The organism is Streptomyces aidingensis (assembly GCF_900112355.1).
Taxonomy (GTDB): domain Bacteria; phylum Actinomycetota; class Actinomycetes; order Streptomycetales; family Streptomycetaceae; genus Streptomyces; species Streptomyces aidingensis.
In genome coordinates this window covers 230,687-276,870 of the sequence record NZ_FOLM01000004.1, presented here as the reverse complement: position 1 = coordinate 276,870, position 46,184 = coordinate 230,687, and the positions used below count along the sequence as shown (strand labels likewise).

46 protein-coding genes are annotated in these 46,184 nt (G+C 67.7%); 25 read left to right on the top strand and 21 right to left on the bottom strand.

Annotated elements, in window-relative coordinates; translation table 11 throughout:
• The 9 genes from BM242_RS10675 to dndB all read right to left on the bottom strand — a co-directional run.
• On the bottom strand, nt 1-1,295 hold a 1,295-nt coding region (locus BM242_RS10675; RefSeq protein ID WP_245833964.1), incomplete at its 3' end, for a DEAD/DEAH box helicase family protein.
• Between the two features lie 17 nt (nt 1,296-1,312).
• A complete protein-coding gene (locus BM242_RS10670) occupies nt 1,313-2,305 on the bottom strand; it encodes a hypothetical protein (protein ID WP_139238311.1) in 993 nt (330 codons plus the stop codon).
• 129 nt (nt 2,306-2,434) lie between these two features.
• The gene (locus BM242_RS10665) at nt 2,435-4,606 is read right to left on the bottom strand and encodes a ParB N-terminal domain-containing protein (RefSeq protein ID WP_245833963.1); all 2,172 of its coding nucleotides are present in this window, start codon (nt 4,604-4,606) and stop codon (nt 2,435-2,437) included.
• 244 nt (nt 4,607-4,850) lie between these two features.
• Nucleotides 4,851-6,587, bottom strand: a complete 1,737-nt coding sequence (locus BM242_RS10660; protein ID WP_093838500.1) for an ATP-binding protein — start codon at nt 6,585-6,587, stop codon at nt 4,851-4,853.
• 91 nt (nt 6,588-6,678) lie between these two features.
• Nucleotides 6,679-7,149: a hypothetical protein gene (locus BM242_RS10655; protein ID WP_093838499.1), complete on the bottom strand. Its 471-nt coding sequence runs from the start codon at nt 7,147-7,149 to the stop codon at nt 6,679-6,681.
• A gap of 352 nt (nt 7,150-7,501) precedes the next feature.
• Nucleotides 7,502-7,879, bottom strand: a complete 378-nt coding sequence (gene dndE / locus BM242_RS10650; protein WP_093838498.1) for a DNA sulfur modification protein DndE — start codon at nt 7,877-7,879, stop codon at nt 7,502-7,504.
• Nucleotides 7,869-9,863: a DNA sulfur modification protein DndD gene (gene dndD / locus BM242_RS10645; RefSeq protein WP_093838497.1), complete on the bottom strand. Its 1,995-nt coding sequence runs from the start codon at nt 9,861-9,863 to the stop codon at nt 7,869-7,871. The genes dndE and dndD overlap by 11 nt, the downstream gene beginning before the upstream one ends.
• On the bottom strand, nt 9,850-11,397 hold the full coding sequence (gene dndC / locus BM242_RS10640) for a DNA phosphorothioation system sulfurtransferase DndC (protein ID WP_093838496.1): 1,548 nt from the start codon (nt 11,395-11,397) through the stop codon (nt 9,850-9,852). The genes dndD and dndC overlap by 14 nt, the downstream gene beginning before the upstream one ends.
• Nucleotides 11,394-12,527, bottom strand: a complete 1,134-nt coding sequence (gene dndB, locus BM242_RS10635) for a DNA sulfur modification protein DndB (RefSeq protein ID WP_093838495.1) — start codon at nt 12,525-12,527, stop codon at nt 11,394-11,396. Before dndB ends, dndC begins: the two co-directional genes overlap by 4 nt.
• Before the next feature lie 65 nt (nt 12,528-12,592).
• Here dndB and dndA point away from each other — a divergent pair, with 65 nt between their 5' ends.
• Complete coding sequence (dndA, locus tag BM242_RS10630; RefSeq protein ID WP_093838494.1) at nt 12,593-13,729, top strand: cysteine desulfurase DndA; 1,137 nt, start codon at nt 12,593-12,595, stop codon at nt 13,727-13,729.
• On the opposite strand, the gene BM242_RS10625 is transcribed toward dndA, so the two are convergent.
• Complete coding sequence (locus tag BM242_RS10625) at nt 13,710-15,182, bottom strand: DNA phosphorothioation-associated putative methyltransferase (RefSeq protein WP_342746950.1); 1,473 nt, start codon at nt 15,180-15,182, stop codon at nt 13,710-13,712. The two genes, dndA and BM242_RS10625, sit on opposite strands and share 20 nt — an antisense overlap.
• Nucleotides 15,183-15,388: 206 nt before the next feature.
• On the opposite strand from BM242_RS10625, the gene BM242_RS10620 reads away from it, so the two are divergent.
• The gene (locus BM242_RS10620) at nt 15,389-16,318 is read left to right on the top strand and encodes an endonuclease NucS domain-containing protein (RefSeq protein ID WP_093838492.1); all 930 of its coding nucleotides are present in this window, start codon (nt 15,389-15,391) and stop codon (nt 16,316-16,318) included.
• A gap of 87 nt (nt 16,319-16,405) precedes the next feature.
• On the opposite strand, the gene BM242_RS10615 is transcribed toward BM242_RS10620, so the two are convergent.
• On the bottom strand, nt 16,406-17,155 hold the full coding sequence (locus BM242_RS10615) for a DNA-methyltransferase (RefSeq protein ID WP_093838491.1): 750 nt from the start codon (nt 17,153-17,155) through the stop codon (nt 16,406-16,408).
• A 390-nt stretch (nt 17,156-17,545) separates the two neighbouring features.
• Between BM242_RS10615 and BM242_RS30785 the strand changes: the two genes are divergently transcribed.
• The 11 genes from BM242_RS30785 (at nt 17,546) to BM242_RS10565 (ending at nt 28,751) form a co-directional block, all read left to right on the top strand.
• Nucleotides 17,546-17,680 carry a hypothetical protein gene (locus BM242_RS30785; protein WP_281254677.1) on the top strand — a complete coding sequence of 45 codons (135 nt, stop codon included), beginning with the start codon at nt 17,546-17,548 and terminating at the stop codon, nt 17,678-17,680.
• Nucleotides 17,677-18,771, top strand: a complete 1,095-nt coding sequence (locus BM242_RS10610; protein WP_245833962.1) for a C40 family peptidase — start codon at nt 17,677-17,679, stop codon at nt 18,769-18,771. The genes BM242_RS30785 and BM242_RS10610 overlap by 4 nt, the downstream gene beginning before the upstream one ends.
• A gap of 67 nt (nt 18,772-18,838) precedes the next feature.
• Nucleotides 18,839-19,150: a DUF6112 family protein gene (locus BM242_RS10605; RefSeq protein WP_093838490.1), complete on the top strand. Its 312-nt coding sequence runs from the start codon at nt 18,839-18,841 to the stop codon at nt 19,148-19,150.
• Nucleotides 19,150-19,851 (top strand): hypothetical protein, encoded by a 702-nt coding sequence (locus BM242_RS10600; protein WP_245833961.1) that lies wholly within the window; start codon nt 19,150-19,152, stop codon nt 19,849-19,851. Before BM242_RS10605 ends, BM242_RS10600 begins: the two co-directional genes overlap by 1 nt.
• Nucleotides 19,852-19,887: 36 nt before the next feature.
• Nucleotides 19,888-21,321 (top strand): SCO6881 family protein, encoded by a 1,434-nt coding sequence (locus BM242_RS10595; protein WP_425443830.1) that lies wholly within the window; start codon nt 19,888-19,890, stop codon nt 21,319-21,321.
• A gap of 87 nt (nt 21,322-21,408) precedes the next feature.
• Nucleotides 21,409-22,878: an SCO6880 family protein gene (locus BM242_RS10590; RefSeq protein WP_093838488.1), complete on the top strand. Its 1,470-nt coding sequence runs from the start codon at nt 21,409-21,411 to the stop codon at nt 22,876-22,878.
• A gap of 35 nt (nt 22,879-22,913) precedes the next feature.
• Nucleotides 22,914-23,360: a DUF6238 family protein gene (locus tag BM242_RS10585; RefSeq protein WP_093838487.1), complete on the top strand. Its 447-nt coding sequence runs from the start codon at nt 22,914-22,916 to the stop codon at nt 23,358-23,360.
• Between the two features lie 39 nt (nt 23,361-23,399).
• On the top strand, nt 23,400-24,899 hold the full coding sequence (locus tag BM242_RS10580) for an ATP-binding protein (protein WP_093838486.1): 1,500 nt from the start codon (nt 23,400-23,402) through the stop codon (nt 24,897-24,899).
• 18 nt (nt 24,900-24,917) lie between these two features.
• Nucleotides 24,918-25,673: a hypothetical protein gene (locus BM242_RS10575; RefSeq protein WP_093838485.1), complete on the top strand. Its 756-nt coding sequence runs from the start codon at nt 24,918-24,920 to the stop codon at nt 25,671-25,673.
• Between the two features lie 112 nt (nt 25,674-25,785).
• Entirely contained in the window at nt 25,786-27,573 is a 1,788-nt protein-coding gene (locus BM242_RS10570) for a type IV secretory system conjugative DNA transfer family protein (protein ID WP_093838484.1), read from the top strand.
• Nucleotides 27,570-28,751: a DnaB-like helicase N-terminal domain-containing protein gene (locus BM242_RS10565; protein ID WP_093838483.1), complete on the top strand. Its 1,182-nt coding sequence runs from the start codon at nt 27,570-27,572 to the stop codon at nt 28,749-28,751. The genes BM242_RS10570 and BM242_RS10565 overlap by 4 nt, the downstream gene beginning before the upstream one ends.
• 118 nt (nt 28,752-28,869) lie before the next feature.
• Here BM242_RS10565 and BM242_RS28885 read toward each other — a convergent pair whose 3' ends face one another.
• Nucleotides 28,870-29,421 (bottom strand): hypothetical protein, encoded by a 552-nt coding sequence (locus BM242_RS28885; protein WP_139238310.1) that lies wholly within the window; start codon nt 29,419-29,421, stop codon nt 28,870-28,872.
• A 454-nt stretch (nt 29,422-29,875) separates the two neighbouring features.
• Between BM242_RS28885 and BM242_RS10555 the strand changes: the two genes are divergently transcribed.
• The 8 genes from BM242_RS10555 (at nt 29,876) to BM242_RS10520 (ending at nt 35,256) form a co-directional block, all read left to right on the top strand.
• Nucleotides 29,876-30,427, top strand: coding sequence for a DUF4913 domain-containing protein (locus tag BM242_RS10555; RefSeq protein ID WP_093838481.1), 552 nt, complete (start codon nt 29,876-29,878; stop codon nt 30,425-30,427).
• A gap of 1 nt (nt 30,428) precedes the next feature.
• On the top strand, nt 30,429-31,193 hold the full coding sequence (locus BM242_RS10550; protein ID WP_093838480.1) for a hypothetical protein: 765 nt from the start codon (nt 30,429-30,431) through the stop codon (nt 31,191-31,193).
• Nucleotides 31,190-31,672, top strand: coding sequence for a hypothetical protein (locus tag BM242_RS10545; protein WP_093838479.1), 483 nt, complete (start codon nt 31,190-31,192; stop codon nt 31,670-31,672). The genes BM242_RS10550 and BM242_RS10545 overlap by 4 nt, the downstream gene beginning before the upstream one ends.
• A gap of 178 nt (nt 31,673-31,850) precedes the next feature.
• Nucleotides 31,851-32,705, top strand: a complete 855-nt coding sequence (locus BM242_RS10540) for an SPDY domain-containing protein (RefSeq protein WP_175541352.1) — start codon at nt 31,851-31,853, stop codon at nt 32,703-32,705.
• Nucleotides 32,706-32,721: 16 nt separating this feature from the next.
• Nucleotides 32,722-33,582: an SPDY domain-containing protein gene (locus BM242_RS10535; protein ID WP_093838477.1), complete on the top strand. Its 861-nt coding sequence runs from the start codon at nt 32,722-32,724 to the stop codon at nt 33,580-33,582.
• A 37-nt stretch (nt 33,583-33,619) separates the two neighbouring features.
• Nucleotides 33,620-34,186 carry a hypothetical protein gene (locus tag BM242_RS28880; protein WP_139238309.1) on the top strand — a complete coding sequence of 189 codons (567 nt, stop codon included), beginning with the start codon at nt 33,620-33,622 and terminating at the stop codon, nt 34,184-34,186.
• Between the two features lie 414 nt (nt 34,187-34,600).
• Entirely contained in the window at nt 34,601-34,822 is a 222-nt protein-coding gene (locus tag BM242_RS10525) for a hypothetical protein (protein WP_093838476.1), read from the top strand.
• A gap of 146 nt (nt 34,823-34,968) precedes the next feature.
• Nucleotides 34,969-35,256 (top strand): esterase, encoded by a 288-nt coding sequence (locus BM242_RS10520; protein WP_245833960.1) that lies wholly within the window; start codon nt 34,969-34,971, stop codon nt 35,254-35,256.
• Between the two features lie 608 nt (nt 35,257-35,864).
• Here the strand turns inward: BM242_RS10520 and BM242_RS10515 are convergent.
• From BM242_RS10515 to BM242_RS10475, 9 genes are all read right to left on the bottom strand, one after another.
• Nucleotides 35,865-36,173, bottom strand: coding sequence for a GIY-YIG nuclease family protein (locus BM242_RS10515; protein ID WP_093838474.1), 309 nt, complete (start codon nt 36,171-36,173; stop codon nt 35,865-35,867).
• 209 nt (nt 36,174-36,382) lie between these two features.
• Nucleotides 36,383-38,098, bottom strand: a complete 1,716-nt coding sequence (locus BM242_RS10510; RefSeq protein ID WP_245833959.1) for a relaxase/mobilization nuclease domain-containing protein — start codon at nt 38,096-38,098, stop codon at nt 36,383-36,385.
• Nucleotides 38,095-38,763, bottom strand: a complete 669-nt coding sequence (locus BM242_RS10505; protein WP_093838473.1) for a plasmid mobilization protein — start codon at nt 38,761-38,763, stop codon at nt 38,095-38,097. The genes BM242_RS10510 and BM242_RS10505 overlap by 4 nt, the downstream gene beginning before the upstream one ends.
• The gene (locus BM242_RS10500; RefSeq protein ID WP_245833958.1) at nt 38,760-39,059 is read right to left on the bottom strand and encodes a hypothetical protein; all 300 of its coding nucleotides are present in this window, start codon (nt 39,057-39,059) and stop codon (nt 38,760-38,762) included. Before BM242_RS10500 ends, BM242_RS10505 begins: the two co-directional genes overlap by 4 nt.
• A gap of 20 nt (nt 39,060-39,079) precedes the next feature.
• Nucleotides 39,080-40,039 carry a DUF2637 domain-containing protein gene (locus BM242_RS10495; protein WP_245833957.1) on the bottom strand — a complete coding sequence of 320 codons (960 nt, stop codon included), beginning with the start codon at nt 40,037-40,039 and terminating at the stop codon, nt 39,080-39,082.
• Nucleotides 40,036-40,593: a WhiB family transcriptional regulator gene (locus BM242_RS10490; protein WP_093838471.1), complete on the bottom strand. Its 558-nt coding sequence runs from the start codon at nt 40,591-40,593 to the stop codon at nt 40,036-40,038. The genes BM242_RS10495 and BM242_RS10490 overlap by 4 nt, the downstream gene beginning before the upstream one ends.
• A gap of 133 nt (nt 40,594-40,726) precedes the next feature.
• Nucleotides 40,727-41,419, bottom strand: coding sequence for an ATP-binding protein (locus tag BM242_RS10485; RefSeq protein WP_093838470.1), 693 nt, complete (start codon nt 41,417-41,419; stop codon nt 40,727-40,729).
• Complete coding sequence (locus BM242_RS10480; RefSeq protein WP_093838469.1) at nt 41,419-42,447, bottom strand: hypothetical protein; 1,029 nt, start codon at nt 42,445-42,447, stop codon at nt 41,419-41,421. Before BM242_RS10480 ends, BM242_RS10485 begins: the two co-directional genes overlap by 1 nt.
• A gap of 2 nt (nt 42,448-42,449) precedes the next feature.
• Nucleotides 42,450-42,773: a hypothetical protein gene (locus BM242_RS10475; protein ID WP_093838468.1), complete on the bottom strand. Its 324-nt coding sequence runs from the start codon at nt 42,771-42,773 to the stop codon at nt 42,450-42,452.
• 365 nt (nt 42,774-43,138) lie between these two features.
• Here BM242_RS10475 and BM242_RS10470 point away from each other — a divergent pair, with 365 nt between their 5' ends.
• The 4 genes from BM242_RS10470 (at nt 43,139) to BM242_RS10455 (ending at nt 46,184) form a co-directional block, all read left to right on the top strand.
• Nucleotides 43,139-43,576 carry a helix-turn-helix domain-containing protein gene (locus BM242_RS10470; protein ID WP_093838467.1) on the top strand — a complete coding sequence of 146 codons (438 nt, stop codon included), beginning with the start codon at nt 43,139-43,141 and terminating at the stop codon, nt 43,574-43,576.
• A 291-nt stretch (nt 43,577-43,867) separates the two neighbouring features.
• On the top strand, nt 43,868-44,410 hold the full coding sequence (locus BM242_RS29330; protein ID WP_175541351.1) for a hypothetical protein: 543 nt from the start codon (nt 43,868-43,870) through the stop codon (nt 44,408-44,410).
• An 8-nt stretch (nt 44,411-44,418) separates the two neighbouring features.
• Complete coding sequence (locus BM242_RS10460) at nt 44,419-45,612, top strand: MAB_1171c family putative transporter (protein ID WP_093838465.1); 1,194 nt, start codon at nt 44,419-44,421, stop codon at nt 45,610-45,612.
• A complete protein-coding gene (locus tag BM242_RS10455) occupies nt 45,609-46,184 on the top strand; it encodes a hypothetical protein (RefSeq protein WP_093838464.1) in 576 nt (191 codons plus the stop codon). Before BM242_RS10460 ends, BM242_RS10455 begins: the two co-directional genes overlap by 4 nt.

Here is a 46,184-nt window from a genome sequence, read left to right as displayed (position 1 = left end):
GCGGCGGAGCCGTGGTCATCGAACCAGCGCTCGGGTGTCGCGGACAGTCCCAGACGGTACCCCGCCGAGACAGGCAGGTGGCCGCGGAGCCGGCGGGCGCCCAGATTGTGCACCTCATCGCCGATCAGCATGATGTGGCCGCGATATCTCCCGAGCAGCGGTTGCAGTAGGTCACGGCCGAACGTCGCATTGGTCGTGACGATGACACCGCCGCGGGCGGTCCCGAGTGCGAGGGCATCCAAGAGGTTGGACGCCCTTCGATACCACGCGGCCGTTGATTCGTAGGCCCTGATGGCCGTGATGCCAAACCGATCCACGTCCTGAGCCCACTGGTCCACGAGATGCTGGTAAGGGACCACAATCACGGTCAGCAACGGCAGCTCGGCCTCCTGTTTGAGCCGCTTCGCCAGCTGAGCTGCCGCCGCCAGCGCAGTGAACGTCTTACCTGTCCCGGTAGCCATCCGGAGGATCCCGCGGAGGCCGTGGGAGAACCAGCGTTGGACGGCCTGTTTCTGGTAGTCGCGCACTTGCAGGTCCGCCGGGATGGTCAGCATGCCATCGGTATCGGGGCGTGGCAGCGTGATGACGGCGCCGGTGGTGGGCAGCTGCGACGGCGTGTCCGTGGATCTGGACCGCCGTGCGCACTTCTCGATCACGGATCGCGCGACGTCGGTGAACGCCAGGACGCGCAGCAGCAGTGTTTGGTCAGCCCACAGATCCTCGAAGTCCTGGCTGATACGGACAGCTCGTCCGCTGTCCGCGGGGTTCCAGCTACGGAAGACTTCAATGGACTCGAAATTGCCGACGAGCCCCGGCAAGGTTTCATTGGCGCTTCCCTTGAAGGCGACCACGTCATGTCCGTCGCGAAAGACCCCGATCTTCTCGTGGTACATGCCAATACGGTTGTCTGCACAGATGTAGGCGAGCTTTATGTCCAGGCGTCCGTCGGCAACAAGTAGACCGAGTTTGCCGAGGCCACGAGCCGCCCGGGGGTCCTGGCATGCTTCTTCGAGATCGCGCAGCGCTGCTCGCTCCAGCACAGCACGAAGGGCGTACCCGGCTTGGATCTGAGCCACGTCCTCTTCGTTGAGGTGTGGTGAGGCTACGATGCGAAGCTTCCCACCGCGGGAGGCGAAGTCGTCCAGCCCGTGACCCAGGACTGCCAGGACGGAGGCGCTGAAATATCCAACCGCGCGGTCATAGTGGGTAGACGCCGCAAGGGCCGGACCGTAGAAGCCGTCCACCAGGTCGGACCGGTCGCTTCGGTAGTCGCTGTCGAGGTTGGTCGCTCGCAACGCACGATGTGTGGCCATTACAGCAGCCCCATCAGGTCGATCAGCTCCTCCGCCGAAGGGGCGGACTCTTCTTGCGCAGCGGCCTTATTCCCGCCCGTACCGTACGTCCTCGTCATATTGGACTCATGCTGGCCGGCGCTCTGCCCAACGACGAGTCGCCGCACGATACCGCTGCTCGTGTAGTACGGGGACGTGGAGGCCACTTGCCGCAGAGTTGACGGCTTGATCGTAAAGTGCCGGCCAAGATTCCGTTCCAGGACCTCCATGGCGATAGCCCCTCCTGCCTCGTCGAGCTCCTCTCCGATAAGCTCCCTCACCGATGTGTAGGGACGCAGGCCCCAGTGAGTCAGGGCCCACTCGCTGATGTCGCTGCGCATGAAGGAAGCCTCTGTGGACAGGACTTGCTTAAGTGAGCTCTCGTTGACGTCATCGCCGAGGCGCTCGACGAGTGCTTGGAGTGACAACGGATGGCTCGCATCACGAAGACATAGCTGGACGCGATCCTTCAGTGAGCGGCGCTGCCGTTGACGCGATGGGGTTGGAGACGCTCCAGCAGCAGGGAGCGCGAAGAGCTGGAGCTCTTCCCCGCCCTCCCGTTCGTTCCCCGCGAGCGTCCAGCCACCGGTGTCCGCCATCATGACCCGATCATCAGCGAACAGGAGACTCCGGACGGTCTTGAGATCACCTGCCTCTGGGACGCGCTCCAGGACCTGGGCGTCGGTGAGCGGATCGGTGGCCTCGCTCAGCGCAGTGACTACTCGGTCCTGGAGCGCTTCGCCGGGCTCGGCCGAGAAGGCTCCCTCTGTAAGAAGCCAGCCGCCGCTCGTCGGTATGGCCCGCATGATGCGGATCGCTAGATGACGTAGCTCTGGCGGAAGCTGATCCGCTCGTACCAGGAGCGCGCCGAGGGTTGCATGTCGGCCCAGTTGAGCCACCGCATACGCACACAACTGCCGCAGCGCAGAATCCAGATCTACCGCCTCGGCGGCAGGCTCGGCCACAGCGCTCATGCTCGGGACTGGGTACTTGGGCGGCTGTGTAGTCATGGGTCGCCTTGTCCTGGTGGGCTATGCATTCACGAAGACGGCACGGGTCAGTGCCAAATCACGCGGCTGGAGATGCACCGACCCAGCACTCGCTCACCAGTCCTCGTCGTCCTGGCTGGGGAGCAGGGAGTCGTCCACTGGCTCCTCCAACCCGTCAGCTGTCGAAGGGTCGGGTTCCCCTGCGGGACTTCCGGCGGAGCTACCTGCTGCAGTACCGCGCTCAGCAAACCACCGCTCGTATGCCTCTTCCGGCATATAAAACCAATCACGCAAAGCCCGCATGATCTGAAGACTCGCATTTTTCTCAGCTTGCCGAAGGAGCGTGGAATCCTTGCTTCCGGGTCGACTGAGCTTGAGGGCCTTCAATTGTTGATTCGTGCACAACCTGAGGTACAGCTCGCGCGCTTCACTGACCATGTTGACGAGCGGGGTCATATCTGTGAACCACGGAGTAATGTGCTCCCTGGCCGCTGGCGTGAGCAGTGCCTCCAGCCAAAAATATCGGAAGTAGACCGCCTGCGACGTGTCCATGTTCGAAATCTGATTCAGAGGATTACTGATCTCGTCCTTGTTGAAGGCCAGCCGGCGGTCCCTGGCCTTGCCACTCTCTTGGCTGAAGAAGGCGTTCCAGCCAGCGACCAGGGACTCGGCGAAGGCTGGCAGATCTTTGAGTGCAGCGCCACGCGGCATGCCCTTACGCAGCTCCCACAGCGAGCCGAGGGTCATAATAAGACCGAGTTGGCAGGCGTGCGTGTTGAAAACTGCATAGGCTGCCTTCGTCTGCTTGTGGTGGATCGGGCGTCCGGAATCGAGATACTCGCGAACCCGGTAGGACTCGAATGTCTCCCTTCGCGCCTCGAGCGCTTCCCAGGACAGAATGACGTCTGTCTTCTCTGCCCTACTTGCCCCCTGCTTATGGTCCTGGAAGTGCGCATAGCTATCACGCAGTGTCCAGTAGACACCGACGCCACTAAACAGTGCATCATGCGCAAGTACCAGTCCGGTGGAATCGTCTTTATGCCATCCATCTTTCAGTCGGATCAGTGCCCTGGAGTGGGCGGCGTAGGGAGCAATTTTCGACAGCAGCGTAAGAAATGCCTTCCCCCACGTCTGGGCAAATCGATCACTGATGGACTCCTTCTGACCGAGAGGGAACCTACGGTTTCCGATCTCTTCGGGACGGTAAATGAAGCCGCCATCTTCGATACGGTCGGGAAAAAGACTGGCAAGGTCAAGCTGCGTCCGCATGAATTCATCGCGGCCCGTCTCACTGGGACGACCGCCGAACTTCAGCTTGACATTCTTGAGGAACCTGTCGGGGCCGAAGATGCAACGGTCGACAGCAGACTTGAGCAGGTGAATGTTGGTCAGTACGGACCAGCGGGCTGAGCGCGTGGTGTTCTCTTCGGGATTGTCGTATTCGACGGCGCACAGAGGCAGGTAAGAGTCACACCTATCGGTGCGCAGTTCGCTCAGCATTCTCCGTGCAAGGACGTTTGCCAACTCCGTGTCCGACAGGAGAATGATGCGCGATTCGGATGGAGGACGCGCCTCCTTATTGACGTCTACGAAGAGTTTACGCGCGGCTTCGTGCGGTTCCCCCTGCTCGCCGGTCTGTTCTGGAAACCAACAGACCGCAACGGGAACCTCGACACCGCTCAAGAAGGTGCTCGGATCCGTGCCAGCCTTCCGCAACTCCTGCGTCAGTTGGTTCACTTTGTTCTCGTAAAAGGAGCGGAACCGGGCACCACCGGCCGATTGCTGCCAACTGTTGGTCATCGTGCGCTCGACGGCAAGGAGAGCCATGGCGCGATGCTGTCCGTCAAGGACCACGAGCTGTGCCTCAGACTTATTCCACCACAACTTGCCGAAATTCGCGGAACTCACCCGACCATTTTCGTCCAGCACTCGCTGGACTTGGAATGCAGTGCCGGCACGCTCCTGCTGCCACTCTGCCCCCGCATCACCCGCATTGGTCCGCTGGTCCAGTGCTGGGAACTTGGACGGTTGGTAGTTACGGAAGGGCAGGAGAACGGCAACGATCGGCGGAAAGAAGGCCAGGCAACCAGCAGCCTGCCGTCTGAGCAAATACGGAATCATGTCCTCCGCGACGCGGTGGTCGTCCAAATCGCGCTGGAGGAGTTGGTTGAAGTCCATGTCCTCGGCGCGCATCAATTCACGCACCGGTGCGAGATTCTTCGTGAGCTGACGTTCGGGGTCAGGGGAGTCCTCGCCCAGACGCGCCTTGGTCATGATGTAGTCCACCCGGCCAGCGGGCGTGGCAAAGCTACCCCATGTCCCTTGTACGTAGTCGCGGAAAGTGAGCGTGGCACCTGATCCGAACATCTATTTTCCCTACTGCCTTTCGAGAATCACTTGACCAACCAGAGCCAGCCACATTCCGCAGTTTCGGCTCTGCCCTATCGTTGTTCACAGGTCCGAGGCGAACCACCCGTGAGTTACCTCGATGGCGCCTCGATCGGCACACACCATCAAGCACTTGCTTTGATCAGTTGCCGATTTGCTCCTTCAGGTACTCCTGCGCAAACATCCCCCAATAGCTACGCAAATTTTCGAAGGCATCCGGGTCAGGCTGCGAAGCTTCGGCGCGGACGAACGCCATCAGCAGGAGATCGATCGCTGCCTCTGCCTGCCGCGCGAGGTCCACTACAGCCTCCCTGGTCAGGTGGCCCGCTCCGTTGTCAGCGATCTGCTTGAATGGGGCGTATACATCCCGGAAAAAAGGATGTCGATGGTTGAGGACCGCTACCGACCTTCCGTTCAGATGCCGGACCTCCATTAGCTCCTTGCCGAACCACTGGCCATCCAATAGAACGACAGGCTTGGAGTCGAATTCAGCGAGGATCTGGTCGATCCGGGGCCTGTCCTCCGGATTGTTCGGGTCCAGTTGAAGATCGGAAATCGCCTGTCTGATGATCTCCCTTTCTTTCTCCGGAGCGAGATTCTGATGGGCCATCACGGCAGGGAAACGTGCCTCAACATGGGCCGCAATCTTCATACTGTCAGCATGCCCAATTTCTTCCTGGCGTTTACCAGTATCGACTTGATCCCAATAAGCCCTGATCTCTTTTCGAGCCTGCTTGATGGGACGCTCAAGCCACTTACGCAATTGCTCCCTCAACTTGCCGACTGGCTCAGCTCCTCGCTTGACGTGTCGAACTTGAAAAAACTCGTCCAACTCCGCGGGGAAACTGACCTCGATGCCGATGTAGCGGTTGACTTTATCAGTCCGCCCTCCCGGCAGCATTCGGGGGACTACATCGTAGTAAATCTCCCGACCATTGCGAAGGAAACTGATCCTGCCCGCATTCTCGTCATTGATATAGAACTCGCCAATATCATGCCCGTGCAGGTCACGCGCACCGCCTTCCCCTCGCTGGGGACGGAACTCCTTCGGCACCAACGTAACGGTTACGCGGACCTTGTGCCCATCGACCTCCACGTCTCCCTCCTGGACAAGTACTCCTCGCACATCGAGCGGCTTGTACTTGTTGATTATGCGAGGATTGTCCATGAGAAAGAGGGGGTCATGCAGGGAGATCGTCCGACCTTCCAACTCGAAGACTCGCCCGGCGTCAATGAATTTTCGGTAGGCGCGAGCAATGAACCGGCGCAGTTCACTGATCTTGGCCTGTAGTGACGTATCGTAGGTCCGGCCGTTCTCGAGGCGATCAATCTTCCCGAAGACGACGAGCGTCCCAGAAGAAAATGGATTCCCCTTCCTGTCGAGCATCAGCGTTCGGCCGTTTACGGGCCAGTCTTCCACCGTGGTGCTCGTAATGAAGTGCTGCCTACCAGCCTTGATCTCCTGCAAATCGATATAGGTGTGGTAGATGCGAGCGTCCCCGGCCCTCTTTGTATAGACGTCCAAGCGCTCCCCCATGTTCAGGGCTGCAAGCTTGAGCCCTACGCCGAACCGGCCAAGACCTCGACGCTGCCCATAGCGAGAGCTGTATCCCATGGAGAGGACGTGGTGCAGGATCGCTGGATCGATCCCGGTTCCATTATCGGCGAAGAGAATCTCTTCGATCGCCTTGCGATCGGCGGTGTACACCGGCATGACACGGAGGATCGTGGCGTTGGCTTCGATGGAGTTGTCCAAAGGTTCGCCTGCGGCAGCCGTCAACTCGTAGCCGGCTTCGCGCATGGACTCCAGTGCGCGGTCGACTTGAATCAGGCTGGCACGCGAATCCTCGGCAGAGAGGAACAGTGGGGTGGTGCTCATGGCGGCCGTCCTTCCGGGTGCACTCGACGATCTGCGAAGCCCTGGGTGGTGGGTGGCGGGCGTGCCACCCACCACCCCTACCGGCAACGGCTCACTCGATCAGATCTAGGTTCGCGCGGGCCTCGCGGGCGACACGGCGGGCCCGGCTGATTCGCTGGCGCATACGCGGCAGCGGTAGGTTGTGCCGTGCGGCGAGGGTCTCGGCATCCTCTCCTACCGCCAGAGAGTGCAGGATGGTGCGGTCGATGAGGTTGAACGTCGGCTCGGTGCGGATCCAGTCCAGCCACTCGGTCCTAGAGAAGCTGTGTTCGGTGCAGCTGGGCTCGGTCATGCCGGCGTGCATGATAGCGCGCGGGGCGATCGCTTTGCGGCGTTCCAGGACCTCGTAGGCATGACCCCTGGCTGAGCGGATGCGGTGCCGGGCGCTGCCGGAGGGGTTCTCGGGATCGCGCAGGAGTTCGTCGATGGCGCGCTCGCTACGTTCCAGGTCGTAGCTGTCCCGGGTATGCATGGCACGTCGCTGCAGCGTGATGACGGCAGCCTCGATGACGTCGCTGAACATGTGGTTCCACTCCGTTTGTGTGATTGCGGGCCCCATGCGGTGGCTCGCGTTCCGGAAGGAGGGCTTCTGTTGTGACGTTGAGCATAGAGGGAAGCACCGACGGATGTGGCGTGTCCGACAAATCTCCCTGGGCGTAGGCGCTTTGCTGGCTCCCTCATCTCTCTAGATCGGGTGGGGAGCCAAGTTGTTGCAGTGGTGCTGACGGGACGTTGGTTTTCCTGTGTCCGGGGAAGATTGAGGCCCGGGGCAGGCCCTCATCTCCCATGTAGGCAAGGGGGCGGGAGCTCGCCTGCTCGCTCAGGGCCGGCCCACGGCATCGTGGTACCGGCCCTGAGCCCAGGCATGTGAGGCGTCACTCGCTCGCGGCAGCGATGAGTTCGTTGATCGTCTGGATGTCCTTGTTACCGGCGAGGTAACCGATGCCGCGGTGAAGATGGATGGTGAGGGTGCGGCTGATCGACTTGTCGGTGAGGGGTTCGCCATCCGCGGCACACCGCTGCTTGAGCAGGGCGAGGTAGACGTCGCCGTACGCGCCTGCGAAGGTCGCCCAGTCCATCTCAACGTTGGAGTCGGTGTTGATCTTCTTCACCAAGGGGGTGGAGGGGTCGCGCAGCGACATCGCAAGGGCCCAGCGGCACAGGACATTCCAGTTCTTGATGCCAGTCGTACGCTTCAGCCACACCAACTGATCCCGGGCGGGCTGGGAGAGGCGGATGGTGTCAAGCGACATGTTCGGCTCCAGAGTTCCACCAGTAACCAGGTTCGACGGTGGTCGTGAACGTGGTGTCGTCGTGCACCAGGGTGTAGGTGTGCGCGACGGACGGCCGGAGCCGTTGGAACAGCCGCTCGTCGATCTCCTCATCGGTCGAGAGCAGGAGGACCTGGTCCCCGGCATGCGGGAAGTAGCGGTCCACGAGGTGTTCACGGTGCCGGCTGTCCAGGCGGCCGAGTGGAGTATCAATGACGCTGGGCAGCCAGTTGCCGGCTACCCGGGCCAGCCCCCATACGAGCGATACGGCCAGCAGTTGCCGCTCGCCAGCGCTCAGCCGACCGGGGTCCACCGTGTCGCCGCTCTCATCCGTAAGGGTCAGTTGGTACCCCCGGTCGGTGTCGATGCGCAGGTCACGCACGAGTCCGCTCTTGCGCATCAGCCGCGTAAAGCTCTCCAGCACCGCAACCTCCAGACGGCTGATGTGCCGCTTCAGGAGGGCTTCCTTGAAGCGCTCCAACAAGTTCCGCTGCCGTTCACAGTGAGCATTGATCCGCTCGTTCTCTTCGGCCTCGAACTTCTTGGCCGCCTGTCGCTCGTACGCTGCATCGAGCTCGGCTTTTGCCGCCGCACGCCGCCTTTTCGAGGCTTCGTACGCTTCGATGGCATTGGCAAGTACGGCTTCAGCGTGGTGGACGGCCTGCAGTGCCTCCGCCTGTTCCGCCTGCCGGGCCGCGATCCGCTCTTCGGTTGGGACTCCCTGCAGTTGTCGGTCCAGGGCATCCACTTCCGCGGCCTGCTGGGAGGCAAGGTCAAGGAGCTCACGGGCACGCTGCTGCTCATTGGCCAGGATCTGCTCCAGTCCCGCGAGCTGGGCGTATCCATCGAGGCTGAGACCAAGAATACGTTCCGTCTCTCCGGTCAGCTCGCGCTGCCGACGGTCCGTCTCCAGATAGTCCCGGAGAGCCTCGAAGTCACTCGCTGACAGGAGCGGACCAAAACGGTCCAGGATGTCCTGGTCGCGGCCGACCAAGGTTTGCAATACCTGTGTGGACTCGGTGGCCTGCTGCTCGATGGCAGCCTGCTTGCGCACCGCCCCAAGTTGCTCGGAGAGAAGCTGGAGCGGAAGCGCCCCCGCCGCGAGGCCGATCAGGCTTTCCTGTGTGCTGGCCAGATGCTTGGCGGCGTCTTTACGACGCTGCCGCAAGGCCTCTCGCTGTGTGAAGAGCTCTCCGCCCTCATGTGCAAAAGCCTCCTCGGCCTGCTTGAGCTCATCCAGGCGCTTGTCCAGCTGAACACGCAACTCACCAGCATGACCGTGCGCTGCTTGAACCTCCGAATCGGCTTGCTGATAGCGGGCTTCGAGCTGTCGAATTTGCCCTATGACGGCTTGGTCTTCTTCGCTGAGCCGCTTTCGACGCTGCAGAACCTGCAGATCAGTACGGAGCTGCTCCACAGTGTTGACTCCCAGCAGGGAGTCCACGGCGGACCGGATCACAGCCGAGGCGCGTTCCGGATCTGCCAACGACTCGATCTTCTCGCCGTCAAAGAAGAACAGAGAGCCGATTTCAAGCGGGAGGAGGTCTTCGACGTGGTCGGCCCAGCCAGCGCTCACCACCTGGTCCCACCTGCCATCGATGAATACGGTGACGCGCTCCCGAAGACTCTTGCCGCTGACGGACCAGCTTCTGGTTACGCTATATACACGCTTTTCCCCCTCCACGGTGATCGAGAAGTCCAGAGTAAGCGAGGACCCTTCCTCCGGGTCGGCCTTGCGATTGATGCACTCACGAAGGTAGGTCTCGTAGGGGCGGTTCCCTCGGGCACTGCAGCGCGCTCTCGGCCCGTAGAGAACCAGCTGGAGGGCGTCCAACAGTGTCGTCTTGCCGCAGCCGTTGAGACCACCGATAAGAACGATCGGCTTGCCAGGGTGGGTGTGGAGGTCGAGAGTCTGGGTACCTCGATAGGCGCCGAAATCCTTCAGGACAATCTTACGCAGAAGCATGTTCCGGGCCCTCTTCACCAGTCAGGTCGTCGGTGGACGTCTGAGCGCCCACGTAAGGCTTCCCTCGGAGTTTCTGCTTCTTCAAGGCGTAATCGTAAGCGTCTTCCTTGTCCTTGAAGAATCCACGCTTGATGGCCTTTTCCAGCTCGTCGTAAAGTCCGGAACGTCGCGCCCTCGTGCGGAATTTGCGCTCCACGGACAGGAGCTCTCGGGCGGTCGTGAATGCCAGCTCGTCTCCCTCGCTGGCTTCGCGTAGAAGCTCCATCTCATCCGCACCAAGCGTCAGATGTTCATCGAGGGGAGCGCCAGGGAAGTCTTCCCCGGTCTCCTCCTTATAGATGCGCGGCACAAGGTCTTCTACCTCATGCTTCTCAAATACCCACAGTCGGCGAATCTCATGAAGCTCCTCCATGGTGACCAGCTCGATATAGCGAACCTCCTCCGGTCCCTCCTCGCGTACTTCGGCTTGCGCACGGAGGAGTTCACGCAGCCAGCGCTCACGGGCTGCCTGGGTGTAAGGGCCGTGGACGACTTTCTGCTTCTCCTGCTTATCGTACTTATCGGTATAGGTCATCAGCTGAATGCTGCCGTTCATCTTCCGGAAGTCGCGATCTTCCTCATTGTTGGCAACATCAAGCTTGTTGCGCAGCTCAAGCAGCGGTTCCATCCAGCGCTTGTTCTCGCCATCGTTGCTGATCATCGCTGCCATCGACTTGTCCTGCTCGACGAGCGTGCAGGTCCAGCAGCCGAAGCGGCTGTCTCCGCATGAGGGCGTGCTTGTGTCAACGACCAGCGGACACTCTGCATCCGGTGTGGCACCCTGGTAGATCGTCATCAGATCCTTGTTCGAGTAGCCCCAGGGGTTTTCTCGCTGCATGAGGAATGTCCATACCTCGTCGTTCGACCAGTCCTCAATGGGGCTATAAACGAGGCTGTTCGGCAGATTACCGTTCGGCGAAAGGCGGTCCTTGACCCGGCGCATCTCATGCTTGGCCATGGCACGGGCACGAATCTGGCTCTCCTGTTTGCGGATCCCCAGCACCAAGATTGCCTCTCCATGCCGGCGAACCACTCGCCGGATGAAGGAGTTCGACGGCTTGATCTTCATCCTCTCGGTGCACCACCTGAACTTCGGCCGTGGGGCCGGGTAGCCGCGCCCGATCAGGTTGACCCAGAAGGTGTCCTTGAGCGCAGGCGTGAGGCGGTTCGGCTCGATCGGCAGCTGCTGTTCCGCCGCGGCCTGCCGCATCGTCTCCAGCGACTGGGTGACCCACGATGCCACGATGGGGTTCTCGACAAGCGTGTCGGTGCTGATGACGTAGACCGGCTTCGTACGCTGCTCGGCCGGCAGTTCCTTAAGTGCCAGCCACACCAGCTGGAGGACGGCCGTGGAGTCCTTGCCCCCGCTGTAGCCGACGACCCACGGGACCTCGTCGGCAACGTAGAGTTCGCGTACCTCTGCGGTGAGCTCGGCGATCACCGCTTTGAGACTGGTGCCCTCGAACGGCCTGGCTCGTCGTGTCGGGGTACTCATGAGTCTCCTCGCTGGTAGGCGTCTTCGGCGCTCTGCTCCTCGGGGCTCAGCACGAGTCCAAGTGCTTTGCGCAGGTAGTTCACGGTGAGGGCGAGCTGGGCATGGCTCTTGGAGACCCTGCCTCCGATGATCGCACGGCCCTCCCAGTCAGAGTTGGAACGCGCCCAGTCCACGTCTGTCAGGCGGTCCAGCCGGCTTCCCCACACGGCGGCATCAACCGACTCCCGTAGCAGAGTGTTCCCCACGCGCCCAAGTGCGTGCAGGGCGATGCCATGGCTGTGGATGTAGTCCTTACGAACATCGCGAGCTGCGAGCGCGCGACTTCGCACCAGCCCCCACTCGGGAAGAAGGGAGTCCACCTTCTCCCAGAAGGCTTGGGCCAGCTCCGCTGCCTGGCGCTTGTCCAATGAAAGCCCCTGCAGCAGCGCCTGGTTGGCTGAGTGCAGGGCGCTCAGTGTGAACAGCTTGCTGGAGCGCGCCGAAAGCGTGCTGCTCTCCATCTCTACGTGCTGCCGGAACACGGTCGACCTCATCGCCAGGAGCCTGGTGATCTCGGCTACGGCATCACGCTGATCGTAGAGAACCCCGATAGAGCGGGAGGGACGGACAGCGTGGCGGTTCAGGTCGGCGAACATCTGCTGGGACCGGGCGAGGCCCGTGTCGTGGAAGAAAACCACCGCGATGCTTTCGTCACCTAGGTCCGGGTTTTCCTTGAGAGCCACCTCGATCGCCGCTCGACGGTGCTGACCGTCGTTGATCAAGAAGCGTGCCTCCATAGGGATCCGGATCTGCCCCAGCCGCCTACCAAAGCCGTCCCCGGCGGCGCTCTCGAAGCGGATGTCGCCGTCGATAGAGGCGGTCAATGCACTGAATACGTAATCATCCGGATTGTCCAGGATGTACCGAGTCAGCGCAGGCAGTCTGCCCTTGTTCAGCACCCGTTGCGCACGCACCTCGGGGGCGATCTCCTCCTCGTCGAAGAGGAAGATCTTGGGGATGAGCCGGAGTGGGCACATCGACACGAAGAACTGGCGACCAGCCTGTACACCGCGGATCGCAGGAAAGACGTACTCAAAGCCGACCGATGACGTCGCAGCTTGCCCCGGAACTGTCTCTCTCGTCTCAGTCACCGCTGTATCGTAGCGGTACGTCTTCCAAGAAACGTACCGTACGTCAATCTTTGTGAGGGAACCTGATGCCGGTCACGTACATGGACGCAGCCGCCACCACGCGCGTGGACCCCCGCGTCGCCGATGTCGTCCTCCACTGGATGACGGAAGACTTCGGGAATGCCGGCAGCCGGACGCATGAGTACGGCGCGCGAGCCAAGAGGGCTGTACAGCAGGCGCGCGAGCAGCTCGCCGCCCAGTTCGGTGCTACCGCAGACGAGTTGATCTTCACCAGCGGTGCGACGGAGAGCAACAACATCGCCATCCTGGGGTTGGCTGCCCACGGGGAGGCGACAGGGCGGCGCCACATCGTCACCTCCGCAATCGAGCACAAGGCGGTGCTCGAGCCCTTGGAGCATCTGCAGAGCCGAGGCTTCGAAGTCGACTTCCTGAAGCCGAACCGCTTCGGTCGTGTGAGCATCGACGCGGTCGAGGAGCGTGTGCGCCCCGACACGCTGCTGGTGTCGCTCATGCACGTCAACAACGAGACCGGCGTCATCCAGCCCGTGGTGGAGCTGGCTCAGTTGCTCCAAGGCACCGGTACCTACCTGCATGTGGACGCGGCACAGGGATTCGCGAAGCTCCCCGCGGACCTGACGGCACCGATCGACATGGTCAGTGTCAGTGGGCACAAGATCGGGGCGCCCAAAGGCATCGGAGCTCTCCTGATCCGAGGGCGCGGACGGAAGCGAGTGCCTCTCCAGCCACTCATGTACGGAGGTGGACAGGAGCGCAACCTGCGTCCCGGCACGCTCCCCGTTCCCCTCGTGGTGGGGTTGGCCAAAGCCGAGGAGATTTTCCGGACCGAGCACAAGAGGTGGCTCGATGGCGCACAAAAGATCCGTGAGGAGTTGCTCGGTGCCTTCTCCGCACTTCCGTATCACCTCAACGGCGATCCCGAGCACACCGTGCCGCACATCCTCAACGTTTCCTTCGAAGGGGTTGACGCAGAGGCCCTGATCGTCAACATCAAGGACCTAGCTGCCGTCTCCACCGGCTCGGCCTGCACCAGCGCTTCCTACACCCCCAGCCACGTCCTGCGGGCCATGGGACTGCCGGAGAATGTCGCGTCCAACGGGCTGCGCCTGTCTTGGTTCCCCTCACAAGTGGAGGACCTCGACGCTGCGGGCTTCGCGGCCACGGTCATGTCGCTCCTGGAGTGAGAGACGGAGCCTCGGACGACATGTCCTGGGCCACAACGCGACGCACCAGACGGTGGCCGCGCAGTTCGCGTCCGCAGCGGGCCAACTCGGCCCCCCAGCCACTCTCGGTCCCGATGAGGTGCGGCTGCTCGTAGAGTCCCGCGCGCTTCTCGGCCTCGGTGAGTCGCCGGTACTTGGCAGCGTCCGGATCATCAGGGGCCAGGAACTCGTGCTTGCGGTGCAGCAAGGGCCGGTTCGCGGACTCCGCGTAGGACATGTACGTGGTGTCCAGCCCTTTCATCTCCACCGAATAGGAGGACGAGAGCTTCGGGTGCGGGTCGGTGTCGAACTGCGGGTAATCCAGCCAGCTCACCGCTCGCCCCTGATGGCAGAGCTTCACCAGCGTCCAGTCGGCCGGACGGCCGGCCGCGATCGCCGCGCAGTGCTCGTACAGGCGCAGCACCGTCGGGATCTGCTCCGCCGCCCGGCGATGCACATACAGGGCAGTCGGAGTGAACTTGCCGACCCTCGAGGCCCGCATCGCTCCACGAACGTAGACGTCGTCACGGAGCTTCAGCAGGAGGCGATCCGCTCGCTTGCACGCCTCCATATAAGAGGAGAAGCAGGACCGGATGTCGAGCTGGATGGGCAGCGGCAAGCTACCGAACGGGCCGCGCCCGTTGAACAGCTCCACTGCAAGGAACAGCAACGTGTTCAGCGTGGTACGCGCGCCTCCCGCAGCCATCTTCTCCGGGTCGGCAGAGCGCCGGACCATGCGCTGGAGCTCGTTGCCCCGGAGGTGACTCAAGAGTTCTGACATGGGAGCCGACATCTCCTCAAGCCGGGGTAGCCGGCCCCGCCGCTCGGTGAAGTCAACCACCGCCGCAATCGCAGATGCGGTGTCCTCGGAAGCCAGCCACTCGGCATCGGGCACGACGCGCCGGGCGAGGAAGGCGATGCGGGCAGGATCATCCCGGAATGCGTAGATGACTCCGGGCGCCGCGGAGACGCACCGGACTCCGGTGGCCTCCTGGACGAAGTCGCGCAACTCACTTGCGCCGAACAAGTGCTGGAAGGTTCCACGTCCGGTCAGGACTCCATCGGCGAGCTGATCACCGTTTACCTTGTTCCGTTCCCACACAAGGCGGGCGGAGACCACCAGGACCCCTCGTGTCAGGGCCCAGGCTCGTAGCAGAGTCTCGCGGCGTTCGACCGGGTTTTCGATGACGTTCAGCACGTAGGTGAGCAGCACTACGTCGGAAGGCTTCTGCTCGCCGTCCGGGAAGAAGTGGGGATCCCAACCGCTAACGTCGACCTGCATGTGTCGAAGGCTGCGCACGTCGTCTGCACGGCCACAGCCGTAGTCCAAGACGCTCGCCCCGGGCCTGATCTGCTGATCTATGACGGCCTGCCGTGCGGGCACTGAAAGAGCCGATCGACTGATCGCCGTCAAGCGGCGATCAGACCTCCACATGTCCTGCATGTCACCTCGCCACCCACGGTTCGGTCGGCGGCGACCCATTGTAGAGAGCCTTCGTCCCCGCCTCAGGGACCGTGCGATGACGCTGCTCTGGCGGCCGTTGCCCGCCGGCGGCAGGGGCCACGCTCGACGACGTTGACGATCGGGAATACTCGCCTGCACGAGCTGATTGTTTCTCTCGCGTCGACGGAAGGGGACCTGTGGGCGATCTGAAGCTGTTCCGGGTCACAGACGGGGTGGCGATGGAGGTGCCCGGAGCGTCACTGGCCGTCGAGCGACAGGTGCAGTCGCTGATCGAGCGGAACATGGAAGCCATGCTCGGTATCCGGTTCCTCGCCTCCGAATACGAAACGGGACCGCGTCATCGGGGGCGGATCGACTCCTTGGGGCTCGACGAGAACGGCTCACCGGTGATCGTGGAGTACAAGCGAAGACGCGACGCCAATGTCATCAGCCAGGTGTTCTCCTATCTCTCCTGGCTGGATGATCACCGGCACGAGTTCACCATGTTGGTACAAGCTCGGCTCGGGAGTGATGCCGCGGCGAGTATCGAATGGGGCGACCCACGGTTGGTGTGCATCGCCGGGGACTACACCTGGCACGATGAGCAGGCTGTGGGCTCGATGGGGCGTCGAATCGACCTGGTGCGGTATCGCGACTTCGGCGACGGACTGCTGACTCTGGAATTGGTGGCCTCCGCTCCTGCCCCGCCATCGGCAGTCAGGCGGAGGGCTACTGACCGCCGGGCCAGAGGGGCTGCAGCCTCCGTGGCTTCTAGCCAGGGCGTGCGGGAGGTGCTGGAACACCTGCCCGACTCGTTGCGGGATCTGTACGAGGAGCTGCATTCGCGCCTGATCGCGCCGGGGGATGTGGAATCGGTCTTCAAGCAGCACTACATCGCCTACCGGCGGATGGTAAACATCGCGTGCGTGCACTTTCAGCCTGCCGGTCACACCATCGTCGTCTACCTCAAGGTGGACCCGTCAAAGGTCGAGCTGCGGGAGAGCTTCACCCGGGATGTGCGAGACAAGGGGCACTGGGGGACGGGAGACCTGGAAGTCCGGATCAAGTCGCGGGCCGACCTGGAGCGGGCGGAGAAGCTGATTCGCCTAGCCTACGACGCCGGCTGAAGGGACGAGGAAGGGCGGCTGCGGTGCCGGGTTCCGGTGGTGCAGCCGCCCTTGGTGGTCTCACGGGAGGGGTGGTGGGGTTGGGTCTCATTCCTCTGGGCCTGCCAGTTCGAAGTCGTCGCGGGTGAGTTCGCGTTGGAGGCGGCGTTCGGCGAGGTCGGCGTAGTGGTCGGAGAGCTCGACGCCGACGAAGTGCCGGCCTTCGCGCAGGGCGGCGACTCCTGTGGAGCCGGAGCCGGTGAAGGGGTCGAGGACGGTGCCGCCTTCGGGGCAGATGCGGACCAGTTCTTGCATGACCTCGACGGGTTTTTGGGTGATGTGGACCCGGCCCTTGCGGGGCTGGGAGGCGGTGTACAGGCCAGGGAGGTAGACCGGGTGGCGGTCGGGGTCCACCGGGCCCTTGGTGCCCCAGACGATGAACTCGCAGGACTGCTTGAGCCGGCCCTTCTGTGGCCGGGAGACCGGCTTGTGCCAGGAGGCGATGCCGCGCCAGGTCCATCCGGCGGCTTGCAGGGCGTCGGTGGTGGTGGGGAGCTGGCGCCAGTCGGTGAAGACCAAGGCTGCGCCGGATTCCACGGTTGCGCGGTAGGACTCGGTCAGCAGCAGGGTGAGCCAGTAGCCGTAGGAGCGCTGGTCGCGGTTCTCGCCAGGGAAGTTGGAAAGGTCGTGGGCGGCGTCGGCTGAGGTGTACTTGGCGCGAGCGGTGCGTCCGGTGCGTTCGCCGCTGGTGCGGCCACCGCTGTTGTAGGGCGGGTCTGTGATGACGGCGTCGACGCTGTCCGAGCCGAGACCGGAGAGCACGGTGAGGGCGTCACCGCGGTGCAGGGTGTAGGCCATGCGGGAGCTTTCTGGGAGTAGCCGGTATTGCTCGCCCCGCAGTGAGCAATGCTCGTGGCTGCGGGCGATGGCGGGGAGGGTAGCGGCGTTTTCCGGCCGCACCCAATGCATTCGTTGGCTGCGAGAGAGGGTTTCGAGGGGGCGTTTGGTGCGGCCGGATTTCACGCCTACTGTCTGGCCATGTTCGCGGGCCGGGCTCTCGGACTGGTCTGTTGAGCTGTGGTTTTGCGTGCTATTCCGTCCGGAGGATGGGGGTATTTGAGGTGCCGGGAAAGAGATTAGGAGCGCGGCTTGCTGCCGCTTGAGGTGTGAGCAGTCCGGTGGTGTGTGTTTCCGTTCCGGACTGCTGTGCCTTCTCTTCAGAGGGGCGCTTTTTGATTCACCGGCGCGGTGCCGGCGGACTTTTCGACGAGACACCGGCACCGCGCCCTCTGCGACAAGGAGCTGCTGATGCAGCATGCCCTGATACCTATGGAGCCGGCCCTGGCCGGGCTTCTCGCCCCGATGGCCTGGCGGATGCGGTGAAGACGACCGGCGTGATCGTCGGCCTGGCGGCGACCGGCCCGCTGCTGCTCGGAGCACCGCTGATGATGGCGCTGGCCGGGAAGGCCGCCGCGTCGTCGTGCACTGTTCCACAGGCTGTGGACGCGGCGGCCGTGGCCGGGCAAGTGCGGGCCGTTCTGGGAGGTGAGGGCGCCGAAGATGTGTCGGTGCCGGGGCTGGACTCGCCCGAGGAGCAGGTTCCGCTCGCGGTGACGGTCCAGGCGACCGGCGTGGCCATGGGCGTCCCCGTTCGCGGACAGGTCGTCGCGCTGGCCACCGCGTTGCAGGAGAGCGGGTTGCGGAACCTGTCCTACGGCGACCGGGACTCACTGGGGTTGTTCCAGCAGCGTCCCTCGCAGGGCTGGGGCAGCGCGGAGGAGATTCTTGATCCGGTCTATGCGAGCACCAAGTTCTACGAGGCGCTGCGGCAGGTGCCGGGCTGGGAGTCGTTGACCGTCACCCAGGCCGCCCAGGCGGTGCAGGCATCCGCCTGGGCGGACGCCTACGCCAAGTGGGAGCCGCTGGCGACCGTGTTGCAGCAGTCCATCGCGGCGGTGCTGGAGGTGGAGGGTGCCGCCGTGCCGGCTGCGGGGTGCGGTGAGCTGGCGGGCGGGGACGGCACGCAGTTCGGGCCGATCCCGGCCGGCGCATTGCCGGAGGGATACAAGATCCCGGAGCTGGCGCCGGAACCGGTGCGCATCGCGATCCGGTGGGCGCTGGGCCAGCTCGGTACGCCGTACCAGTGGGGCGGGTCGTGCACCGATGCGCACGGCCCGGATCCGATGCAGCGCTGTGACTGCTCCTCGCTGATGCAGATGGCCTACCGGGCGGGTGGGGTGGAGCTGTCGCGCACCACCTATACCCAGGTCAAGGAGGGCCGGGCGGTCCGGCTGGAGGAGCTGCGGCCGGGTGATCTGGGGTTCACCGAGGGCAGCGCCGCCGTTCCCGAGCACGTGGGCATGTTCATCGGCTCGGGCCTGATCGTCCACGCACCCCGGACCGGCGATGTGGTGCGGATCGCCACGCTCGCGGACTGGGAGGACGACGTGCTCGCCATCCGCCGCGTCGTCTGACGCCTTCTCTCGATCTCGTTCTTCACGCGGCACCGCCGCACTGTTATTTCGAACAGGAGTTCTGTTGATGTTTCTTGCTGAGAAGGCGGCGGAGTTGCTCGCCTACGACCCGGGCGTGACTCCGCAGGAGGGCGGTCTGCCGGGGCTGGATGTGCTCAAGAGCGTCATGGGCAGCATCAACCTCTTCGGCATCATCGCGGTGGTCGGCGCCCTGGCGATCAGCGCCCTGGTGTGGGCGTGGGGTCACCACTCCGGCGGCCACCAGGCCGAGGCCAACGGCAAGAAGGGCACGGTCGTCGCGGCCGGTTGCGCACTGCTGTTGGGTGCGGCCAACGGCATCGTGGCGTTCTTCTCCGCGCTCGGGACGCAGGTGCAGTGATGCCGACCGACGCGATGTACGGCGGGCCCAGCATGCGCTACCGGGTCCTGGTGGGCGGTGTGGTGCTGGCGGTTCTGACCATGCTGGCCGGGCTGCTGGCCTGTCTGACCCGTGGAGGAGCGGAACCGGTGGCGGCTCCCTCCGTCACCGAGGAGACGCAGGGCGCTGGGGCCGCCGAGGTGGAGGAGCCGGTGGCTGGTCCGGCTCCGACGGAAGACGAAGCCCACGTTCCGGGCGCGGTGCCGGCCGAGCCGCCACGGACCACCGATCCGGTGGAGTTCGCCAAGGCGGCGGCCGAGGCCCTGTGGTCCTACGACACCCGATCGGCCACGCACAAGGAGCATCTCGCGGCGCTGGCCCAGTGGGTGACCAGGGAGAAGCGGTACGCCGATGTCGCCTCGGTGGAGGCGCAGGTGCCCTCGCCGGTGCTGTGGCGGCAGATGGCGGACAACGCCCAGCGCGCCACCGCCACCGCGCACGAGGGGCACTTCCCCCTGGCCTTTGAGCAGGCGCTGAAAGAGAACCCGGCGGCGATCACCGAGGCGTACGTCTACGCGGTGACGGTCTCCGGCAAGCAGTCGATCGCCTGGAAGGGCTCCGGCAAGGGAGGGGCAGAGGCCCGAGCCATCACGCTCGCCGTCCAGTGCCGTCCGGGCCGGCCCTGCGCGCTGGCGGCGGTCCTGCCGAACGTCGCCCCGTGACCGATCCGCACCGAAAGGGAAAGGAGGTGCTGCCCCGTGGGAGCCTGTGATCTGCCACTGATGAACACAGTGTGCGATGCCGTGGGCGGCGTCGTCTCCGAGACCGGGGAGGCCGTCACCGACGGCATCGGGGCCTGGATCGCCAAGTCCATGGGCGAGCTGGCTGCCGGCGCGGCCGACCTGGCGGCCAGGGCGGTCGACTCCACCACCGCCGTCGACCTCAACGCGGGCTGGTTCCGCGACAACTACGAACTGCTGCTGCCCATCGGCTTGGTGCTGACCGTCGGCACCTTCTGTCTCCAGCTCGTCCTCGCCGCCTGGCGGCGCGACGAGCGGGCACTGTACCGCGCCGTGACCGGCACGGTCGCCGGGGTCTTCTTCAGCTTCGCCGCGATCTCGGTCACGGCGGTGGCGCTGACCGTGGTGGACGCGCTCAGCGCAGGGCTGTTCCAGGTCGCCAACAGCAGCGTGGACGATGCCGTGCGCCGGGTGGTACGGGTCTCGCAGTTCGGCGCGATGTACCCGCTGGGCTGGGCCGTTCCGGCGTTCGTGGCGCTGGGCTGCGCGATCGGGGCGTTCCTGTACTGGGGTGTGATGGTGGCGCGCAAGGTCGGCATTCTGGTGTTGGTCACGCTCGCGGTCTTCGCCGGGGCGGGCGGCGGCTGGGAGGTCGCCAAGCGGTGGCGGCGGGGCTGGATCGAGGCCACCGCCACCCTGGTGGTCTCGAAGCTGCTGATGACCATCGTCTTCCTCATTGGCGTCAGCGCCATGGGCAACAGCGAACCGCAGGACGGGCTGGCGGCCCTGTCCGACGCCATGGCCGGCATCGTGGTGATGGCCCTGGTGCTGCTCTGCCCGTACGCCACCTACAAGTTTGTGCAGTGGGCCGGGGACGGGGCGGGCGGCCAGGAGATGCACCGCACCGGCGTGGCCGGCATGGCAGTCGCCGCCGGGGCGGCCAAGACCGCGGGCACGCTCGCCATGCAGGCCGGCACCGGGGCTCCGGCTCCGCAGGGTCCGCAGCAGGTTGCCGGGGTGAACGGCAGCGGGGTCGCCTCCACGATCAACCCGGTCGGCGCCACCGGCTCGGCGGAGAAGCAGAGCACCTTCCGTTATGGCGAGGACCCGGCGGCCACCGGTGACAAGGGTCAGGCCCTGATCCGCCGCCCGCGCACCGACGGTGACCGGGATCAGCCGCTCATCCGCCGTCCCGGCCAGGACCCGCCTGCTGGGGCTTCGGCCCCCTCCGAAGACGCCTCGGTGTCCCTGGCCAAGGCAGGCGCGCAGCCGGAACCGGCCGGTGCCGCCGCGTCCGTGCCAGCCACGACGTACGGCGTCGCGGCCGTCCGGCCGCCCGCGCGCCGGGGCCCGGCCGGACCGCCTGTCGGTCCGGCTCCGCAGGGCTCGGAGTCCCCGGTCCGGTGGGTCTACCCGGGACCACCGCCCGGCAAGGGGCCCGCCTCGTCCTGACCCTTCTCCCTGTAAGGGGCGGGCCGCGCCGCCGAGGCGCGTCCGCGGCCCGTCCCTGCCCTCCCGCACCGAAGGACCGCATCCGACATGCATTCCGCATCGACCCGGCCGGAGAGCCCGGCCACCGTGAAGTTCCCCCACCGCTCCCGCCGGGGCGTGCTGCTCGGCCTGACCGCACCGCAGCTCGTGGCCACCGCGGCGACCGGCGTCCTGCTGATGGCGGTCATCCTGACCGCCGGAGTGACCGGCACCCTGCAATTGCTGCCGCTGTGGGCGGCCGTGGCCCTCGGCGTCTTCGTCCGCCACCGCGGACGCGCCTTGGCAGACTGGGCCCCGATCGCCGCCCGGTACGCCGCCCGCCGCCTGACCGGGCAGCTCGTCTGGCTGGCCCGGCCGTCCACCCGGCCGCGCCGTGCCGGGCTGCTGCACCTGCCCGGTACCGCAGCCTCGCTGCGGGTCATCGCCTCTCCCGACGGCCGGTACGGAGCCGTCCACGACCCGCACCACGCCACACTCACCGCCGTGGTCAAGGTCTCCTCCCGGGCCTTCGCCCTGCTCGACCCGGCCACCCAGAACGCCAACGTGGCCGGCTGGGGCCGTGCCCTCGCCGCGCTGGCCCGCACCGGACAGATCGCCCGCGTGCAGGTGCTGGAGCGCACCGTTCCGGACTCCGGCGATGCCTTGCACCGCTACTGGGCCGAGCACGGCGACCCCGATACCCCCGTCGCGGGTGCCGTCTACGGCGAGTTGCTGGCCGCCGCCGGTCCGGCCGCCGCCCCGCACGAGGCGTATGTGGCGCTCGCCCTGGACCTCAAGGCCGCCCGCCGATTGATCAACCAGGCCGGCGGCGGACTGACCGGCGCCTTCTCCGTTCTCACCCAGCTCACCGCCACTTTCGACCAGGCCGCGCGCACCGCCGGCCTCTCCCCCGCCGGATGGCTGACCGCAGAAGAGATCGCCGCCGTGGTCCGGACGGCCTACGACCCCAAGGCGCTGGCCGCCCTGGACCGCTGGTCCGGCTCCGACCGCCCGCAGGCCGACCCGGTGGCGGCCGGCCCGGTGGTCCTGGTGGAGAAGGCCGACCACGTCTCCACCGACTCCGCCCACCACACCACCTTCTGGATCGAGAACTGGCCGCGCACCGAGACCGGCGCCGGCTTCCTCCACCAGGTGCTGTTCACCTCCGGTGTGCGCCGCAGCCTGTCCCTGACCTACCGGCCCCAGCACCTGGACGCCGCGCTCAAGGACATCCGCCGCCGAAAGGCGACCGTCATCGCCGACGCCGCCGAACGCGCCCGCAAGGGCCAGGTGGACAGCGAGGAGGACTCGGTGGAATACGCCGACATCAAGGAGCGCGAACGCCAGCTCATCGCCGGGCACGCCGACATCGCGCTGACCGGCCTGCTGACCGTCTCCGCCGACACCGAGGAGGAGCTGCGGGCCGCCTGCGCCGCCATCGAGACTGCCGCTGTCGGCGCCCTGATCGACCTGCGGCAGCTCACCTGGCAGCAGGCCGAGGCGTTCACCGCCGCCGCCCTGCCCCTGGCCCGCCCCTGACTGGCCCGCCCACCGCACCACCGAAGGGCCACCCGATGCCGCCGACCGACACCGTCTCCGACTTCATCCCGTACGCCACCGCGGCCGTGGACTTCCACCGCGCGCTCAACGTACCGGCCGGGTCCCTGGCCGCCGGACGGGCCGAGCTGGACTCCCTCCACGCCCATCTGATCTCGCTGCACGGGCTGTTCGACCTGCACACCGCGCGCACCGCCATCACCGCACCGCGCGAGGCCGACCACCTGCGGGCCGTCCGCACCCGGCTGTGGCAGGCCGCCGAGCACCTGCACGCCGCCTACCACGCGGCCCCCCGACCGGGCACCGGTCAGGTGCCGGACGCCGAGGCGTGCCGGGCACGGCTGCCCGAGGGCGCCCCGGAGCTGACCGTCTGCCAGCGCCATCTGCGCACCGCCATCCGGGTCCGCCGCCAGACCACTCCGGCCGACCTGCACGACCCGTTTACCGGTCTGACCCGGCACTGACCGGCACTGACCCACCCGTACGACCGGAGGATCCCCGCCATGCCCAGGACCCGCGCCAGCGCCAGCCCGCTGTTCGTGCCCCGCCACGCCACCCGCGCCCAGCAGCGTGCCGCCCGCGCCGGATACGCCGCCGCCCGGCAGGCCGCCCGCGTCGCCGCCGCACCCGTCCACCAGGGCGACCGGCGCGGACCCGACCCGGAACTGCGCGCTACCTACCCTCCGAACGGCCGCCCCGGACCGGCGTCGGCGCGCGGCGGCAAGCTCAAGCTGCCCGCGCACCGGATGACCACCGCCGTCGCCGCCGGTGCCTACCCCTTCCTCGCCGAGGGCGGGCTGGGCGCCGAAGGCATCTACATCGGCCGCGACGTCCACGCCGAAGCCGCGTTCTGCTACGACCCGTTCGCTCTCTACGGCCGTCTGGAGGGCTTCACCAACCCCAACATGTTGCTGGCCGGGATCATCGGCATGGGCAAGAGCGCGCTGGCCAAGTCCCTCGCCACCCGGGCCGTCGCCCACGGCTACCGCATCTATGTGCCGTGCGATCCCAAGGGCGAGTGGACGGTCGTCGCCCAGGCCCTGGGCGGGCACACCATCGCCCTCGGCCCCGGGCTGCCCGGCCGTCTCAACCCGCTGGACGCCCCCGACCGTCCGGCCGGCACCGACCCGGAGGACTGGGCCGGCGAGGTCCGCAAGCGCCGCCTGCTGCTGCTCGCCTCCCTGGCCCGCACCGTCCTGGGGCGTGACCTGCTGCCCATGGAACACACCGCGCTGGATGTCGCGCTCGACCTGGTCGTCACCGCCTGCGCGGAGCAGGGAACCACCCCGCTGCTCGGCGACATCGCCGCCGCCCTCGGCTCCACCGACCGCCTCGACACCGCCGCCGGCGACCGCACCCGGCGCCTGGGCCGGGCCGCCGAGGACCTCACCCACGCCCTGCGGCGCCTCGTCCACGGCGACCTGGCCGGCATGTTCGACGCGCCCTCCACCGTCCGTTTCGACCCCACCGCGCCGATGCTGACCATCGACCTGTGCCGCCTCGGCGGCGCCGGGGACGACACCGCCCTGGTCCTGGCCATGACCTGCGCCTCGGCCTGGATGGAGTCCGCCCTGGCCGACCCCACCGGCGGGCGGCGCTGGGTCATCTACGACGAAGCCTGGCGGGTGATGCGCCACACCGCCCTGCTGGAACGCATGCAGAGCCAGTGGAAGCTCTCCCGGGGTCTCGGGATCGCCAACCTCATGGTGATCCACCGGCTGTCCGACCTGCTCACCGCGGGCGACGCCGGATCGCGCGGCCGGGCCCTGGCCGAGGGCCTGCTGTCGGACTGCTCCACCCGGATCATCTACCGCCAGGAGCCCGACCAGCTCTCCACCGCCGCCTCCCTGCTCGGACTGACCGGCATCGAGACCCAGGCCATCTCCGCGCTCACCAAGGGCCGCGGGCTGTGGAAGGTCGCCGGACGGAGCTTCATCACCCAGCACATCCTCCACCCGCACGAACACCAGCTCTTCGACACCGACACCCGCATGCAGGCCTGAGCACGGAGGTCCCACACCATGACCAGCAGCCTCGACATCCGCATCGACCGGGAACCCTCGACCGACCAGGTCACCGCTCGCGGCGGCGACGCGCTGGCCTCGGCCGTCCTGCAACGCGCCGGAGGCTTCATCGCCGTGGTCCGCCTCAACGAGACCTGGCACCGCCTCCCCAAGGGAGTCACCGATCCCGCCGAGCAGGCCGACCGCGCCTCCCGGTCGGCGGCGGCCCTGACCGCCATCGGCTACCGCGTCACCCTCGGCGCATCCCTCGGCGGTGACCGGCCCATCATCCCGACCGCGAACCCCGTCCCGCTGGGCGACCGGGTCGGCGAACTGGCCTACTGCATCTCCACGGCCTCCCACACCTCCGAGGTGGCGGCCCTGCTGACCGAGTTCACCTCTCCCGTCGACGGCATCCTGGACAACACCATCAGCGCACTCCAGGCGACCGCCGACTGGTGGGCCTGCCTGGACAACGAACCGGCCGCCCCTCGCTACGCCGAGCGGTTGGGTTACATCGCCGAGCGCATCGACGGCTATGTGTACGAGATCGGCATGCTCCGAGACGTCCTCGCCGACGCCCACGTCGCACATCCGACTCGCCGTCCCGTGGCCGAGCAGACGGCTCCGGCCGAACAGCTCAGCGCCCGCGCAGCGGCGGCCCGCACGGGATCGCCCAGGGCGGTCACCTCACCCCGCGACGCCGAACCGGCAACGTCGGAAACGCCCAGGCCGACCACAACTCCGCGCCCAGCCGGTCCGCCCCGCCGCTGACCCCGAATCCGTCATTCCCCCGCCACGGCAAGGAGATCAGCAACGTGCGCACCAGACGACACCTCCGCTCCGGCCTTCCCCCTCCCGCCTCATGCCCTCAGCGGAGTGCCCTGTGTCATCCCCACGTACGAACCCGCCCTCGGTCACCACCGGGACCGACACCCTCCTCTATCTGATGCTCGCCCTGGCCGGCCTCGGCCTCGCCTGCGGTTCGCTGGCCTGGCTGTCCGGCAACCTCGCCGCCGCCTGGTACGGCCCGGCGTCCTGGGCGTCCTACGAGCCGGTTACCGCCCTCTTCCACCCCGACCGGCTGTGGCCGGAGCTCCCGCCCGCCGCCGTACTGGTCAGCGCCCGCCTCGTCCCGGCCGTCCTGACCGTGCTCCTCGGCTCCGTTGCCGTGCTCGGGTGGCACCGCTTCCGCAGCCCCCGCACCGGCCTCGCCGGTCGACGGGAGCTCGCGGCGCTGCTGCCCAGGCAGACGGCCGCCAAGGCCGCCGAGCTGCGGCCGGGTCTGTCCGGGCACAAGCCCCGGCACATTCGTCCCGAGGACCGGGGCGTGCTGCTCGGCACGCTTCCCCCGCGTGAGGATGAGGTGCGCTCCTCGTGGGAGGACGTGCTCCTGGCGATCATGGCTCCCCGCTCCGGCAAGACCTCGGGGCTGGCCATCCCAGCGATCCTCCGCGCGCCCGGCCCGGTACTGCTGACCTCCAACAAGGCAGCCCGGGACGCCTACACCGCGACGCTGGAGGCGAGGGCCGAGCTCGGCACCGTCTGGACACTCGACCCCCAGCAGATCGCCCACGCGCCTCGGGAGATGTGGTGGGACATCCTCGCCGACGCCCACGATCTGGCCGGTGCCCGCCGCCTGGCCCAGCACTTCGTGACCGCCTCGGTGGACGAATCCAGCTCCGGTGACTTCTGGTCCACCGCGGCGGCGAACACGCTCACCGCGCTGTTCCTCGCGGCGGCCCGGGACGACAGGCCGATCACGGACGTGCTGGGCTGGCTTGCCTCCCCCGCCGACCGCACCCCGGTGGACGTGCTCCAGGACGCCGGGCTGCACGCCGTCGCCGCTCAGCTCCAGGGAACCGTGGCCGGCGCGGTGGAGACCCGCGACGGCATCTTCGAAACCGCCCGCCAGTACGCCGCCTGCCTCCTCGATCCGGGCATCGCCGCCTGGGTCACCCCGGCTGACGATGTCCCGCAGTTCCGGCCCGAGCAGTTCGCCACCAGCACCGACACGCTGTTCCTGCTGTCCAAGGACGGCGGCGGCTCAGCCTCGGCGATCATCGCCGCCGCGGCCGACGCCGTCATGCGCGAGGCCGTGGCACAGGCCGAACGCGACGGCGGGCGCCTGGACCCGCCGCTGCTGGCGATCCTCGACGAGGCCGCCAACGTCTGCAAGATCAGCGATCTGCCCGACCTGTACTCGCACCTCGGCAGCCGAGGCGTCATCCCCATCACGATCCTGCAGTCCTACCGGCAGGGCGTACGGGTGTGGGGCGAGGCCGGCATGGACGCCCTGTGGTCCGCGGCCACCGTCAAGCTGATCGGCTCCGGAATCGACGACGCCGACTTCGCCGACAAGCTCTCGCGCCTGGTCGGCGACCACGACGTGCAGACCATCTCCAAGTCGCACGGCGCCTCCGGCCGCTCCACATCGGTCTCGATGCGCCAGGAACGCATCCTGGCCGCGGACGGCATACGCGCGCTGCCCAAGGGCTCCGCCCTGCTCCTGGCCACCGGCGTGCGGCCGTCACTGCTCAACCTCAAACCCTGGTACCGCGAGGCGGACGCGGACCGCCTCGGTGCCGCCTCCGCACGCGCGACCGCCGCCATCACCGACCGCGCCCTGGCCAAAGGCCGACCCAGCCGCCATGACTTCGGGCAGACGGCATGAAGCCGCTGCATCAAGCCGAGCAGGCGGTGCTGGGAGCGGCACTACTCGAACCGAAGCGGGTGGCCGGGCTGACGGGCTGGCTTGAACCAGACCACTTCCACCACCCGATGCACCGGGCGCTCTACGCGGCCCTGCTCAAACTCCACCAGGACGGCCACCCCGGCATGACTACCGCCGCCGACACGGCGACATCCCTGTCCTGGGTGAACGACGCGGTCGCCGAGGCCGGCCAGCACGTCCGGGGACTCACATCGGCATACGCCCACTCCCTTGTCCGGGCCTGCCCCCGCCCCCGGCACGCTCACTTCTACGGGCGCATGGTCCTGGAGGGCGCGATCCACCGCCGCGTCACCGAGCACGCCATCCGGCTCCACCAGGCCGCCCGCACCGACGCTGCTGGCGGCGAGGTCGAGGACACCCTGCACTACGCCCAGGTGCTCACCGAATCCCTCACCGACCTCCGCAGCCGATGGGGCACAGAACCCCGCTCCGCCCCGCACGGCTCCACTCCGTCCCCGGCTGACACCGATCATCGTCCTCCGGAGGAGAAAGCGGTGGCGGAGGAACGGCTACTGCTCTCCGCGCTGATCGCCCGCCCGGACGGCCTCGACGAGGTAGCGCCCTGGCTGCGTCCGGCCGACTTCGCCCTTCCCTCACATGGCCGGCTCTATCTCTGTCTGACGGCCCTCCACCACCGGGGCGACCCCATCGACAGCCTCACGCTGCTCTGGGAGACCCAGCGGCTAGGACTACTCGCCGACGGAACCGTGACCAGCGACGAGGTCCGCGACCTCGACACCGGGATCAGCTCCGGCTCGGCCGAGTACCTGGCCGAACAAGTCCTTCGGGCATCCCTGCTCCGCGTGGCCGCCACCTCGGCGCGGACCGTCCGCGATGTGGCCGAGGACGACGCCCTGACTCCCGGCCGCCTGATCGGCCGCGCGCTCCACGCGCTCCGCCCACTGGACGAGGTCAGCACCCGTTGGCGGCGGGCCACATCAGACGCACCATCCGAGAACCATCCAGCACAGCCACCGTCCCGTGCTCCGTCTGCACGAGCCCAGGCCGCCCGTGCCCGCAGCAGCCGCCCGCTTGCCGCCAGTCGGCCCGCTCCGGCACCGCCCTCATCGGCCACGGCCCTGCCCGGGCTCCGCACGATCCACCGTAACCACGCATGACGTCCTCATCCCGCTGCCGCACGCTCCACGCCAATGTGCGGAGCCCAGCAATCTCCATGAGAGACAGCCCAGACCCTTCAAGCCCAGCCTGCATGTCCTCGTCGTTGATCGTGAATGCCTATTCACCCGGCTCGGCACTGTTCTTGTCCTTGATGCGTTGCCACGCGTGGAGGTTCCAACTCTGAGGGTAAACGAGGATGACGGGCCTGATAGTGCTGGTCGTGGTTATTTGGATCCGGTTGTAAGGCAGGCTTCGATCGATCTCCAAAATCTCGGACGGCGCGTACTGGAGTGCTGCACCGCCGGCCGAGACGAAGGACACCCCACCGGTCTGGAGGGGCACTGCCATTCCGGGAACATTCCCTTCGTCGCTTTCCACTCTCATGCTGTACGCCGGTGTCGGTGCACCGATGATCCCTGGAGCGTCATCGGCGGTGACCCGTGAGTTCCACGCTGCTGACACTCGGTTCCGCACCGTGGCCTCCTCTACCCACGAAGCCGTGAGGAACACTGCCAGGGCCATCCACGAGAGTCCGTGGGTCAGGTCGTCCAGTCCCCAGGCGATGAGGCCGAGAACTGTCCCGGTGCCGACGATTCGTCCCACGTCTGTGGAAGCGACACGTTGGTTGTAGGGCAGTCGGCTGCCTCGGCCTCTTCGTTCTTCTGCCACCTCTGCTCCTCGGGTTATCTCTTCGGCGCTCTCAGAGAGGCATTGTGGCCCACAGGGTTCGTTCACGGGGTCGAAGGCGCTCAGACCCCGGACACCGAGACAAGGGGTGGACAGCACAACGCCATCGGCGAGGGTGAGCGAGCCGCTCAGCAGAACAGCGGACCTGGCCTCCCGCAACGAGTCCGTGCCCATCTCACCTATCGGCCGACATAGAGGGCGGCCCGGCACCAGGCCGCCGACCATCAGCCGACGGCTATAGAGCTCTCAACACTCGACGGATAGTGCGAACGAAAGCGGCCAGGTCGACTCCGGAGAGTCCTTGTCCAGTAGCTCAACCATCTTCGCAGCTTTCCGTACTGGGCGGTTTCTACATCAAATCTGCGGCAGCTCCAAATCCGGGTATCTCCGGATCCTCGTCCTCCAATGACCCGCGCACGTTGGAGGAATCCTCGTCATGCCGGAAGAGCCTGAGTCTATTCGCGTCCCGGATAACGATCTCGACGACCTCGTCGCCACCGTCGCCCGCCTGGTCAACGAGACCCGGGCGCACGGTCAGCTGCTGGACCGCCTCGCCGAGGAGGCCGACGACACGTCCGTCCGCCCCGGCGACGGTGGTGAACAGCCCGAGCCGGAAGCCGAATCCGCGTTCATCCTCGCCCTGGACGAGGAGGCGTACCGCACGGAGCTGGCCGCGCTCACCACCTGGGTGCATCACCTGCTGTTGCCCGTCTACGGCCGGGAGATCAGCACCGCGCGCCCCTGGTGCCAGCGGTGGCAGGACCATCCGGAAGCCGTAGCGCGTCTGCACGCCCTCTGGCTGGCCTGGCAGCAGTTCACGGACATCGGCGCCGGCCCCAGCGGGCCGAGTGTGTGGCACCGGGACCATCTCGACCCGGCTCTGCTGCAACTCCGCTCGGCGGACGGACCCTTTGGCGCCTGCACCACCAGCCCGGCCCGCCCGCACCACCGGCTGCTCCCGGCGCCCGAGCCCGCCGCGGGAGCCTGACGTGAACGACTACCGCGTCAGCGGCCTCGCCCCAGCGGACGAGGAAACCGCGCTCCTGCTGGAACATCTCGAGCTGTTCGACGACGTGTTCCACATCATGGCCGAGAGCCACACCTCGGACGGCCGCCAGAGCTACCTGCTGATGCACGACTCCTCGGCCACGTGGGGACTCCCCGGGGCGCCTCAGCTTGTGTCGCTGCACCTGGTCCGGAACCCGGAGAGCCGCTCCTTCCATGCCGACCACGCGCGGCAGGCCAGCGTGCATTTCGCGCGGCTCTGGCTGGTCAACCGCGGCTGCGTGCCGGAGGCCGTCGAGCCGTACCCGGGTGAGTTTTTCGAGCCCGTCGACGCCGCCACGCGGCGGATGGCACAGCACATTGTGCACTCGGGCGGGCGCTACCAGGTTCTGGACCACGACACCCACGACTCCGTGCCGGAGGAGGTCTGGGTGCTCGTCCGGGACGCCGACCCGGCCTCCGGCCGACTCCCGGTGCGGGTGTTCCTCGAAGAGTTCCACCCCACTGACTACACCTACACTCTGCGGGAGGGAGCCTTCCCGGACACGGACGCAGCCCGGAAGTGGCTGCTCAACCGGGACACCCCGCTCCCAGAGGCCGCCCCGCTCGCCGACGCCGCGACCGCCCGCTGCCAGGCCGCTCGCTCCCGCTCGGTCACCGCCTCCCCGGTTCCTCCGCCTACCGGTGCGGAACGGCCACCCGCCGCTCCGCCCGCCTCCCGGCCGGCCACCCGTCGGAGCCTGCCGTGACCGCCCGGTACGCGTTCGCCGCGCACCCGGAAGCGCTCGCGGATCTCCGGGAGGTGCCGGCCCACATCCGGGACCTGGCGCTGCTGGAACTCCAGCACCTGGTCCACGGCAACGAGCGCAGTGCACCGCTCCAGGGCCGCCTGGCCGGATGCCACAAGGTCTACGTCGATCCCAAGGCCGAGTGGCGGCTGGTCATCCAGTTCCGCGACGCCCCTGCCGGCAGCCGCCACCGCCGGGAGATCTATCTCATCGCGGTCGGAGAGCGCGAGGCCGGCGCCGTGTACGGCATCGCCCATCAACGGCTGGAGCGCACGAGTTCCGTCGCGGCCGAGACCCCGCCAGCGGCCGGACGCCGTGCCCAGGCAGCCCGCTCCCGCTCACCCCACCTCCGCAGCGTTCCGGACGTCCCCACCGGCTCCGCCTCCAACCGCCCCTCGGCTCCCTCGTCCGCGTCTGTCCCCCGAAGGGCCCGAGCATGACCGTCCGCCCAGCACACGGTGTGGGTGCCGGTGGACTCGATCGCCAGCGCGGCGTGCCAGAAGTCCGGCGGGTGACCGACATGTCCGCGCCGCCGAGACCGGCCGAGCGCCTCTCGCGCCCGTGCCATGGTCCCTGCCCTCCGCGGCCACCGCCGCCCTCCGCCTGGAGCGGCCCTCTGTGACTCATCCCAACCTGCAAGAACTTCCCCCCGATGCACCGCTGCTGGTCAGCCCCGTCTACTTCGCCGGAACGGGAGATCCCGCGCTGGCCGACCGTCTGCTGCAGGCCGCGCCAGGCTGGACGGAGGCGGTCAACGAGGCCGGTGCTCGCTTCGCCAGCCCGTGCAAGACCGTCTTCGTCACTCGTTCCCCTGCTGGGAGCGACCGCGCCTGGCAGATCGACGCCACACGCGCGCCGGGGGACACGCGCGTCTGGTCGGCGTCGTTCAGCTCGACCACGCCCACCGAGATCGTCGCCGCCTTCACCACCACCCTCGTCGACGGTCTGCGGACCAACCATCGGGACTACCTCAGCGGCGGGCCGCGCCAGCCGGGTACGACGCCGGCCACGCTGCTCAGTGAGCTGGGGTGGGAGACCAAAGTGTTCACCGATGCCCAGCACCAGCTCGCACCCGACGGGTACGCCGGCTTCAGCATCCGGCGGGGCCGAGTCGACTACGACGCCGAGCTGGCCGGTGCCGAGCCGCCGCAGTGGGCTCTGTATTGCAACGCCCAAGAGTTGACCAGCGGTCCCCGGTGGCACGCCACCTTCACCAGCGCCACCCCGCTGTATCTGATCACCGCCGCGGCGCAGGTGTTCAGCGCCCCGGATCCGGTCGTCCGCAGGCTTCGCGACCTCCCGCTCGGCGTGCTGCCGCACCTGGCAGAGGTGCGTCTCGCCGATCCGGGTCCTTCCCGCTCAGCCACCGCGCGGGCGCGGTCCACCACGCCCGGTCTCCTCCTCCCCGACCCCGCCGTCCCCTCCTCCCCGGCGTTCCGGCCTTCCGGCCCCGCGCCGGGGCCACGCCGCTGACCTCCCCGGAGCCGCCATGAGCACCTCCTTCCCGGAAGACCCGTCGGCCCTCTACCACGTCTCCCCGCGCTACCTGGCCGGACCGGTGGACATCGGAGACCCAGCGCTCCGGCCGCTCCTGGACCAGAACTGGAGCCTGGACAAGGACCCGCTGGGCAACGTCTTCCTCACGGCACCGGACCACTCGGCCCGCCTCGGATATCTCGCCGAAGGCGAGGACGAGACGCTGTGGAAGATCGCGGCCTACGAAGATCCCTTCGGTGCCCCGCTGTGGGTCAGCACCTTCAGCAGCGCCGCCCCGGTGGAGATTGTCGAGGGCTTCACCACGGCCCTGGCCCAGCAGTACGGCGACGACGCGCACCTGCACGGACCCGTCCGGCCGGCCGCCCGCGCCATGGAGCCGCTGCTCAAGGCCGGATGGGCGCGCACGGACGAGCCCGGATACATCTCCTTCGACTCCCCCGACCGGCTCGCCGGCCTCAGCTACCGCAAGCACGTGCTGAACCGCGCGGCCGAGCTGAGGGGCGGGGAGGACAAGTGGCTCATCCGGGGCGGTGCTGGCGCCGCCTCCTGGGACGCGGCCTGCACCAGCCTCGTTCCCGTCGCTCTGGTGACCGCGATCACCACCGCTATCACCGATCCAGCACCCGTCGTCCGCCACCACGCCCAGGTGCGGCATCTGTCCCGCGAGACCGTCACCGTCACTCCGCTTCGGCCCACGCCGACCGCGGGCGGGGGACTCGAGCAGCCGACCCGTAGCCAGGCCGCCAAGTCCCGCTCTGGCCTCTCTCTTGCCGCAGCCCTGGAGTCTCCGGCGGGGCCTCCAGCCCGTGCCGCCGGTTCCGCACCGGCACCGGCGACCCCACGCCACCGCTGATCCGGCTCACCCCCGCTCGACTATGGAGGCCACGTCCTTGTCCGACTACGCGCCCGACCCCACCGCGACTTCCTTCTGGCCCTACGACGCCACCGTCAATGACCAGCTGTACAGCGCCACACTGACGCTGCTCGGCCTCACCGAGCAGGTCATGGCGGACGATGCTCTGCCCCTGTCCGAGCTCCTCCTCGATGTCGCCGAACACGTCTGCGAGATCAGCGAACTGGACACCTGCTACGCATTGATGATCAAGGCAGACGCCGTCCGCCTCATCGCCACAGCAGCCGGATTTCCGGCCCGGTCATCCTTCTCGCCAGGCATCGCCCACATGATGACGAGGATCGACCGGCAGCCCATCGATGTCCAGCGCGGCCTGGTTGCCAGGGCCCGGGAACATCACCTGGGACCGTTCCTCACCTCGTCCAACTCCCGACTGATGGCCGCGCTGGCAAGGACGACAATCGCTTCACAACGAGCAGAGGAACCGCTGCCCAAGGACTCTGCCCCATCCCCTGTCCAATCCAGTGGTGTGCCGACGTGCCCTCCTCATCGGCCTTCCTCCGACGGTCCTCCGTCCGCTTCTGCCTCTCCTCACCGCGCATAATCAGTTCGCCCACGGCAGACGCGGAAGTGGCGCATGCGAGTGGAGATCTCAGTGCAAACCATGCGAATCTACGGACCTCCTGGACGGGAAGCCCGGGATTACCGACAGAACCGCACTCGGTACGCACCACCTGGAGGAAACTATTCCCCGCCACACCGCGCCTCTCATTACCCGGCACGAGGACGGCAGCCCGTGTCCCGCAGCCCACAAGCATTCGCCTTCCGGTAAGCCGCTGCACCCGGAGTGCCCGGGTCGGACGAGCTTTGAGGCGATCTGTTCCTGCGGCACCTGGAAAATCAGGGCGACCGTCAAGACGTATGTGGTTTCCGCACGGAGAAATCATCTGGCGAGCCACCGGGCCAATCCGCGATAGGCGTCCCGTCACTCCGAGCCGTCCCGAAGCGAGAGGTCCGCATGCCCAAGTCACTCACCGTCGGCCAGCTCATCCACCAGCTCGATGTGTTCGACCACGATCTCCCCGTTCGCCTCGCCATCAACCCGGACTGGCCGTTCGCCCACCTGGTCGGACGAGTGGTCGAAGACCAGGGCGACGACGGACCGGCCGTCTTCATCGCCGAAGACGGCCAGGAGGGATACCTGCCGCCAAGCGTCCGGACGGAACTCGACTGGTCATGACCGACACGTCCTCGTCCCACGTCAGCAAGCGGAGGCCATCGATCGCGGATCCCCCCACACCCAGCACCTGGACACCTCTCCGCCGACACACCCGCCGCCCCATGCCCACCGACACCCGGGGCGCCATTGTGCGGTCCATTTCCGCCATGCCCGGTGACGTTCTCCAGATCTCGCGGGTGGACAGCCGAGATCGGAGCTCACTGCCGCTGGGCGGAGTCCTGCTCACCTGGGCCACGTCCGCCACCGGCGGGATGGATGTCACGGCCCAGCTGGGTCTTCCCTCACAAGAGGTGCTGCTCGGCAGATGGCCCGGCCTTCACGGAGAGTGGTCGCCGATCATTCATCCCACGGTGTACGAGGCGATCGGCCTATGTGCCGCTCTCCACGTGGCCACCGACGCCCTGAACCTGGCGAATCACCTCGCTACCCTCTGAACTGGCAGTGCGGGGGCCGGAAACCCCTCCGACGGGGTTTCCGGCCCCCGCGCTGTTTTTCACAGAGCCCGTCACCGATCTCCGGACATGAGGTACGTCCCGGCGAAAGTTCCGTCATACCCAAGGGCCGTAATGGCGGCGCTCACATCGCGGTGGCTCGTTCCTGGCTCGCAAATCATCGAGTCGAAATTAGCCCTCGTGATGTCAGGCTCCAGCCACTGATGCGAACAACGGCAGCGAATACTGACCTCATTGGCAAGACAAAGAATCATCCAGTCCTGGCGAGCGCCACAGGCAGAGCAGATGACAAGCAGGCCCGTCACGGTCAACTCATACGGGTACAGAACCGCCCGCCAACCCGGCCGCTGGTCCCCTGGCGCCGGCGGGGCGGACAGCTCATACCAATCGGCTGCTCTCGAGTGCGATGCCGCCCATATCACGATCGACCCCAACTTCATCCGGTCCACACTCGTCTCCCTTCATCACAGGCAGCACAAACGCCGTGTACCTGTAACGGAGTGAGGGAGATCGAGTCCTCCCGCAGGATGGAACTCGACACAAATGGGCTACGTGCGTAGTCGCGCAGCATGGTGCCGCTGGTGGTGACTCTACGGCATCGGTGTCGGTGTCGTGCTCTGCCGATAAAGTGGCCGCTGATTGTAGCCGCGGTCAGGATCATTCGCGCCATGTTCGACGATGAGCTCGTTCTCGCGTCGGAGCACTTCGCCAGTCGTGGCGGTTTCAGACTGCCAGAGGATCTGCTTGCGGATCGTGAAGTCTTGCAGTTCGGCGCGGTCAAAGTCACGGTCCAGAAGCTCTTTCGAAGGGCTTCCGAAGTAGGTCAGCCGACTGTCGGTGCGATCCGAACCAATGTAGATCTTCCCGTTTGGGTACGTGATCTTGTAAATCACCTTCATCCCACGACAGTAACGGTACGTACTGACATCTCGTCCGGACACTGATGGTACGGCTGGCTCGTCTCTTCGGTGTCGGGTGAGGAGGGCGGCGGCGGTGGCCCGGCGCGATGGATCCGCTTGCAGACATTGGGCGGGGGCCAGAGGACAATGAAGGCGGGGACGGACGAGCTCAGGTCGGCCGCCGCTTCCCTTCTTCGAGGGTCGGGACCTCAGCGTGCGGGACGCCGTGAAGGAGCACCAGCCGACAAACGGGGGTCTGCCGCAGCCCCACCCTCGGCGACGGTCCTCTGGTGAGCTGGTGCTGCGCGTTGACCGACGGACCGGACCACCGTGAGCGGCGTGTCGGGGTGCCCCGGCAGGGCCGTAATACGGCGAAGACGCCAGACGAGCACCTGGTTGATGCTGTCGGCGCTGTCCAACTCGCGGAGGTCGATCGCCTGCTTGAGCAGCGCTGCTGGATCATGTCCGGCGCGTTCGACCTGGTGGAGTGTGGCGAGGAGGGCATCCTTGCCGTCGCCGCGCCCCTGCTGCCAGAGCCGTGTCGGCAGCGCATCCCGCACGACCGCCTGATACCGGGCACGGGCGGGCTCAGGCAGATGACGGCCCTGTTGGCTCCAGGCGCGGAGAGCGGGCCTCGCAGCGTTCTGGTAGGCGGCGCGGAGGTGGGTGGCAGCCTGATGAGCGGCGGCGGCCTGCTGGGCGTGGCCACGGGCTGCGTGCCAGCGAGCTGCCACGATCACCGCCAGGACCAAGGTGGAGAGCAGCATGGCGGTGGTGCCGCCGTCTTCGCCCCGGCCGAGGGCGTTGCCAGCGTGAGCGATGCCTCGGGCTGCCGAGCGCAGTGCGCGGAGATCCGCTTGCTCGGCTCGGAGGTGGCAGCGAGTAGCGCGTTCGAAGGAGCGTGCCGCTGCCGCGAGTTCGCTTCGGGTTGCGGCCGGGGCGGTCTGGGCGGTGGCGTCCAGGAGCTCGCCGACTCCGACGAGGTGGGCCGCGGCGGCGTCCGGGTTCTCGTGGAGGGTACGGAGTGCGCTCTCGACGGCGGGGATGGCGGCTCGGCGGGCAGGCGCAGGTCGGAGGCGCTCGGACGGAGCAGGTTCGGCGGTCAGGCGCTGTCGGATTTTGGGCAGTGAGAGGTCCGGAGCGAGGCGGGAGCCGGAGAACCAGATGGGCCGGCCGTCGCGGTTGCGGTCCCCGGGGAGGGCCACGGTATAGCCGAGAACGTCGCCGGACGGGGCGTACCGCTTGTTGATGCGCAGGCCGGCGGCGGCAAGGCGGTCGAAGAACTCCGTTTCGGTGGCGGCGCCCGCGAGGGCTTGGCGGACGGCCGCGCGGAGGGTTTCCCGTGGCGTCTCGGTGCGGCCGGTGCGCTCAGCTTTGAAGCGCTCCGCGCTGGTGGGGTTGCGGGCGGCGGTGCCGTCACCGGCGTTGAGACGGCGGAGGCCCAGTTCCTTCTCCAGGCGTCGGCACTCGGCTTGGGCGCGCTTGAAGTCGTAGCTGATCCGGGGACGCCGCAGGTCGCCGCGGACCATGGTGGCCAGGATGTGGATGTGGTCGTCGGCGTGGCGGACGGCCACCCACCGGCAGCCGTCCGGGTCACCATCCGGAGCGATGCCGGTGGCGTGGACGATCGCGCGCGCGACGTTTCCCCATTCGTCGTCGCTGAGTTCGCGGTCGTCGGGTGCGGTGCGGACGGAGCAGTGCCAGACGTGCTGCGCGGGGGCACGCTTCCCGGCTTGCTTCACCCGCAGGTCCAAGGCTCGGGCGAGCTGCGCCAGGGTGGCTTCGGGGTCACGGCCGGGGTCCGGTGCGAAGCCGTCCCAGGAAGCCACCAGGTGGGGATCGACGTGCTCGTCCCGCCGGCCGGGGCCGTAGAGATAGGCAAGCAGTCCGTAGGTGCGCGAGCCTCGCCGGATCTTGGGGATCACCGAGTGCGCCTGCCCGCCAGGGTGTCGGCGGCTGCGTCGACGTGGAGCAGGGTGCGGACGAGGACGGTCAGCGCGTGGGCGAGTTCACCGGGGCGTGGTCGGCCGCCCGCGTTGTAGACGTGGGCGATCTGGTTGATGTTGTTGCCGACGCGGGAAATCTGGGCGCGCAGGGCCGCCAATTCGTCGATGGCGTCGTCGAGCTGAGCGTCGCGATGGACGGCGACCGCGCCGCGGGCGGCATTGAGGCCGGCGGTGGCGAGGAAGCCGGAGGGGAAGACGGCGGTCCGCTTGGCGGCGGCGACGATCTCGGCTTTCTCGTCGGGTGTGAAGCGCGCGGCGATGATGTCTTCGCGATGCGACGGCTGGTAGGTGCGGCGGCGCGGACGACGGTCGGGGAAGGCGGGCTGGCGGGAGGCGAGCGGCGGCTCGGGGTCGGCGACGGTAGCGGTTTCTTCTGTCTCCGGCGCCCCCTGGTGACGGAGGCTCGTCCGTTCCCCGCGCGCCCCCGCGCGGGGAACGGACGACGTGCCCTCGCCCCCCTGGGCGAGGGCAACCCCCTTGGATAGCCCGTTGGGATATCCAAGGGGACACCTTGCTCCGCCGGTGGCGGCAGTGGCTTCCGGTAGCGACCCGTCGCCGGGGGCCGGATCGTCGACCGGGTTCATCGGGGCGGCTCCGCGTCCCGGCTGCGAAGTTCGAGGAGCAGCTCGGCGACGAAGTCCATGGCCAGAACGGGGTGGTGGAGCGTTCGGGGCCGGCTATCGGCGGTGCGTTGCACGGTCCAGGTGCCGGCGGGTCCGGGGACCGCGCGGTGGAGGTGGCCCCGGTCGTGCAGGACGGTGATCCAGGCGTCGACCTCGGCGGCCGTCGCGGGGGTGGTACGTATCAGCGGTGCCTCCGGAAGGGTGCGGTTGGCTGCTGTCGCTGCCGGGTGTCCGGGCCGGAGAGCCGGTCCGGACACCCTGGCGGGTGGTGTCCGGGTCAGGCCGCGTGCTCGTCCGACGGCTGTCCGAGGTCCTCACGGAGCTGCCGCATCAGGTCGGTCAGCCGGGCGTTGGACAGCGGGAGACCCTGACCCCGGATGGCCTCGGCAACCACCGCCCGGGTGACCCGGCCCGTCTCGGTGACCGCCCGGCGGGCGATGGGGAGGAGTTCGTCCGAGGCCGAGGCGGTCCGGGTCAGGGGGGCGGTCGAGGCCGTCCCGGTGCGGGGACGAGTGACCGGCGCGGGTCTTCCGGACGGCTGTCCGCCCAGGTCAAGGCCCTGGTCAGTGGGTCTGGCCGGGTCGCCGTCGGCTCGGCTGACCGGGGTGGTCACTGCGGGGGCGGGGTTCCGGCCGCGCTCCGGAGAGCTGGCCCGGACGGGGTGATCGGTGACCCGGGACGGCCCGTTGGCCGGGGAGGGCTGCCCGGAAACAGGGGCAGGCCGCTCCGGCCGTCCGATCCGGTCACCCTGGTGTCCCGGCTGTCCGAGGTGACCGGGGACAGCGGTTCCGGTCACCCGCCGGGCGATAAGGATATAGAGGTGGACCGCTCCGGCCAGGGCGAGCGGCGCGAGGGTGGAGAGGACACCGACGGTCAGGTCTCCCAGCCGGAGGCCACCGCTGTCCGGCCTCACCTGGTTGAGCCGGACGGCGTGCAGGGCGTTGGCCCAGATGCTGGCGGCTGTCGCGGTGCCGAACAGGAACCACACGTACAGGCGGGCCGGGAACGGGGCGGTGCGCATCACCAGCAGGGCGCGCACGCCGTAGGCGATGAAGCCGTCGATGACCAGGGGGAACAGGTAGGTCAGCAGGCCGCGGACGTGGATGGCGGTGGCCATCTGCTGGAGCGCGTCATAGCTCAGGGCACAGCCAGCTCCGCCGAGGGCGACGATGGCCGCCCGGTCCCAGCCGGTGATGCGCGGGGGTGCCGGCGTAGCGGTCATGGTGGCGGTACTCATGCGGCCTGCCCGAGGTCGGACCGGGAAGGGCGTCCGGGCTTCCGCCGGGTCGGGCGCTGCTCGGTGGTGCTGAGCGAGCGGTTGCGGACCTGGCGCCGGACGCGGCGGTACAGCTTCTCGGCGTGCTCCTCGGTGACCTTGAGCAGCCAGGCCAGGCGGGTGGCCGGGGTGCCTGCCTGGTAGGCGGCCCGAGCGACCGCCTGGCGTTCGGCGTCGGTCAGGTGGATGTCGCGGCCCGCGAGCACGGCGTTGACGCGGGCGTAGTCGAGCCGGGCGCGGATCTTGCGGTGCAGGGGGTCGCGCTCCTCCTCGGTCAGGCCGCCCCGGATTCCGTGGCGGTCTCCGTTCTCCAGGGCGGCGTCCAGGCAGGTGCGGCGGACGGGGCACTGGGCGCACAGCGCCTTTGCGGTGGCGATGCGGTCGGTCTCCTCGGGCTCCGGGAAGAAGATCTCGGGGTCGACGGGGTTCGCCTCGGTCGGCAGGCAGGCGGCACGGGTCTGCCAGGTGTGGTCGCCGAGGGTGCGGTGGGCAGGGGATGTCGGGCTGGTGTCCATGCGTGGGTTTCTCCGGATCGTCCTCCGCGCGCCGGGCGGGCGTCGGCGGAGTATTGCGCGTGGGGGTGCGGGCGGCGGGGCGGCCCCGGCTGGCCCGCTGCGGGGAGGGCAGGATTCGGGCGGGCGGGCTGGCTCAGGCTGCTCGGACGCGTCTGCGGTCGGCTCCGGCCAGGACGACCCGCTCGGTCATCTCCGCCAGGCGGGACGCGATCCGGTCGCCGAGGGACTGGCGCAGGTCACGGATGGCAAGGTTGGTGGTGATGAGCGTCGGGAGCACGTCGTTGTACCGCTTGTTGATCAGGCGGTAGAGGAGCTCCTCGGTCCATTCGCTGCCCTTGGCGGCGCCGAGGTCGTCCAGGATCAGCACCGGGCAGCGGGCGATGGTCATCAGCTCGCGTTCGGTGTCGCCGCCGGGGCGGGGCCGGAGCGAGGCGTACAGGTCCGCCTCCGTGGTGGCCTGCCAACGGACGCCGATACCGGTGGCGGTCAGCGAGCGGATGGCGCCGTACGCCTGGTGTGTCTTGCCGGTGCCGGTGGTGCCGAGCAGCAGCACGGACGGGCCGGTGGCGGCCAGGCGGCGGGCGCCCTTGCTTGGGGACGCCGCCCGCGTCGCGACGGCGCGGACCCAGGCGGCGACCTGCGGATGTTCGGCGACGGCGTGCCGGTAGCGCAGGGGAATCCGGGCCTCGGCGGCGGCCAGACCGGGGTGCGGCTCGTCCGTGTCCGGGTCCGGGACGGCGGCGGGGTCGATGCCCCGGGCGGCGAGGATCCGGGCGACGCGGGCCATGGCGCCTTCGCCGAGGCGTTTGGGTTCGGGTGTCCCCATCACAGCTCCTCGGCGTAGGCGGCGGCAGCGTCGACCGGGTTGGTCCACGCGGTGTGGCCAGGCACGTTAGGCCGGATCCCCGGCCGCACCAAGCCAGGCCCGTTCGCGTTCATCGCCTCGTTGACCAGGCTGGCGAGCGCGCTGGGGTGCATGGGCTTGGCCCGGAAGCGCTCCAGTCCGGCCCGGATGTGGTCCGGGTCGATGCCCTCGTCAAGGAGCTGGTTGATCTCCCGGCCGAGATGCCCGAGGACGCGGGCGGGCGGCCGGTTGGGGCAGGCGGCTACGTACTCGCCGAGGAGCGTCCGTGCCGACGGACCGGGTGCGGGCGCATCGCGCCCCGAAGGATTCTTCGATCCAGGATCCAAGATCCTGGATCCAGGCGCCGAGCCTTCGGCGAGGGCTCGGGGAGCCTTCCCCGAACCCTCGGAGACAGGGCTCTCACCTGGTGTTTCCCGGGCTCCGGACCGGCCCGGGTGCAGGCAAACGGCCTGCTCGTCCTCCGGGCCGGTAGGACGGTCGCCCGGGGTGGCGGGGGTGGTGGGCGAGGTCGGGGAAGCCTCGTCGAACGCTCGCGTAGGGCTCGGCGAGGCTTCGGGGAGGCGGCTCCCGTCCCTCGTGGAGTCCGCCGTCGACGTGTGGACGGAGGCACAGATGCCCTTGCAGGGGCCGCACCGCTCGGCGGCGTGGTGCTCCGGGCAGGACGGGCGGCGGGACTGGCTCGGCTTGTCGATCTTCTGGTGTTTGGCCCAGGTGACGATGTGCAGGTAACGGCGCCCGTCACAGCCGGTGTAGCGGCAGATCAGCCCGGCGATCGCGAGCTGGTGGAGGTCGTCCTCGACGTGGACCGAGGTGTGCTCGACGCGCAGCGGCCACAGGCGCCCGGCGATGATGGCCGCGTTGTCCAGGTAGCGGCCGTGGTCGTCGGCCTCGGTGAGCAGGCCGACGAAGGTCCGCTCGGCGGTGATGCTCACCCCGGCCAGCGTCTCGCTGATGAACATGTCGGGTTTGACGGTCCTGATCCGGGCCATGGTCAGCGCTCCCGTCCGGCGGCGGGGAGGGCGGCGCTGGTGAGCCGGGCGGATGCCAGGTCGAAGTCGTGGACCTCGCCCGCGAGTGCGGCGTCCGGGTGGGCGCGCATCACCCAGCGGGCGGCGGTGACCGCCTGGGTGCGGGTCAGCCGGATCGGGCGGCCGGCCGCGTCGTAGGCGCGGGCGCAGGGGTGGGGCCAGGTGTGCTGCGGGTGCTGGAAGTGCACCCGGATCCTGGCGGCGCCGGGGATCATGTCGGCGAGGCTTGCTGCCAGGCGGCGGGGGAGGTCGCCGCTGGTCCCGGTGGCATCCAGAGTTTCGGCCATGCGATACTTCCTGGTTCGTAGCTGGGCGGGGCGGCCGTCTCGTCGAAAAGTTCAGCCGCCTCGCCCGGTGGTGAGTCCGTCCCTCGGGGCGTGACACCGGCGTCTGGGAGTTCGCCGCTCCCGGGCGCCGGTTCTTCGTCTCCGCTCCTGCGCTGCGGCCGTCCGCCGCGCCGGCCCGCTCCCTTCCGCAGGCATCCCGCGCAGTGCCCCACACCAGTGCGTTCACACTGGTTGTCGGCGACGGGACCAACATAGACTGAGGAAGATGGATCATGTCAACTGATGAAAATGGAAGCACCACACTTGGGGCATGTATCGTTCTCACCAGTTGATGAAGCACGACCCGTAAGCGGAGGACGGCACCCATGAACGATGGAGCGCCAGCCCAGCCGCGCACACTCGCGCAGAAGATCGACTACCTCTTCGCCACCGTCCACCCGAAGAACCGGGGGCCGTACAGCTACGAGGAGGTGGCTTCGGGCATTCGCGAGCGCGGCGGCCCCACGATCTCGGCCAGCTACATCTGGCAGCTGCGCACCGGCGCCAAGGACAACCCGACCATGAAGCACCTGGAGGCCCTGGCCGGCTTCTTCGGCGTCCCGCCGTCGTACTTCTTCAACGAGGAAAGCTCAGCCCAGGTCGCCGCCGAGCTGTCGACCCTGGCGGCCATGCGCGACAACCAGGTGCGCTCGGTCGCCCTGCGGGCATCCGGCCTCTCCCCGGAGACCCTGCGCACCATCCAGGACCTGATCGAGCGTGCCCGCGCCTTGGAGGGCCTGAGAGACGACGACCATGCGCAGTAGTTCGCAAGCGCAACCCATCAGGCTTGCCATAGACCAGCCCACTGCGGTGACGTTCACCACCCACAGCCCTTCCAAGCCGAGTCCAGCCACTCATGGATGCCCGCTATGAGCACAAAAGGCAATATTTGAACTTGCCAGCAGTGCAGGTCCGATCACCCAGGCGATTTGGTCGTTTTCCGGCGATCTTCAGTCGTTCAAGATCCGTTTCTACTGTGAAGTAAGGTCTTCCTTCGAAAACGGATGCGGGCGGTCTCCGTCCGCATCCATGAGCACAGCACCAGCGGAGTCCAGTTGTCCCTGCGCAACCGACGCGGCCGTCCCGAGGACGAGCATCGGGACCGCCCGGAGTTCGAGGAACTGCTCGCCACGATCGAGATCCCGGATCCCTTCGACATCCAGATCTTCTGCGATCGCATCGCCGAGCAACGCGGACGGCCGCTGCATCTGCACAGCCTGCCGGGCCTGGCCGGCGCTGACGCGCCGTGCGGAGTCTGGATCGCCACGGAGACGAGCGACCACGTCTTCCACGAGGCCGCGACCAGCCCGCTGCACCGCGATCACATCGTCCTGCACGAGATCAGCCACATGCTCCTCGGGCACACGTCGATCATCGACGACATCGGAGGGGGCGGAAGCGGGCTGTTTCCGCACATCGACCCCGATACCGTGGTCAGCTTGCTCACCAGGGCCAGCTACACCAGCAGCGACGAGCGCGACGCCGAACGATTGGCCGGGCTGATCGCGCAGAAGGTCGCCCCCTCGACGACGCGCAACAGCACCACCCAGCGCAGCCAGGTCCTTCGGCGCCTGGACGACGCGCTCAGCGATTCGTAAGGCATCCCATGCTCGACGCCGTTCCGGCTGCCCTTCTGTGGGCGGTCGCCGTGTGGCGTGCGCCTTCCGCACGCCAGTCGCCCGCGAAGCGGTCCCTGTGGATAGCCTTCGTCGCTCTGGCCGTGGCCATGACCGTCCGCCCGGTGGCCATCGCCTCCTCTCTCGACCAGGCTCTGCCCCTCAACAATGTGTCGTTCCTGATCAAGCACCTCGGCGGCATCGCGGCGGCAGCGGCCGTCGTCACCTTTGTGCACCAGATGTCGGAGGAGAAGACCGGCGGCCTGCGCACCAAGCGCCTGCCGATCACCGTGGCGTTCGCGGCCGGCCTCAGCATGGTGGTGCTCTTCTTCGCCACCCCGCAGCCTTTCGAGGCGTCCGATCTGCTGATCGAGTACGCCGATGACTGGCGTATGGCGCTGTACGGGGTGATCTGGCCGGGGTATCTCGGCGCGGCCCTCTTCACGGGAACCAGACTGTGCTGGCAGTGGGGGCGGCACCGCGGCACGGGACTGCTGGGACGCGGGCTCCGCTACATCGGCGTCGGCACCGCGGTCGGCATGGTCTACGCGGCGCACCGGACGGTTTCCATCCTCCTGCGCCACTTCGGTCATCAGCCGATCTCCCATCCCCTCAACGAGAAGATCAGCACCGCGCTGCTGTTCAGTTCCGTCGTGCTGATCGTCATCGGAAGCACGCTGCCCGCACTCCGGCGGCTGCGGCAGTGGTGGCAGGACTACCGGAACCTGATCGCCCTGTATCCCCTGTGGTTCAGCCTCACCGAAGCGGTGCCCGCCGTGCGGCTGGATCCGCCGCGCGGCAGACGGCAGGAACGATTCGTCCTCAGCGATGCCCACTCCCGGCTGTACCGGCGAACGATCGAGGTCCGGGACGCCATCCTGACGCTGGGCGATCACGCCTCACCGGCGTTGCGCGACCGGGCTCGAGCCCACGTCGTAGCGAGTGGGCTCATGGGCGCCCAGGCCGACGTCGCCGCAGAAGCCTGCTGGCTTCGAGCGGCCCGCGCATCCAGGCTCCGCCACGACACCGCCTCCGGTGAACCCCTCCCGCCGACCAGCGGAGGCCGTGACCTCGCCAGCGAGATACAGGCGCTCAGACAACTGTCGGCCGCCTACCACGCACCACTGGCCGACACCTTCGCAGCCCAGTACGACTCCCCTGTCCGCCCGGAGCCTCCCGCATGATCACCCGTACCGCCCGCTTCATCACCGACTCGCTCGCCCCGGCGTATCTCGTCATCGCCGTGCTGCTCGCGATCGGCTGGCACTCCACCCAAAGCCTCACCGGAGTCGGCTGGGGCCTCCTCGCCGCCCTGTTCTGCGGCGGCATACCCTTCGCCGTCATCCTGCTCGGCGTCCGCCTCGGCAAGTGGACCGACAAACACGTCCGAATCCGCCAGCAGCGAGCGGTCCCGCTCACGGCGGCGATGGCCTCAGTCCTGGCCGGCCTCTTCCTGCTCCGGCTGCTCGATGCGCCCCGCGAGGTATTCGCCCTAGTGGTGGCGATGCTCGCCGGCTTGGTCCTCACCCTCCTCGTCACCTACTGGTGGAAGGTCTCCGTCCACACCGCAGTCGCAGCGGGAACGGTGGTTGTCCTGATCGTTGCCTACGGCCCCGCCCTGGCCGCGCTCGCTCCTGTTCTCGCAGCGGTCGGCTGGTCCCGCGTTGCCCTCCACGACCACACCCCCGCGCAGGTCCTCGGTGGTGCCGCGCTGGGCAGCCTTGCGGCAGGCGTCATCTTCACGCTTCTGCGCTAA

Excerpts from the sequence above, each read along its gene's own strand:
- BM242_RS10670 (WP_139238311.1), bottom strand. The coding sequence starts at position 2,305 with ATGAGCGCTGTGGCCGAGCCTGCCGCCGAGGCGGTAGATCTGGATTCT.
- BM242_RS10660 (WP_093838500.1), bottom strand. The coding sequence starts at position 6,587 with ATGAGCACCACCCCACTGTTCCTCTCTGCCGAGGATTCGCGTGCCAGC.
- BM242_RS10655 (WP_093838499.1), bottom strand. The coding sequence starts at position 7,149 with ATGTTCAGCGACGTCATCGAGGCTGCCGTCATCACGCTGCAGCGACGT.
- dndE (WP_093838498.1), bottom strand. The coding sequence starts at position 7,879 with ATGTCGCTTGACACCATCCGCCTCTCCCAGCCCGCCCGGGATCAGTTG.
- dndD (WP_093838497.1), bottom strand. The coding sequence starts at position 9,863 with ATGCTTCTGCGTAAGATTGTCCTGAAGGATTTCGGCGCCTATCGAGGT.
- dndC (WP_093838496.1), bottom strand. The coding sequence starts at position 11,397 with ATGAGTACCCCGACACGACGAGCCAGGCCGTTCGAGGGCACCAGTCTC.
- dndA (WP_093838494.1), top strand. The coding sequence starts at position 12,593 with ATGCCGGTCACGTACATGGACGCAGCCGCCACCACGCGCGTGGACCCC.
- BM242_RS10625 (WP_342746950.1), bottom strand. The coding sequence starts at position 15,182 with ATGTGGAGGTCTGATCGCCGCTTGACGGCGATCAGTCGATCGGCTCTT.
- BM242_RS10615 (WP_093838491.1), bottom strand. The coding sequence starts at position 17,155 with ATGGCCTACACCCTGCACCGCGGTGACGCCCTCACCGTGCTCTCCGGT.
- BM242_RS10605 (WP_093838490.1), top strand. The coding sequence starts at position 18,839 with ATGTTTCTTGCTGAGAAGGCGGCGGAGTTGCTCGCCTACGACCCGGGC.
- BM242_RS10600 (WP_245833961.1), top strand. The coding sequence starts at position 19,150 with ATGCCGACCGACGCGATGTACGGCGGGCCCAGCATGCGCTACCGGGTC.
- BM242_RS10590 (WP_093838488.1), top strand. The coding sequence starts at position 21,409 with ATGCATTCCGCATCGACCCGGCCGGAGAGCCCGGCCACCGTGAAGTTC.
- BM242_RS10585 (WP_093838487.1), top strand. The coding sequence starts at position 22,914 with ATGCCGCCGACCGACACCGTCTCCGACTTCATCCCGTACGCCACCGCG.
- BM242_RS10580 (WP_093838486.1), top strand. The coding sequence starts at position 23,400 with ATGCCCAGGACCCGCGCCAGCGCCAGCCCGCTGTTCGTGCCCCGCCAC.
- BM242_RS10575 (WP_093838485.1), top strand. The coding sequence starts at position 24,918 with ATGACCAGCAGCCTCGACATCCGCATCGACCGGGAACCCTCGACCGAC.
- BM242_RS10565 (WP_093838483.1), top strand. The coding sequence starts at position 27,570 with ATGAAGCCGCTGCATCAAGCCGAGCAGGCGGTGCTGGGAGCGGCACTA.
- BM242_RS10555 (WP_093838481.1), top strand. The coding sequence starts at position 29,876 with ATGCCGGAAGAGCCTGAGTCTATTCGCGTCCCGGATAACGATCTCGAC.
- BM242_RS10535 (WP_093838477.1), top strand. The coding sequence starts at position 32,722 with ATGAGCACCTCCTTCCCGGAAGACCCGTCGGCCCTCTACCACGTCTCC.
- BM242_RS10525 (WP_093838476.1), top strand. The coding sequence starts at position 34,601 with ATGCCCAAGTCACTCACCGTCGGCCAGCTCATCCACCAGCTCGATGTG.
- BM242_RS10520 (WP_245833960.1), top strand. The coding sequence starts at position 34,969 with ATGCCCGGTGACGTTCTCCAGATCTCGCGGGTGGACAGCCGAGATCGG.
- BM242_RS10515 (WP_093838474.1), bottom strand. The coding sequence starts at position 36,173 with ATGAAGGTGATTTACAAGATCACGTACCCAAACGGGAAGATCTACATT.
- BM242_RS10505 (WP_093838473.1), bottom strand. The coding sequence starts at position 38,763 with ATGAACCCGGTCGACGATCCGGCCCCCGGCGACGGGTCGCTACCGGAA.
- BM242_RS10495 (WP_245833957.1), bottom strand. The coding sequence starts at position 40,039 with ATGAGTACCGCCACCATGACCGCTACGCCGGCACCCCCGCGCATCACC.
- BM242_RS10490 (WP_093838471.1), bottom strand. The coding sequence starts at position 40,593 with ATGGACACCAGCCCGACATCCCCTGCCCACCGCACCCTCGGCGACCAC.
- BM242_RS10485 (WP_093838470.1), bottom strand. The coding sequence starts at position 41,419 with ATGGGGACACCCGAACCCAAACGCCTCGGCGAAGGCGCCATGGCCCGC.
- BM242_RS10480 (WP_093838469.1), bottom strand. The coding sequence starts at position 42,447 with ATGGCCCGGATCAGGACCGTCAAACCCGACATGTTCATCAGCGAGACG.
- BM242_RS10475 (WP_093838468.1), bottom strand. The coding sequence starts at position 42,773 with ATGGCCGAAACTCTGGATGCCACCGGGACCAGCGGCGACCTCCCCCGC.
- BM242_RS10470 (WP_093838467.1), top strand. The coding sequence starts at position 43,139 with ATGAACGATGGAGCGCCAGCCCAGCCGCGCACACTCGCGCAGAAGATC.
- BM242_RS10460 (WP_093838465.1), top strand. The coding sequence starts at position 44,419 with ATGCTCGACGCCGTTCCGGCTGCCCTTCTGTGGGCGGTCGCCGTGTGG.
- BM242_RS10455 (WP_093838464.1), top strand. The coding sequence starts at position 45,609 with ATGATCACCCGTACCGCCCGCTTCATCACCGACTCGCTCGCCCCGGCG.